At 46.3% G+C, this 46,188-nt stretch carries 46 protein-coding genes and 3 tRNA genes (1 of these 49 cut by a window edge); 18 read left to right on the top strand and 31 right to left on the bottom strand.

All coding sequences use genetic code 11. The annotated features are described in order from the left end of the window. Positions 1-104: 104 nt before the first annotated feature. The 7 genes from AC0J20_RS11795 to tkt all read right to left on the bottom strand — a co-directional run bounded on the left by AC0J20_RS11795 (position 105) and on the right by tkt (position 8,477). Positions 105-1,286, bottom strand: a complete 1,182-nt coding sequence (locus AC0J20_RS11795; protein ID WP_473021788.1) for a serine hydrolase domain-containing protein — start codon at positions 1,284-1,286, stop codon at positions 105-107. A gap of 292 nt (positions 1,287-1,578) precedes the next feature. Further along, positions 1,579-2,064 (bottom strand): YcxB family protein, encoded by a 486-nt coding sequence (locus tag AC0J20_RS11790; protein ID WP_473021787.1) that lies wholly within the window; start codon positions 2,062-2,064, stop codon positions 1,579-1,581. 112 nt (positions 2,065-2,176) lie between these two features. Continuing rightward, complete coding sequence (locus tag AC0J20_RS11785) at positions 2,177-2,953, bottom strand: DUF481 domain-containing protein (RefSeq protein WP_229529031.1); 777 nt, start codon at positions 2,951-2,953, stop codon at positions 2,177-2,179. 162 nt (positions 2,954-3,115) lie between these two features. Beyond that, entirely contained in the window at positions 3,116-4,015 is a 900-nt protein-coding gene (locus AC0J20_RS11780) for a fructose bisphosphate aldolase (RefSeq protein ID WP_229529032.1), read from the bottom strand. A 115-nt stretch (positions 4,016-4,130) separates the two neighbouring features. Beyond that, positions 4,131-5,306, bottom strand: a complete 1,176-nt coding sequence (locus AC0J20_RS11775; protein ID WP_229529033.1) for a phosphoglycerate kinase — start codon at positions 5,304-5,306, stop codon at positions 4,131-4,133. 58 nt (positions 5,307-5,364) lie between these two features. Next, positions 5,365-6,369 (bottom strand): erythrose-4-phosphate dehydrogenase, encoded by a 1,005-nt coding sequence (gene epd, locus AC0J20_RS11770; protein ID WP_229529034.1) that lies wholly within the window; start codon positions 6,367-6,369, stop codon positions 5,365-5,367. 113 nt (positions 6,370-6,482) lie between these two features. After that, positions 6,483-8,477 (bottom strand): transketolase, encoded by a 1,995-nt coding sequence (gene tkt / locus AC0J20_RS11765; RefSeq protein ID WP_473021786.1) that lies wholly within the window; start codon positions 8,475-8,477, stop codon positions 6,483-6,485. Between the two features lie 431 nt (positions 8,478-8,908). Between tkt and metK the strand changes: the two genes are divergently transcribed. Together metK and AC0J20_RS11755 are read left to right on the top strand one after the other, a co-directional pair. After that, positions 8,909-10,060, top strand: coding sequence for a methionine adenosyltransferase (gene metK, locus AC0J20_RS11760; protein WP_473021785.1), 1,152 nt, complete (start codon positions 8,909-8,911; stop codon positions 10,058-10,060). 118 nt (positions 10,061-10,178) lie between these two features. Then, positions 10,179-10,979, top strand: coding sequence for a M48 family metallopeptidase (locus tag AC0J20_RS11755; protein ID WP_229529037.1), 801 nt, complete (start codon positions 10,179-10,181; stop codon positions 10,977-10,979). 26 nt (positions 10,980-11,005) lie between these two features. On the opposite strand, the gene AC0J20_RS11750 is transcribed toward AC0J20_RS11755, so the two are convergent. Together AC0J20_RS11750 and AC0J20_RS11745 are read right to left on the bottom strand one after the other, a co-directional pair. Then, positions 11,006-12,058, bottom strand: coding sequence for an ABC transporter permease (locus AC0J20_RS11750; RefSeq protein WP_229529038.1), 1,053 nt, complete (start codon positions 12,056-12,058; stop codon positions 11,006-11,008). Positions 12,059-12,061: 3 nt separating this feature from the next. Further along, a complete protein-coding gene (locus tag AC0J20_RS11745) occupies positions 12,062-12,943 on the bottom strand; it encodes an ABC transporter ATP-binding protein (RefSeq protein WP_473021784.1) in 882 nt (293 codons plus the stop codon). A 75-nt stretch (positions 12,944-13,018) separates the two neighbouring features. On the opposite strand from AC0J20_RS11745, the gene AC0J20_RS11740 reads away from it, so the two are divergent. Beyond that, complete coding sequence (locus tag AC0J20_RS11740) at positions 13,019-13,747, top strand: 16S rRNA (uracil(1498)-N(3))-methyltransferase (RefSeq protein WP_473021783.1); 729 nt, start codon at positions 13,019-13,021, stop codon at positions 13,745-13,747. 4 nt (positions 13,748-13,751) lie between these two features. Here AC0J20_RS11740 and AC0J20_RS11735 read toward each other — a convergent pair whose 3' ends face one another. From AC0J20_RS11735 to AC0J20_RS11725, 3 genes are all read right to left on the bottom strand, one after another. Next, positions 13,752-15,242 (bottom strand): response regulator, encoded by a 1,491-nt coding sequence (locus AC0J20_RS11735; RefSeq protein ID WP_473021782.1) that lies wholly within the window; start codon positions 15,240-15,242, stop codon positions 13,752-13,754. A gap of 88 nt (positions 15,243-15,330) precedes the next feature. Further along, complete coding sequence (locus tag AC0J20_RS11730) at positions 15,331-15,975, bottom strand: response regulator (RefSeq protein ID WP_229529632.1); 645 nt, start codon at positions 15,973-15,975, stop codon at positions 15,331-15,333. Further along, on the bottom strand, positions 15,975-17,264 hold the full coding sequence (locus tag AC0J20_RS11725) for a sensor histidine kinase (protein ID WP_473021781.1): 1,290 nt from the start codon (positions 17,262-17,264) through the stop codon (positions 15,975-15,977). The genes AC0J20_RS11730 and AC0J20_RS11725 overlap by 1 nt, the downstream gene beginning before the upstream one ends. Between AC0J20_RS11725 and AC0J20_RS11720 the strand changes: the two genes are divergently transcribed. The 6 genes from AC0J20_RS11720 to AC0J20_RS11695 all read left to right on the top strand — a co-directional run bounded on the left by AC0J20_RS11720 (position 17,254) and on the right by AC0J20_RS11695 (position 24,530). Then, positions 17,254-17,997, top strand: a complete 744-nt coding sequence (locus AC0J20_RS11720) for a hypothetical protein (RefSeq protein WP_473021780.1) — start codon at positions 17,254-17,256, stop codon at positions 17,995-17,997. The two genes, AC0J20_RS11725 and AC0J20_RS11720, sit on opposite strands and share 11 nt — an antisense overlap. 4 nt (positions 17,998-18,001) lie before the next feature. After that, positions 18,002-18,967, top strand: coding sequence for a tetratricopeptide repeat protein (locus AC0J20_RS11715; protein WP_473021779.1), 966 nt, complete (start codon positions 18,002-18,004; stop codon positions 18,965-18,967). An 85-nt stretch (positions 18,968-19,052) separates the two neighbouring features. Next, complete coding sequence (gene gshB, locus AC0J20_RS11710) at positions 19,053-20,006, top strand: glutathione synthase (protein ID WP_473021778.1); 954 nt, start codon at positions 19,053-19,055, stop codon at positions 20,004-20,006. Between the two features lie 142 nt (positions 20,007-20,148). After that, positions 20,149-20,709, top strand: coding sequence for a YqgE/AlgH family protein (locus AC0J20_RS11705; RefSeq protein ID WP_229529046.1), 561 nt, complete (start codon positions 20,149-20,151; stop codon positions 20,707-20,709). Between the two features lie 218 nt (positions 20,710-20,927). Further along, a complete protein-coding gene (locus tag AC0J20_RS11700; RefSeq protein WP_473021777.1) occupies positions 20,928-23,165 on the top strand; it encodes an ATP-binding protein in 2,238 nt (745 codons plus the stop codon). Between the two features lie 489 nt (positions 23,166-23,654). After that, positions 23,655-24,530: a toll/interleukin-1 receptor domain-containing protein gene (locus AC0J20_RS11695; RefSeq protein WP_473021776.1), complete on the top strand. Its 876-nt coding sequence runs from the start codon at positions 23,655-23,657 to the stop codon at positions 24,528-24,530. 201 nt (positions 24,531-24,731) lie between these two features. Here AC0J20_RS11695 and AC0J20_RS11690 read toward each other — a convergent pair whose 3' ends face one another. The 9 genes from AC0J20_RS11690 to AC0J20_RS11650 form a co-directional block, all read right to left on the bottom strand. Then, positions 24,732-25,379: a hypothetical protein gene (locus AC0J20_RS11690; RefSeq protein WP_473021775.1), complete on the bottom strand. Its 648-nt coding sequence runs from the start codon at positions 25,377-25,379 to the stop codon at positions 24,732-24,734. Between the two features lie 516 nt (positions 25,380-25,895). Continuing rightward, positions 25,896-26,699 carry a type I methionyl aminopeptidase gene (gene map / locus AC0J20_RS11685; RefSeq protein WP_473021774.1) on the bottom strand — a complete coding sequence of 268 codons (804 nt, stop codon included), beginning with the start codon at positions 26,697-26,699 and terminating at the stop codon, positions 25,896-25,898. Beyond that, positions 26,692-26,898: a ParD-like family protein gene (locus tag AC0J20_RS11680; protein ID WP_229529050.1), complete on the bottom strand. Its 207-nt coding sequence runs from the start codon at positions 26,896-26,898 to the stop codon at positions 26,692-26,694. Before AC0J20_RS11680 ends, map begins: the two co-directional genes overlap by 8 nt. Positions 26,899-27,170: 272 nt before the next feature. Further along, positions 27,171-27,968 carry a nucleotidyltransferase domain-containing protein gene (locus AC0J20_RS11675; RefSeq protein WP_473021773.1) on the bottom strand — a complete coding sequence of 266 codons (798 nt, stop codon included), beginning with the start codon at positions 27,966-27,968 and terminating at the stop codon, positions 27,171-27,173. A gap of 122 nt (positions 27,969-28,090) precedes the next feature. Further along, positions 28,091-28,807: a sulfite exporter TauE/SafE family protein gene (locus AC0J20_RS11670; RefSeq protein ID WP_473021772.1), complete on the bottom strand. Its 717-nt coding sequence runs from the start codon at positions 28,805-28,807 to the stop codon at positions 28,091-28,093. A 126-nt stretch (positions 28,808-28,933) separates the two neighbouring features. Next, positions 28,934-29,716, bottom strand: coding sequence for a class D beta-lactamase (gene blaOXA, locus AC0J20_RS11665; RefSeq protein ID WP_473021791.1), 783 nt, complete (start codon positions 29,714-29,716; stop codon positions 28,934-28,936). 148 nt (positions 29,717-29,864) lie between these two features. Further along, entirely contained in the window at positions 29,865-30,470 is a 606-nt protein-coding gene (locus tag AC0J20_RS11660) for a DNA-3-methyladenine glycosylase I (RefSeq protein WP_473021771.1), read from the bottom strand. A gap of 15 nt (positions 30,471-30,485) precedes the next feature. Beyond that, positions 30,486-30,770, bottom strand: a complete 285-nt coding sequence (locus AC0J20_RS11655) for a YciI family protein (protein WP_229529054.1) — start codon at positions 30,768-30,770, stop codon at positions 30,486-30,488. Beyond that, complete coding sequence (locus tag AC0J20_RS11650) at positions 30,771-31,367, bottom strand: TetR/AcrR family transcriptional regulator (protein ID WP_473021770.1); 597 nt, start codon at positions 31,365-31,367, stop codon at positions 30,771-30,773. It lies immediately after the preceding gene. A 338-nt stretch (positions 31,368-31,705) separates the two neighbouring features. Between AC0J20_RS11650 and AC0J20_RS11645 the strand changes: the two genes are divergently transcribed. Both AC0J20_RS11645 and ruvX read left to right on the top strand, forming a co-directional pair. Beyond that, positions 31,706-32,641 carry a hypothetical protein gene (locus tag AC0J20_RS11645; RefSeq protein ID WP_473021769.1) on the top strand — a complete coding sequence of 312 codons (936 nt, stop codon included), beginning with the start codon at positions 31,706-31,708 and terminating at the stop codon, positions 32,639-32,641. 171 nt (positions 32,642-32,812) lie between these two features. Further along, positions 32,813-33,235 (top strand): Holliday junction resolvase RuvX, encoded by a 423-nt coding sequence (gene ruvX / locus AC0J20_RS11640; RefSeq protein ID WP_229529057.1) that lies wholly within the window; start codon positions 32,813-32,815, stop codon positions 33,233-33,235. 38 nt (positions 33,236-33,273) lie between these two features. On the opposite strand, the gene AC0J20_RS11635 is transcribed toward ruvX, so the two are convergent. The 3 genes from AC0J20_RS11635 to AC0J20_RS11625 form a co-directional block, all read right to left on the bottom strand. After that, positions 33,274-33,576, bottom strand: a complete 303-nt coding sequence (locus AC0J20_RS11635; protein ID WP_473021790.1) for a putative signal transducing protein — start codon at positions 33,574-33,576, stop codon at positions 33,274-33,276. A 359-nt stretch (positions 33,577-33,935) separates the two neighbouring features. Continuing rightward, a complete protein-coding gene (locus AC0J20_RS11630) occupies positions 33,936-35,054 on the bottom strand; it encodes a PilT/PilU family type 4a pilus ATPase (RefSeq protein WP_473021767.1) in 1,119 nt (372 codons plus the stop codon). Positions 35,055-35,130: 76 nt separating this feature from the next. Then, entirely contained in the window at positions 35,131-36,174 is a 1,044-nt protein-coding gene (locus tag AC0J20_RS11625) for a type IV pilus twitching motility protein PilT (RefSeq protein WP_229529058.1), read from the bottom strand. Positions 36,175-36,211: 37 nt separating this feature from the next. Between AC0J20_RS11625 and AC0J20_RS11620 the strand changes: the two genes are divergently transcribed. The 7 genes from AC0J20_RS11620 to AC0J20_RS11590 all read left to right on the top strand — a co-directional run bounded on the left by AC0J20_RS11620 (position 36,212) and on the right by AC0J20_RS11590 (position 42,332). Then, a complete protein-coding gene (locus tag AC0J20_RS11620) occupies positions 36,212-36,913 on the top strand; it encodes a YggS family pyridoxal phosphate-dependent enzyme (RefSeq protein ID WP_473021766.1) in 702 nt (233 codons plus the stop codon). A gap of 20 nt (positions 36,914-36,933) precedes the next feature. Beyond that, positions 36,934-37,755, top strand: coding sequence for a pyrroline-5-carboxylate reductase (proC, locus tag AC0J20_RS11615; RefSeq protein ID WP_229529060.1), 822 nt, complete (start codon positions 36,934-36,936; stop codon positions 37,753-37,755). Positions 37,756-37,763: 8 nt separating this feature from the next. Then, positions 37,764-38,306, top strand: a complete 543-nt coding sequence (locus tag AC0J20_RS11610) for a YggT family protein (RefSeq protein ID WP_229529061.1) — start codon at positions 37,764-37,766, stop codon at positions 38,304-38,306. Positions 38,307-38,323: 17 nt separating this feature from the next. Next, positions 38,324-38,764 (top strand): DUF4426 domain-containing protein, encoded by a 441-nt coding sequence (locus AC0J20_RS11605; protein WP_229529062.1) that lies wholly within the window; start codon positions 38,324-38,326, stop codon positions 38,762-38,764. Positions 38,765-39,011: 247 nt separating this feature from the next. Continuing rightward, the gene (locus tag AC0J20_RS11600; RefSeq protein WP_229529063.1) at positions 39,012-39,887 is read left to right on the top strand and encodes a diguanylate cyclase; all 876 of its coding nucleotides are present in this window, start codon (positions 39,012-39,014) and stop codon (positions 39,885-39,887) included. Positions 39,888-40,160: 273 nt separating this feature from the next. Further along, positions 40,161-41,783: a glycerol-3-phosphate dehydrogenase/oxidase gene (locus tag AC0J20_RS11595; protein WP_473021765.1), complete on the top strand. Its 1,623-nt coding sequence runs from the start codon at positions 40,161-40,163 to the stop codon at positions 41,781-41,783. 261 nt (positions 41,784-42,044) lie between these two features. Continuing rightward, positions 42,045-42,332, top strand: a complete 288-nt coding sequence (locus AC0J20_RS11590) for a DUF6471 domain-containing protein (protein ID WP_229529065.1) — start codon at positions 42,045-42,047, stop codon at positions 42,330-42,332. Between the two features lie 13 nt (positions 42,333-42,345). Here the strand turns inward: AC0J20_RS11590 and AC0J20_RS11585 are convergent, their stop codons facing one another. The 7 genes from AC0J20_RS11585 to alaS form a co-directional block, all read right to left on the bottom strand. Then, positions 42,346-43,410 (bottom strand): zinc-binding metallopeptidase family protein, encoded by a 1,065-nt coding sequence (locus AC0J20_RS11585; protein WP_473021764.1) that lies wholly within the window; start codon positions 43,408-43,410, stop codon positions 42,346-42,348. A 56-nt stretch (positions 43,411-43,466) separates the two neighbouring features. Continuing rightward, a complete protein-coding gene (locus AC0J20_RS11580; RefSeq protein ID WP_229529067.1) occupies positions 43,467-44,396 on the bottom strand; it encodes a GGDEF domain-containing response regulator in 930 nt (309 codons plus the stop codon). A gap of 129 nt (positions 44,397-44,525) precedes the next feature. Beyond that, a tRNA-Arg gene (locus AC0J20_RS11575) sits at positions 44,526-44,602 on the bottom strand. Between the two features lie 322 nt (positions 44,603-44,924). After that, positions 44,925-45,001: transfer RNA gene (locus AC0J20_RS11570), tRNA-Arg, on the bottom strand. 41 nt (positions 45,002-45,042) lie between these two features. Then, positions 45,043-45,133 (bottom strand) — tRNA-Ser (locus AC0J20_RS11565). A gap of 235 nt (positions 45,134-45,368) precedes the next feature. Then, the gene (gene csrA, locus AC0J20_RS11560; RefSeq protein WP_229529068.1) at positions 45,369-45,584 is read right to left on the bottom strand and encodes a carbon storage regulator CsrA; all 216 of its coding nucleotides are present in this window, start codon (positions 45,582-45,584) and stop codon (positions 45,369-45,371) included. Between the two features lie 133 nt (positions 45,585-45,717). Next, positions 45,718-46,188: the 3' portion of an alanine--tRNA ligase gene (alaS, locus tag AC0J20_RS11555; RefSeq protein ID WP_473021763.1), read on the bottom strand. The gene runs 2,127 nt beyond the window's last position; only the last 471 of its 2,598 coding nucleotides appear in the window; its start codon lies off the right edge, out of view; its stop codon occupies positions 45,718-45,720.

Raw genomic sequence — 46,188 nt, 5'->3', positions numbered from 1 at the left:
AATCCACCAAAACCCCGAATGAACAGCAAAACGGATTAAAGCGTTATATCAAATTTGTTTGAGACAAATTAAGATGGGTGTCTTGATTATTAAAATGATTAAGGTCACTCTACCAGGCCAAACTTATAGTGGTCTGAAATACTCAACATCAGAGCATTAATCAGTGCGCCACCACTATCGCCATTTGTCATCACAACAAAACCATCCCCTTGATTTACAAAGGCACGAAAGTTGTTGGTAAAGCCAAGATTTTTACCGCCGTGACCAAAGACCAGCTTGCCATTTCGGTCAGACATCTCAGGACCAAGCCCCCAATCGTTTTTATGTTTCCGGAACATGGCTGATAATGTCTCTTTCTTCAAAATACCTGAGCTATCGCCGTTCATAATATTCTGCAGATGGATAACATATTGCGCAATATCTGAAGGTGTGGTCCAAAGGCCCGCAGCAGGTTTTTCGGGGTAATTGTTGTAGACTTGCTGAAACATATTACCATTGCGATCAAAGGCCGCACTGGCCCTGACTTTTAGATCTTCGGGCAAATTATGCTGATAAGTACTGCTGGTCATGCCCAGCGGCTTAAGAATATTGGCATCCGTATATTCTGCGAATGAAAGTCCGGTTATATCTTCCACAATTTTTTGCATAACAGTATAGCCGCCACCAGAATAACGCCATTTGCTGCCGGGACTTTCTTTGACTTCAACTCTGGCAGTATTCCCAGCACCTTTTAACACCTCAACGGTAGAAGGAATATCCTGCCCTGCATAGCCTGGAAAACCATGAACGGTCAGTCCTCCGGTATGAGTCAAAAGGTGCCGCAGAGTTACTGGATTGTCTTTCTTGAGTTTCTTTCCTTCAACCTTCCATCCCTTAAGGTACTGATTTACATCAGTATCCAGGTCAATCCGGCCCTCTTCCACCAGTTTGAGTGCAGCCAGCGCTCCTACCGGCTTACTGATAGAACCCGCCTGAAACAATGTATTTTCATCAACTTTTAAACCAGTTTCAGTGTTTGCAATCCCCCAAGCTTTGGCCCAGACAAGTTTGCCATCTTTTATCACCGCCACACTAGCACCTGGCAAGTGAATTTCCTGCATTTTATCGGTGACTGAAAGTGGCTTTGAGCTTCTGAACAGAAAAAAACCGTCATCTTTAAGATTGTTTTCAATAGCCTGAATATCTGTGTTATCAGCAAATGTCTTAACGTTAAAAAACGTTGAAGCTAAAAATATTGAGGAACAAAAAAGAAGGGATTTACTTAGTTTATTAGTTGGCTTGCTCAAAATCACGTCCTGTTAGTTTTGTATACAAGGGGTAGAGTTTTACACATGTTAACACCAAATCCCAGCGCGTATTCCAGTGATATTACAGGGACACCCACTCTAAAACTTGGGATGGCGGTTTCTTAATATGGGTGTCTAGGTAAAAGTTACCAGCGCGTATTCCAGTGATATTGCAAGGACACCCACTCTAAAACTGAGGATGGCGGTTTTTTAATATGGGTGTCTTAGTAAAAATAGCCGATTTTTAGTATGGGTGTCTCGGTAAAAATTAGTATGGGTGTCTCGGTAAAAGTTACTGTTTTTCGGTGGCTTTTAAGGCGAGAAACTCCTGTGCTTGCGCTGACAGGCATCGGTTAGACAGGTAGGATTTGCCGGAGGGTAAATACAGTAACCAGCCCGCCGAGGTTTGTTGGATTTTAGTAATATCCTGCCAGGTAATTTTACTATTAACGTGAATGGAGTGACTTTTAACAGCTTCCTCATCGATGGTGAGTGTCACTTTATTATTGGCAGCTTTACTGATCATTTGTCTGGCTAACCACCAGGCTTTGTGAAACCGTACACTCAGTGCTTCCAGTACCCCTAAACCAATGATAAACCAGGCGATATAGCCGCTGATTTCAGTAGCCAGTAATATGCCACTACCCACTAAGGCCAATATCAGGGCTTTGATGTAACCCGGTTTAACAAAGTCATCCGTAACCGACTGATCATAAGTTTCACTGAAGTGACTCTTATCCAATTTGTAAGTGGTCGAATATTGAAATGCTTCAGCCATGGGATACTCAAATTCTCAAAACACCATTTTATCCGGCTTTTGCCCCATTTACAGCATCAAGCACCGATAAAATGTTCGACCGTCTTTGGGGGAATAGCCGCACCAGTGACCGCTAAAAAAAGTTATACACCAGTGTGATTGCCGTTTCAGTGTCCAGGTTTTCTGACCCCTCTTCCACCTCACTGTTGTGATTGAGGATCACGGACAATTTCATAGACATAGAACCATTAATCTTTGCTGACAAAGACGATTCAGCACGAGACTTGGTGTTGATCGAGCCAATTTCGGTACTCAGAATTTGTTTGATATTAGCTTTTTTCGAAATTTTCCAGCCATAATCTAGTTGCCCCCGTAATATAGGCCCGCTGACATCTTCGCCGTCCTGCAATTCCTGAAAGGCATAACCCGGGCCAATACTGTAGGTAAAGTGGCTATTGGATTTTTTGAACCATTGACTACTCCAGCCAGCAGCAATAGTGGCCTGATATTCAAAGCTGCTGAAGCGGGCATCTTCATAAGACGCAAACCCAAACAACCGATTTGTGGGGTTGTCCAGTTTGTAATTTGCCTGCCCGGAAAGAAAGAAGCGCTGGGTACTGGTTTGAGCTTCTTCGTACTCTTCACCCGTTTCCTCGTCAGTGATCATCACATCGTCCTGACGATACAAGGCTTCTATAACATAATCATTACTCCAGCTTTGCATCTCGTGATGAGATCGCAAACTGCCTTTAAATGATGTTGTTTTGGTATTGCCGCCACTGAAAATCGATCCAAATTCGCCTTCCAGAGTAAAGTCTTTAGCGTCGTCTTCCGATGGTGATTCCGTTGCGATTACCGGAAGACTTAAAGACACAAAAGTTAAATAGCAGAAAGTAATTATTTTTTTCATTGTTCACCTGGCTCTTCGCGGTGAGCATTTTATGCAATCAATAGCGGGAAGTCTAGACGTCCGAATACGTATTCATGACAGGTTTAACCTGTGGACAGCCTTGGTGTTTAGTGGAAATAACAAGCGGGTAAATCAGCTTACCCGCCTGTAAATGGAGAGAAATTAAGTGCGGGATGCTGCAAAAATAGCGTCGATAGATTCACCCAGCATTTGGTTAAACTCAGCGTCAGATTGCTGTGCGGTTAAACCTTGTGCCAATGCACGGGAGAAACTGGCAATCATGCCGTGATTGCGCGCGATCATCGCGTTAGCTTCATCGCGTGAATAGCCACCCGACAGTGCCACAACGCGGATCACATTTTTGTGTTCCATCAGCACTTTGTAGAAGTTATCTTCCGATGGCAACGTTAACTTAAGCATGACCAATTCGTCATCCGCCAGCAAATCTAACTGCTCCAGAATTCTGGTGCGCATAATGGCTTCTGCCTGCGCTTTTTCCGGTGAATGAATATCCACTTCCGGCTCAACGATGGGTACCAGGCCTTTAGCACTGATCTGTTTCGCAACCTCAAACTGCTGCGCAACTACATCGCTGATCCCCTGCTCATTCGCCAGTTTAATCACTGAGCGCATTTTGGTACCAAACACGCCTTGTGCAACAGCTTTGTCCAGTAAGGCATCCAAAGCCGGCATAGGCTTCATTACCTGCACCCCATTTACTTCGTCGGCCAGGCCTTTATCCACTTTCAAAAAGGGGACAATCTGCTTGTTTTCCCACAGAAAGGCGGCACTCATTTTGCCTTCAATCTGACGATCCAGTGTATTTTCAAACAGGATTGCTCCTAACACTTTTTCACCGGTAAAGACAGGGCTGGTAATGATGCGGGTTCGCATGGCGTGTACCGTATCAAACATTTCTTCATCATTGCTGTAGGCGCTTTCATCGACGCCATATTGCAATAATGCTTTTGGGGTACTGCCACCACTTTGATCCAGTGCAGCGATAAATCCGTCAGTTTCACTGACCTTTTTCAACATTTCAGCGTTGGCTGGTAAAGCCATCGTAATTTCTCCTGAGTGCGAGCCCGCCAATTAGTGACCTAAGCCCATGGGTTTACAGTGGAAAATGTCCCTTTTGTGGTTCTTTATTCCCGTGATTTATTTCGTCTCGCCCCGATTATCCGGCGCGTTTCTCTAACATCGCAACTGCGGGCAACACTTTACCTTCCAGAAATTCCAGAAAAGCACCGCCACCGGTAGAAATGTAGGATATTTTATCGCCAATGTCATACTTGTCTACCGCTGCTAATGTATCGCCGCCGCCGGCGATAGAAAACGCCTCACTATTGGCTATGGCCAGTGCCAGCGCTTTTGTTCCTTCGCCAAACTGGTCAAATTCAAATACCCCAACAGGGCCATTCCACACAATAGTACCTGCGGCCTTAATCATTTCAGCGAGGCGACCCGCAGTTTCTGGCCCGACATCAAAAATCATATCTTCATCGGTAACTTGTTCAACGTCTTTCAAATGCGCAGCAGCATCTTCCGCAAATTTATCACCGACAATCACGTCCACCGGCACCGGGATATCTCCGCCATTGGCCTGCGCTGTTGCCAGTAAACGATTGGCTTCCGGTATTAGATCGGCCTCATATAGCGATTTACCGACATTGTGCCCCTGAGCGGCAATAAAGGTGTTGGCGATACCGCCGCCGACGATTAGTTGATCCACCTTGCTGGATAAAGACTCCAGCACGGTTAGTTTGGTCGAGACCTTTGAGCCCCCCACAATAGCCAGCATCGGCTTTTTAGGGTTGTGCAGCGCTTTGCCCAAGGCATCCAGCTCAGCAGCCAGCAATGGCCCGGCACAGGCAACCGGTGCATGTAAGCCAACACCATGAGTAGAAGCCTGCGCGCGATGCGCAGTACCAAACGCATCCATGACATAGACATCACACAACGCGGCATATTGTTTTGATAACACTTCGTCGTCTTTTTTCTCACCGACGTTGAAGCGAACATTTTCCAATACCACCAGTTCCCCGTCAGCAACTTCAACGCCATTGAGGTAATCTTTTTCTAATCTGACCTTATTGCTCAATGCGTCCGAAAGGTAATTTACCACAGGCGCCAGGCTAAACTCTTCTTCGTACTGTCCCTCTGTCGGCCTGCCCAGGTGCGACATCACGATCACTTTGGCACCGGCTTTCAGAGCCAACTCAATCGTTGGTAACGCCGCTTTTAAGCGGGCATCAGAAGTTACCTTACCGTCTTTTACCGGAACGTTTAAATCTTCCCGGATCAATACTCGCTTACCAGCGAGATCCAGATCGGTCATTTTGATAATGGACATGTTCGTAGTCTCCAAAGTTGTGTGTATTCAGTTTTATAATGCATCTTTATTATTTGCGTTATTGCATCATCGCCAGGCTGGTGTCTAACATTCGGTTGGCAAAGCCCCATTCGTTATCACACCATACCAGGGTTTTTACTAGTTTTTTATGACTCACCCGGGTTTGCGAACCATCCACAATACAGGAGTGCGGATCGTGATTAAAATCGCAGGAAACCAGGGGTTCTTCCGTATAGGATAAAATGCCTTCCAGGCGGCCTATTCGCGCCGATTCCAGTGCTGCATTGACGGTTTTAATGCTGACATCCTGACTAAGGGTGACACTTAAATCCATGGCAGTAACATTGATGGTGGGAACCCTGACAGCAATCGCTTCAAAGCGCCCGGCAAATTTAGGCAGTATCCGCTCTACCCCCAACGCCAGTTTGGTATCCACCGGAATAATGGATTGGGAGGCGGCGCGGGTTCTGCGCAGATCAGGATGGTAAGCGTCGATAACTTGCTGATCGTGCATAGAAGAATGAATCGTAGTGATAGTGCCACTTTCAACTCCAAAGTGGTCATCCAGCACCTGAATCACGGGCACAATACAATTGGTAGTACAGGAGCCGTTAGATACAATACGATGTTGCTTTTCTAACAGGTGATCATTAATTCCAAAAATCACCGTGGCATCCATATCAGCCTTACAGGGTTGCGAAAAAAGTACCTTTTTAGCGCCTGCGGCAATGTGTTTTTCGCCGTCTTCCCGGTCGCTAAACTCACCGGTGCATTCCAGCACCAAATCCACATCCAGTGCCTGCCAGGGAAGGTCTTCAATGTTGGCGTGATTCAGTAATTGTATTGCTTTACCGGCAACGGTGAGAGTGCGATTGTTCAGAGTGACGGGGAATCTAAAGCGACCATGGGAGGTATCGTATTTGAGGAGGTGAGCAATGCCTTCAGGCTCTGCCAGTTCGTTGATGGCGACAACTTCTATAATGGCATCACGTCCGGTTTCAAACAAAGCGCGTAGTACGTTTCTGCCAATTCGACCAAAACCATTAATGGCCACTCTTATCATGTTGGTTCCTGAATCTACCCCTTTTTGAAAACCCGGAGATACTACATCATTTCCAACAAAAAAGCAGGTCCGAAGACCTGCTTTAACTGCAATTAATTGAATTTCTGAGCGGGTTACAGAATTTCTTTTGCTGCCGCAACAACCGCTTCGCTGGTGATGTTGAAATGCTTAAACAAATCACCCGCCGGTGCAGACTCACCAAAGGTGTCCATACCCACTATGCGACCGTTTAGTCCAACAAACCGGAACCAGTAATCCTTGATACCGGCTTCAACTGCAACCCGTTTAGTGACAGCAGCTGGTAAAACAGATTCCTGATACGCTGCATCCTGGTTCAGGAAAACATCAGTAGAAGGCATAGACACAACACGTACCTTTGTGCCTGATTCGGTTAACGCTTGTGCCGCGTTGACCGTCAACTCTACTTCAGAGCCTGTCGCAATTAAAATGACTTCGGGAGTACCGTCACAGTCTTTCAGGATATAGCCACCTTTAGCGATAGCTGCAACCTGTTCAGGTGTACGCGCCATTTGCGCCAGTCCCTGACGGCTAAAGATCAACGAGGATGGACCATCCTGACGCTCGATTGCCGCTTTCCACGCCACCGCAGATTCAACCTGATCACAAGGACGCCAGTTCACCAAATTAGGGGTTAAACGCATGGAAGCCAATTGTTCTACCGGTTGGTGAGTGGGACCGTCTTCGCCCAGACCAATGGAGTCGTGAGTGTATACAAAAATTGAAGGTACTTTCATCAGTGCCGCCATGCGCACTGCGTTACGGGCATATTCCATAAACATCAGGAAGGTGGCGCCGTAAGGCTTAAAGCCACCGTGCAAGGTAATACCGTTCATAATGGCAGACATACCAAACTCACGCACACCGTAGTACAGGTAATTGCCACTGGCGTCTTCTTTGCTAACGCCTTTGCTGCCAGACCAGATTGTCAGATTGGAGCCAGCCAAATCGGCAGAGCCACCTAACAACTCGGGTAAAATTGGGCCATAGGCATTTAACGCATTTTGCGATGCTTTACGGCTGGCTATTTTCTCAGGATTGGCTTGCAAATCGGCGATATAGGCCTCAGCCTGCGCCTGCCAGTCGGCCGGTAATTCGTTATTCAAACGACGCTGTAATTCCGTCGCCAACTCAGGGTGAGCCGCTTTATAAGCAGCAAACTTTTCATTCCAGGCAGCTTCTTTTTGCTTGCCTGCTTCAACCGCATTCCACTGTGCAGCAATCTCAGTCGGGATTTCAAATGCCGGTGAATTCCAACCAAGACGCTCACGGGTTAAGGCAATTTCATCGTCACCAAGTGGTGCACCGTGGCAGGACTCCTGCCCTTCTTTATTAGGTGAACCAAAGCCAATCACGGTTTTACAACAAATCAGTGTGGGTTTGTCTGTTTCTGCTTTAGCTTGTTCAATAGCGGTGCTGATCTGCTCAGGGCTGTGACCATCAACCGCGCGAATTACATGCCAACCATAGGCTTCAAAACGCCCCGGTGTATCATCGGTAAACCAACCTTCTACTTCACCGTCAATGGAAATGCCATTGTCATCCCAGAAAGCCACCAACTTACCCAGGCCCAGTGTTCCAGCGAGGGAGCAAGCTTCGTGAGAAATACCTTCCATCAAGCAACCGTCACCTAAAAACGCGTAGGTGTGGTGATCGACCACGTCATGGCCTGGACGGTTAAACTGAGCAGCCAGTACTTTCTCAGCAATTGCCATACCCACGGCATTACTGATCCCCTGACCTAAAGGTCCTGTTGTTGTCTCAATGCCCGGCGCATACCCATATTCCGGGTGACCAGGCGTTTTGGAGTGCAATTGACGGAAGTTTTTCAGCTCTTCGATTGGCAATGCGTAACCCGTCAGGTGTAACAATGAGTAAATCAACATAGAGCCATGGCCGTTGGACAAAACAAATCTGTCTCTGTTTGCCCAGTCGGGATTCGCAGGATTGTGCTGCAAATAGTCACCCCAGAGTACCTGGGCAATATCTGCCATGCCCATAGGGGCACCTGGATGACCTGATTTCGCCTGTTGTACGGCGTCCATACTCAATGCTCTGATAGCATTGGCTAATTCTCTACGCGTTGGCATTATTACTCCTGTTCGCAAGCTATAGCACCGCTGGCATAGCGGTTTGGGAGGCATATTCTGGCCCAGGAGGACAATCGATGCAACGATATTCCCTAATCAATTCGGCTTTCTTTATTACTTTTATTTCTAGTGCCGATATAGACAAAGTACAGCAAGGGACTTTACCCCTTGTTTTGTTTACAACTCAGACGGACTGAAAAGCGGGCCCTAAAAAACCCGCAGGCGCCAAAAAATCTTGGCTGCCTTGTTCCCGGAAGAAGAATAAAAAATATAAATATGCTTACTTTTCAAACGCTTACATTTAGACATTTAGACGTCTAGAAGTAAACAATGGATTTTTTCCTTTTTTCCAGTACACTTGCCACTGTAAAAAAACGAATTAGTTAAAATTCATTTAAAAGAATCAGATAACGACAGAATCAGGAATCCCTATGGCAAAGCATTTATTTACTTCAGAGTCAGTCTCTGAAGGTCATCCGGATAAAATCGCGGATCAGATTTCCGACGCGGTACTGGATGCCATATTAGAACAAGACCCTAAAGCCCGTGTGGCCTGTGAAACCTATGTAAAAACCGGCATGGTCATGGTCGGTGGCGAAGTTACAACATCCGCCTGGGTCGACATTGAAGATTTAACCCGCAAAACTGTACGCGAGATTGGTTACGTTCATTCCGATATGGGGTTTGATGCCGACAGTTGCGCAGTGCTCAATACCATCGGAAAACAGTCCCCGGATATTAACCAGGGCGTTGACCGAAGCCGTCCCGAGGATCAGGGTGCCGGCGATCAGGGCCTGATGTTCGGTTATGCCAGTAATGAAACTGATGTGCTAATGCCTGCGCCGGTTACCTATGCCCACCGCCTGGTTAAAAAACAGTCTGAAGTGCGTAAAGACAATGTCCTTCCCTGGTTGCGTCCTGATGCCAAGAGTCAGGTAACGTTTGCGTATGAAAATGGCAAACCTGTTGGTATTGATGCCGTGGTGTTGTCTACTCAACACTGTGATTCTGTGAGCCTGAAAGAGCTGCAGGAAGGGGTAATGGAAGAAATCATCAAACCCGTGCTTCCGGCAGAATGGCTAAACGCTGAAACCAAATACTATATCAATCCAACGGGCCGATTCGTTATCGGTGGTCCAATGGGAGACTGTGGGTTAACGGGTCGTAAAATCATCGTAGACACCTACGGCGGTATGGCCAGACATGGTGGCGGTGCGTTTTCAGGTAAAGATCCGTCTAAAGTCGATCGCTCAGCAGCCTATGCGGGTCGTTATGTAGCAAAGAATATTGTGGCCGCTGGATTAGCCGATAAGTGCGAAATCCAGGTGTCTTATGCTATCGGTGTGGCAGAGCCCACTTCCATCAGCATTGATACCTTCGGTACCGGTAAAATTGACGACAGCAAACTCACTGACCTGATCAAAGCACACTTTGATTTACGCCCTTATGGCCTGATCAAAATGCTGGATCTGGAACGCCCTATTTATCTGGCAACAGCAGCTTACGGTCACTTCGGTCGGGATATCTTCCCCTGGGAAGCCACCGACAAAGCCGACGAGCTACGCGCCGCGGTCAACCTGTAAAGGTATTTTCTATTTCATTTCCTAAAAGGCTCGTTGTTGAGCCTTTTTTTATACCTAAATGTCAGACTGTGTTTATAATGAGAACCTGTTGACGATTTTTTTACATGGAGCTTAGTGTATGTCCTTCAGACGACTGTCAATCGCTGTTCTGCTTAGCAGCTTAGTCTTTTCCTGCGCCAAATCACCCACAGGGCGAAACACCATAAAATTGTTTTCCTCTGATCAGTTAAACGAAATGGGCGTGCAAGCCTTCGACAGCCTCAAATCAGAGGCCAAGGTATCTAAAGAGCCGGTACAAAACGCCTATGTCCACTGCGTTGCAGATCACATCATTAAACAGGTACCTAAAAGCACGTTTCCCGGTGAATGGGAAGTCGTGGTATTCGAAGATGAGCAGATAAACGCGTTTGCTTTGCCAGGCGGCAAAATTGGAATTTACACCGGCATACTGAAAGTTGCAGAAACACAGCATCAGTTAGCCGCCATTATCGGCCATGAAGTGGGCCACGTCATTGCAGAGCACGGTAACGAACGCATGTCGCAAAGCACTTTAGTGGGTGTTGGTATGGAAGTAACCAACCAACTACTGCGCACTAATGAAGTCAGCCACAATCAGGAAATCATGGCGGCAATAGGTTTGGGGGTCCAGGTAGGATTGCAATTGCCATTCAGCCGCACTCATGAGTCAGAAGCCGACTATATCGGTCTGGACTTAATGGCTAAGGCAGGGTTTAAACCCAGTGAGTCAGTTACCCTTTGGCAAAACATGGAAAAAGCCGCAGGCGGTGATCGTCCGATGGAGTTTCTTTCCACTCACCCTGCTCCGTCAACACGTATCAAACAATTGCAAAAAAATATGGCGAATGCCAATGCGCTGTACAAAATGGCGCCGGAAAAAGCCAACTGCGTACAGAGTTAAGCTACCTTCACATATCAGGTGACGGGTCAGCGCCCGTCACCTTCCCAGCGAAACAGCAAAGCACTCAGCGCTAAAAACAGCAATGTCATGGCCGTTAATGCCAGTACAGACACGCGTAAATCCCACAAAGAAGCCCCATCTGTCATAATACTGCGGGCCGCATCGACTAAATGTGTCAGAGGCAACATCTGAGCCACAGATTGCAACCACTGAGGCGCGCCTTCCAGGGAGAACCAGACACCGGACAAGATCATCATAGGCCAGGTTACCAGGTTGAGCAGGCCACCGGTTAACTCTTCGCTGCGACTGCGGCTGGCCACCAGCAACCCTAACGAAATCATACATATTGCCCCCAGAATGGCCGCAATAAGCAGGTCGATTGCCGAACCCAACATATAAAAATCGAACATCCAGTCGGTCACTAAAAACACGCCGGCTGACAGCGTGACCACAATAAACAAGCGCGACATCACCTGCGCTAAAATAAACTCAATAGGGTTTAACGGTGTGGCCTTCAGGCGTTTTAAAACGGATGCTTTGCGATAACGTACAATGACGTACCCGACCCCAAATAAACAGCTAAACATCATATTCATCCCCAGAATCCCTGGCAATACCCAATCCAGATAACGAATCGCTTTGCCGTCAATTGCCACCCGTTCAAAGCCAGAGGTTTTCGCTAAAAACAGCTGCTCCAGTGTATAGCCGGTGGGTGAGGTGTCATTGACCCAGTAGCGGCGCTGTGTCGGCGCCACCAGCAGGTCAATTTTGTGTTTCCTTACATTATCCAGCGCCACGCTTTGTGCCGTGTACTGCACCGTTTCGAGGTAGCGCAATGTCAGAAAATCCGACAGTGGCGCCTCATCTGCATTAGCTGCTGAAACCGACTCTGCGACAATAATGCCCACTTTAAATTGGGTCTTGTCGTCTTCACCAAATACGAATGAAAACCCCACAAGAATCAAAACCGGAAAGGCAATGTTCCAGCTCAATGAAGATTTATCCCGGAAAAACTCTAAATTTCGGGCTTTAAACAATGCAAAAAAACGTCGCCATACGGCAATCACAGAATGATTCAAAGTTTAATCTCCTAATTGCTGACCGGTGAGTTTTAAAAACAAATCATCCAGATTGGCTGATTTAACATGAAGCCCCTCCAGTGACACCTGGGCCTGCACTAACTGCGCTAATGTTTGTTGCACATCGTGGGTATTAATATCCCAAAAATCGTGGTTTTGTTCAGGTGCCAATGCGCCGATCACTTCATCTGTTAATGGCTGCATTGGAATGCGGATCAGCGCCCCGGAAAAGTGTTTGTTTAACAGTCTCCCGGGATGGCCTTTTTCAATAATTTTGCCTTTATCCATCAGCTCGATATGGTCACACAGAAACTCGGCTTCATCCATGTAATGGGTGGTTAATACTACTGTTTTGCCCTGCCCTTTAATTTTTCGAATCAACTCCCAAAAATTGCGCCGGGCATGTGGGTCAAGGCCCGTGGTGGGTTCGTCCAGGAACAAAATATCCGGATCGTTGACTAAAGCCAGGCCCAACAAAAGTCTTTGTCGCTGTCCGCCTGAGAGCTTGCGGTGATCCTGATTGAGAAAATCCTGCAACTGACACAACTCAATGATTTCCTGCTCCGCCAGACCTTGCTCATAGAAGCTGCGAAACAGGCGAATGGTTTCCAGCGTAGTCAGATAATCCTGCAATGCGGTATTTTGAAACTGAATACCAATGCGTTTTAAGGATTCACGACTCAATGGACTCCCTTCGAACAGAATCTCACCGGAATCGGGTTTGGCGATGCCTTCCATCATCTCAATGGTGGTGGACTTACCCGCCCCGTTTGGCCCCAATAATCCAAAACATTTGCCTTTTTCTACACTGAACGACACATTGTCTACAGCTTTCAAACCATTAAAAGCCTTGCTAAGTTGCCTGACCTCGATCATAACTGCCATGCAGTAATTTCCTTTTCGCTGAATTGCTAACTAAATTCATATAAACTAGCGACAAAAAACTGAATCAATCATTTCATGCGCATTCCCAGAATATACTACCCCGACACTTTGCAATCTGACACCCAAATTGAGTTACCAAAAGATTCTGCCGTTCATATTACCAACGTTTTACGCCTGAAACCCGGACATCCGGTGGTGATGTTTAACGGTGATGGCAATGAATACAGCGGCGAAATTCAGGAAGCCAGCAAAAAGTCCACAACGGTGTTCGTTTCCGCCAAACTGGGCCTCAGTGTGGAGTCTCCCTTAAACACCCACCTCGCCCAGGGAGTGTCCAAAGGAGAGCGAATGGATTTGGTGATGCAAAAATCTGTCGAACTGGGGGTTTCCGAAATCACGCCCATCATTACCGAGCGCTGCCCGGTAAAGCTCAGTGAAGAACGTTGGCAAAAGAAACAGCAGCACTGGCAAAAGATTATCATTTCCGCCTGTGAGCAATGCGGCCGCAATACCCTGCCGATACTCAATCAACCGGTTTCCTATCAGGCCTGGATTCAGCAATCCACCAATCAGTGTCGTTTAATGTTACACCCGCAGGCACAGTTGCGGTTAAATCAGTTAGCACTGCCACCTGAAGGTGTGCGTCTGCTCATTGGCCCGGAAGGTGGTTTATCCGATGCTGAAATTTATCAGGCCCGGGAATTTGGCTATGAAGAAGTACTGATGGGCCCCAGAATACTGCGCACTGAAACAGCCGCACTCGCGGCCCTGGCCATCTTACAGGCAGGGTTTGGTGACATTTAATCGGTTAGCTACGAATGTAACGCCAGTAGCGGGTCAAACCTGACTCGCTAATCAGACGGCGCATCTGTTGTTCACTGTCTTCGGCATCAGGGAAAATACTGAGTAAATCTTTAAAGCGCATCAACGCCCGATAATATCGGCCACTTTGCCAATGGTTCAGGGCCAGATATTCAAGCCGAAATTTGAGCCGTTCTTCGGTCATGGAAGTGGCTAACACAATATTGTGTAAAATCATGTAGGAGATCAGCTCTGGTGATACTTCTACCTTGGCCAGAACCTGCTCCAGACGCTCATGAATTTCTCTGGAGGCATTGTGCTTTTCCAGTTTGTTAGCAGCATAGAGCAACACATTTAACTGAGACATATCCAGTTTTTTCAGTTGCAACAACAGCAGTTCAAATTGCTCTTCTGCGATCGCCTTGCCTTCGTGCAATGCCATACCCAGTTCCAGAAAAGGTGCATATACCGAGTATTTGAACTCGCCTTTTTGCCAAATTCTGTGATCTGCCATCTCCTGCAACATCATATAGACATCCACCCTGGACAGGCTATCCAGTTCACCGGTGGCCAATGCCACAAAATAAAGCTTGGTTTTAGTGGCAATAAGATTGCTGTAGAGCATGGACGTTCGGGATGCCTTGCTCAACCGGCCATTGATAAACGACAGTGCTTTTTGCAACCCCTCGGCCTGTTGCAACAACAACGCATAAGCTTGTGCATCATTGCCTCGTAAACTTTCCAGAGGCAATTGCTGGAACAACCTTAAAGCACTGCGGTAATTGCGTTCGGCAACATTTAAATAGGTCATCAAATACACGCGCCCAAACAAGAAGCGGTTCTTTTTCTGCGCATCAGCCACCAGCGAATTAATGGCATCATCCTGCCCTGTCACTAAATTGATGTAAGCTAACTCCCGAAATTGACAGGCGGGATCTTTGATCTTATTTGCCAGTTTAAGTGCCAATTCAGGTTGTTTTGCCTGCATCAGCAACTGCAATTTCATCACCAGTAGCTCATCGTCCAGAATCGGATCGCGATTTTTAATGTTGATGTCCGTGACTTTTTTTACCAACTCAGCGGGCGCCATCTTGTGTAATTTAGCCAAGATAGGCTTAAACAACTTAATCGAGGTAATAGTGCGATACACCAGATATCTGATATTTTGAAAGTTAACCGGCAAATGCAGTATTTCCGTCTGCAAATAACGGAAAATCGGTGCCGATAATTGATAAGAGGTGTCACTGCTGACAATGACAAATTTGCACCAGGCCGGTACCAGATTGTCACGCGTCAGAAAGCGAATAATATCAGGAGCAGATAATCCAAATCCCACATCGGCATTGATCAACACCAGGTCACAGGGCAATGGCTTATCGCGATTAAACAATTGTCTGGCGTCAGACTGTAACAACACATCGGGCTGGCCAATCTGAGTCAGAATATCCTTAAACATATTTCGGTTTTGCAATGAAGGATCGATTATTCTGATTTTCAAATCAAAGAATGCCAAGGCCTTACCACTTATACAGGTCAGATGAGGGGCAATACTGTATTTGATGTAAAAACAATGAGCAAGCCCTGAATCAAATGATACCGCTTTCAATCGCTTTTAGTACCGCCCGGGTACGATCCCTGACTCCCATTTTAGCCAAAATGGTAGACACCTGGTTTTTCACAGTACCTTCAGACTTGTGCATCGCGAGCGCAATTTCACGGTTGCTGCAACCGGCGGCCATCAGGCGCAGAATTTCCTGCTCTTTTTCAGACAGGGGTTCTGGCTCACTAAAACTCTCAAAATCGGTGCTTAACCCCTGCAACCCTTGCAGAACTTTTTCAGTGATACTGGGTTGGATCAGCGTTTTACCGGCCGCCACATCTTTTATCCCGGTGACCAAAATGTCCAGAGATACGTCCTTCAACAAATAGCCTTTCGCACCAGCCTGCAATGCAGCCATTACCAACTGGTGATCGTCAAACGTGGTTAACATAATCACAGGCGTTGTCAGACCCGCCTGATGCAACGCTTTTACGGCGTCGATACCGTTAACCCTGGGCATGCGAATGTCCATCAGAATCACATCCGGCAGATGCTCGTTTACCAACGCTACCACCTGCTCACCATCGTCAGCTTGTGCCACCACCTGCACCTCTTCCGACAAGGCCAGTAAACTGGTAATGCCCTGGCGCACCAAAGTTTGGTCGTCCACTAATAGCACTTTGAGCAAGATTACGCCTCCCGAAAGCAAATAAACGTATGAAACCCACCCTCAGAAGGCTCAAACCGAATGCTGCCACCCAGCGCTAAAATGCGTTCTTTCATGCCTGACAGGCCATTGCCCACTTTAAAATTTAGCGCAGCTTTGCCATTGTCCGACATTGCCAGTTTTAGCTCAGACGCCTCTCGTCGCAGCGAAATCATAAAACGGTCTCCCTGACTGTGCTTCAGGGTATTGGTTAAGCTTTCCTGTACACAGCGCAATATTGCATCGGCCAGTTCAACATTTTGAATATCTAAATCCTCTTCTAAATTCAGACTAACAGTAAGTCGCGGAACGGCGCTGACCAACGCCTGGAGTGCGTCTTTTAATTGCAGAGCCGATTTTTCCCGGATTTCCGTTACAGCTTCGCGCACATCGGATAACAACAATTTAGCGATGGCGTAACTCTTTTCTACCTGCTGTTTTGCCTCGCCATCGGTTTTGTGCATCGCCACCTGCAAATTAATGGTTAGCGCGGTCAGGTGATGCCCTAACAAATCGTGAATATCTCTGGCAATTCGGGTGCGTTCAGATTGCCGGGTGGCTTCTTTTAACAAGCTTTGTGCGGCGATGAGCTCCCGGTTTAATTCTTCGCTGGCCTCTTTGGCAAGCGTCTCCTGAATCCAGGAGTTCACTGTTGATACAGTAAACAAACATAACATCCAGTACAGCGGCGTTGAAAACAACATGTAATCAAAGCCCCAATACCAGGTAAATATCGCATAGTAAAAGAACATCAGCACCGGCGTTGTGGCTAACGCCCGCCCCAGACTCATAAAGTGCAGCAAGTTGCCGCACCAGATACCCAACAGGATTGCAACAAAGTTGTAGGAGGCTGTAAAAAACAATGCGTACAACACCAGTAATTGCGCAATTACAGCCGCCATCAAATGTTTACGAGAAACAGGTTGCTCACCGGTAGTTACCAACTCTAACCCAAGGAAACTGGCGAACAACCAGACTAACACCGACACCTGCCCATAATCAGGATGTGCCCCGTCCAGAGCGAGAAAGATCGCGACCATTGCGACGGTGAAAATCGTGGTCAGGCCGATCAGCCTGACTACATTAAATTGCTGAATGAAGGTTTTCATACTGCCATTTTGCCGTATTTTTTCTATCTCCACTATAGGCCAAAAGTCATGTTTTACATCATGACCTATGGCACTACGCCAGACGTCATTAAATAAATAGCATAGTAGCCAGTTCACCTTGTCAGATTTAATAAAACCCGATTGAGAGACCACTATGATAACCATCCACACTATTGCATTTTACCTGCATGTCGTTGTCGGCAGCGCTGCCTTGCTGTTGTTTTGGATCCCCATGACAGCGCGAAAAGGCCAATTTAATCACAGATATTTTGGCGGGTTTTACAATAAAGCCATGTACATCGTCGCCATCACTGGTGCCCTGATGGCACTGTTGGTACTTTGGGATCCGATGGTCATTCACGGCCATCGCCTGAGCAACCTTGACAACCAGGCTCGCTTCGAAACCCAAATGCGGGTTTTCTATAGCCTGCTGCTCTACTTAAGCCTGTTGGTCTACACCGGACTCGAGCAAGGGATTCTGGCTTTGCAATGCAAAACCAGTACAAAACCACTTGCACGTCCGCAGGTGATTCTGGGCAATGGCTTGATGGTATTGAGCGCACCGCTGTTATTCTGGGCTGGTTGGCAATTTGAACAGACACTCCCCAAGGTATTCGCCATTTTAGGCTTGCTGTCCGGGCTCAGTAATTTGCGTTTTATATCCACCAGGCAACCCATTGGCAATCGCTGGTTGAAAGAGCACATCGGCGCACAAATTTCCACGGCAATCGGCGCATACACCGCATTTCTGGCCTTTGGGGGCAGAGCGTTGCTGAGCAACATCGGCGAGTGGCAATTGGCATTTTGGATGGCACCAGGGGTTATAGGTGCGTTAGTAATTCGCCACTTCACCCTGAAATACGCAAATCCGAAAACTCAACAACTAAACAAAGGTTAATATGATGAAAAACTTTTTCACAAAATTTCCGGCACTTGTATTAGCCACCTGGCTGGCGCTACCGGTTTGTGCTGACTCAACGCTCGATACCGCAATTACCCTGTTTGAGCGACAAAATGACACAGCCGCCTATCCGCTTTTTGTGCAGGAAAAAGGGGCGGTTTCACTGATGTATCAGGCACGCATTATGGCAGACAAGGATTTGGATAAAGCCGAAGAGCTGATTGAGCAAGCGCTTGAACTGGAACCCGACAACGCGCAAATTGAGTTTACCAAAGGCCAGATAATGGCCAAACAAGCCAGCAATGCCTTTTTCTCAGCGCTGAGCTATGCCGGAAAGTCACTGGCCAGTTTGCAACGCGCCACCCAACTACAACCCAACAATACCGAATACCTGATGGGACTTATGACATTTTACCTGGAAGCGCCCGGTATTGCCGGTGGTGATCAGGATAAAGCGCGGGAAACCCTTGAACAAATTAAACAGCTGGATGCAGAACAAGGCGCTCTGGCGCACCTGAAATTTGAACGCGCACTGCGTTCTCAAAAATCCGCAGATTTTATTTTAACGCAATTAACCAGACACCCACATTTTGCTTCGCTACACTATGAACTGGGATTGTACTATTTATATCAAGATGACTTTGCAAACGCGGCGTCGGCTTTTCACGCAGCCCGACAAAAACTCACTTCCAATGAAGTACATCTGCGTTGCCAGATTGATTATCAAATCGGGAAACATGCGCTGCTTGCTCAACAGAATCTGGCCGAAGGCGTAACGGCAATGCAATATTATATAGAGCATTGCCCTGTCACCCGTAAAATGCCCTCTGTCGATTGGGCCAGGTTTCGCCTGGCAAATTTGTATCACCTGACCGGGCAGGCTGACCAGGCGGCGGCACTTTACGCTGACTTAAAGCACAGTGAAGATGCTTCATTACAGGAGGCAATGCGCGAGGTTAAGCAATAGCATTTGCAGATAATCAATTAGGTGCCGATTGAATAACGTCAAATTGTCACTATAACTATGGCAGTGTAAATGAACTGGAAAGCCCATGACCATAAAACTTGCCATAGTGATGGACCCCATCGCCGACATCAACATCAAAAAAGACACCAGTTTTGCCATGTTACTGGCGGCCCAAAAACGGGGATATCACCTCACCTATTTGGAAATGAGCGATCTCTATCTGGACACGGGAAAACCCATGTGCAGCGCGCGAGCATTGACCGTACAACGCAATGCGGAGAACTGGTACACCCTGGGGGAACCTGAACAAAAATCACTTGCCGCTTTTGATGTGATTTTAATGCGCAAAGATCCTCCGTTCGATGCTGAGTTTCTCTATGCTACCCAGATGTTAGAATTAGCTGAGAAAGCCGGAGCAATGGTGGTCAACAAACCTCAGGCATTAAGAGACTTTAATGAAAAATTGTTTACCGCCTGCTTTCCGGATTTGATCCCGGCCACTCTGGTAACACGGGATTCAAAACGCATTCGGGAATTCCACGCCAAACATCAGGACATTATCTGTAAACCGCTGGACGGTATGGGTGGCACCTCAATTTTCAGAGTCAAAGAAGATGGTAACAACCTGGGCGTTATTATCGAAACACTGACTGCGTTGGGTCAGCAATATGCCATGTTTCAGGAATTTCTGCCTGCCATCAAAGATGGCGACAAGCGAATTTTAATTGTTGACGGCGAAGTCATCCCGTTTTGCCTTGCCCGATTACCTACCAAAGGTGAAAACCGCGGAAACCTTGCCGCCGGAGGCACCGGAAGGCCTCAACCTATTTCGGATTCAGACAGAAAATTAGCCGTAGCCATTGCGCCTACATTGCAAGACAACGGTTTACTGTTTGTTGGTATGGACGTTATCGGCGACAGAATTACTGAAATAAATGTCACCAGTCCTACCTGTGTTCAGGAAATTGAAGGGGCCTATGACGTTGATATAACCGGTAAGTTATTTGATGCTATTGAAAACCGGCTGAACCGGTCCTGATCTTAAACTAATAGAAAGGTTCGACTAAAGTTGACTGGCATAGCTCAGCAACACTGCTACTATGCATGGTGTGTCATCCTCTCGTTCTACTACGCTTGTGATGACACCTTCGGTTCAATACTTTGAGTAACGGGTACGTATTTTGGACAACAGCTTACAGAATCACTTTTTAATCGCCACGCCTTCGCTGGACGGTTCGTATTTTGGCAAAACAGTCACCTATATTTGCGAGCACAATGATCATGGTGCGATGGGCATTGTTATCAATCAAAGAACCGAACTAACCCTGAAACAGCTGTTGAATTTAACCGATGAAGAAGTGCGAATTGACGCGCAACACGAATCTCATCTGGTGATGGAAGGTGGACCGGTAAGCCGGGATCGCGGTTTCATCCTGCACACCTGCCAACCCGGCTGGAGTTCCAGTCTGGAATTAACTTCAGAAATCATGGTCACCACCTCGAAAGACATATTGCGGGTGATTGGCAATGAACAAGGCCCTGAAAAAGCCATTGTGGCCCTGGGTTATGCCGGCTGGTCTGCAGGTCAGCTGGAAGAAGAGCTGGAGAGCAACTCCTGGCTTACGTTAAAAGCCGATACTGATATATTGTTTAACGTTCCCATTGAACAGAAATGGGACAAAGCAATAGAAAAATTAGGTATCAACATTTGGCAATTGTCACCCCAAGTCGGACACGCCTGAGCCATTCAGGCAGAAGCACACCAGCAGTCCCGTTAATTATTTAAAGCCTGTTGATTGAGCGCAGCCCGGCAACTTAATCTCCTCCTTAAGATTCATTCATAATCCTTCATTTTTTAACCCGTGACGGCGGGATAAACTATGGATAAAATTCACTCTTATTCTAATTCCCAACACGACTCAGCATTAAAGCGGCCGGGAGTCGATGACTGAGAATGACAATGAGCATTTGCAAAATTGGTATTAGCCATAACGACCTGACACTGCCAAAACTGATACTGGTATTGGCGTTTTTGTGTCTTTGTGGAAGCTCGGTGGCACAGGAAGATAGTGTTTTAGATCAGGCGCGGAAACTGCAACAAAACGGGCAATCCCAGGCCCTGGTGGAGTATCTGATACCGGCCATTCACAACGGCGAGCTGCGCGGCAGAGACAAAATACTGGGTATCGATATGCTGGTGCGCACACACCTCTCTTTGGGGAATATAGAGCAGGCATTGGTTCACAATAGCCAGCTAAAACTGGAAGCTGAACACCTTAACGATGAGTTATACGTTGGCAGAGCGTTCCTCAACCATGGTGAAATTGTACAATCACAGGGAAAGCATCAGGAAGCCATCAGTCTTTTTAAACAAGCCTTAACCCACTATCAAACCGCCGGGGATGCTAAATTTATTGCCAACGCGCTGCTGGAACTCAGTTCATCTTACGGTCACATCAATCAAAATGTTGACGCGCTAAACTATGCGCAACAATCGCTAAAAATCGGCGAAGACATTGAAGATCTGGCTACCATTGCCAACGCCTACAACAGTATCGGCATGCAACATGACCGTATGGGAAATTTATCAGATGCGCTTGCCGCACACATGAAAACCATTGAGCTGGATCGACAACGGGGCGATATTGATGAATTGGCCACCAGCTATTTTAATGTCGCCAGTATCTACAAAAAGATGAAAGACTTTGAAAATGCACGATTCTTCACCCTTGAAACTTTGGCTCTGGATCTACCCGGCAACAATCCTGGCTTTTTAGGTCACGACTACAATATGCTGGCTGAACTTGATCTTGCCAGCCAAAATATCGACGCCGCACTGCAAAATGCAAAGCTGGCCGAACAGTATTTCGAATCCATCAATGCCGAAGGCCACCTGGGACAGGTGTACAACAATCTGGCCAGAATTTACTTACAAAACAACAATACCAAAGAAGCAACCACCTATGTTGACAGGGCAACAGCGCTCAATCAAAAAGTCGGCCAGGATAACCAATTGGCTCACAGCGCACTGATTAAAGCGGAAATTTTGATTGCAGAAAGTCGTTTTAGCGATGCTTTAGGCATCCTGGAAAACAAAATCGACGACACCCTGGAACAAAAAAACTTTGAGCATATCCGTACCCTTTTTTCGCTGCGCAGCGAGGCCTATGAGCGTTCAGGCCAGGCAGAAAAAGCACTGCAGGCTTACAAGGATTATTACCGCCTGAAAGATCAGTATGAAGCAGAAAATCACAGCAGCATTATGGCGCAACTGCAAAACCAGATGGACTATCTGCAAAAGGAGCACCGCATAGAATTGCTGGAAACTCAGTCAAACTTAAAACAGTTGCAACTGGAAAGTGCAGAGTTGGAGAAAAAGCTGTGGATCACCGGTTTGTTAATAGTCGTTTTATTACTGGCCATACTCGGCTACAAAGAACGAACCCGGCGCAAACTCGCAGCAATAGAGAAAAAGCTACTGGCCGATTCAGTGCAGCAAAAAAATGCCATGCTGGCGGAAGTGGCGCATGAACTCAGAAGCCCCCTGACCGCGCTTAAACTGCAAATTGAATCCTTGCAATACAACCTTGAAGATCAACCTGAAGTCGCGTACCAACGGCTTAACAACAAGATAGATGAATTGAACAGCCTGATCGAAGATCTGTACGATTTAGCCAGAGCAGACAATGGCTTGCTGAAACTCAATTTTGAACCGGTCAAAGTCAAGGCACTGCTACTGGAAATCACAGAGGGCTATCGGGAAGTCGTGGAGCACAAAGGCCTTAAGATCACCACCTCTGTGAATATTACTGAAGACGAACAATTCAATGTGGATGGCACACGGCTAAAGCAGGTAATTGCCAATTTACTGCGCAACAGCATCAATTATACGGATGCTCCAGGCACCATCAACTGCAGTGTTTCACGTCAGAATGACCAAGTACAAATCATTTTGGAAGACTCCGCTCCCGGTGTCTTACCGGAAGAAATTCCCAGATTATTCGAAAGAATGTATCGCGCCGATGGCACTAAAGATCATGATCAACATGGTTCGGGATTAGGCCTGTCTATTTGCAAAAGTTTGGTGGAGGCCCACAACGGCAAAATTAACGCTGAAGTTAGCCATTTAGGCGGACTAAAGATCAGCATCCAGCTTCCTGCAGACTTAGGCACTGATCACTTAAAAAAGGCAGCTTAACACCTTTCGGTTCAGATTTTCCCCATTATCCTGGGTGCGAAACAGCTTAAGCCGCAAGCACGGAACAGAGTCCGAGTATTTGGCCGCAGTTTAATGAACTGAAGTAGTTCAGACTCGCTCAGACAATACCAGACTCAGGTTCACTAAACGAAATGACATTCCAGTTTAAGATTCTAGTGGCGGCTGATACCGTAATCCGGTTATTAAGATATTGACGATTCATGGGCTGCTTCGTGCCAAAAGCGGTCATCAAAAAATTTTGTAATTGACCAATTCAAACAATCGTTTGCTCTTATATTCAGAAAAACAACCCAATTGGTTGTTTCTGTCCTCAGATCAGATATTGAGAATTCTCTAGCCTTCATAAACGGCTTTGCTTGGGTAAATTTGTTATCACTGGCACAAAGTATATAATCGACCCAAGTTAAAGTAGAAAAACACACAATTTGCGCACATATCAAATGTTATGCGAATAAAGGAAATTTCTAGATGACGGTAAGCGTGTTTTTAAGTCATAACCATCGCGACAAGGATTTTGTAAGAAAGCTTGCAAGAGACTTGGAGAGTCATGGTGTTCGCTATTGGCTTGACGAAGCGGAAATGAAAATAGGCGATTCATTGATAAAGAAAATACGAGAAGGTATTGATTCTGTCGACTTCTTCGCCGTTGTCTTGTCTCCTAATTCTGTTGAAGCACCTTGGGTTGTAAATGAACTTGATGTTGCTATGAATCATCAGATAAACGGTAAGCCTATTAAAGTACTCCCTATTCTGCTCAAAGAGTGTGAGCTTCCCGGATTTCTGATTGGGAAGCTGTATGGGGACTTTCAGAACGAAGCTCATTACGAAGACTCATTTAGAAAACTAATTAATAGTATCGGTTTGGTCTTCAATAAGAGCGTAATGATCTCTGAAAGAAGCTCAAGCAGTCTCGGCACTGCGCTAGATAAAGCTTTCTCGAAAAGTTTGCCTCTTATGTCAAAACCTTTTCATCGACCATTTCAATATATGGGAATGCCCATCCACAAGGCTGAAGCTGAGGTTGGAGCTACTGCGAACTCTGTAGGTAACATTATTGTCGAAAATGATGATTGCAGAATGCTCCTAGAGGCAGAAGGGAACTTTATTAGCTTTGTAGAAGTTGATCTTAAAGCCACTGCTCCACATAACCAAAATCAAGAATTCGACTCAGAACCTGTTCTTGGTGCTTTAAGCATAGGATTGACGGAACTTGATTTAGAAAGGAAGAAAACCCATTACCACACCTACTACGACCATAGAAGAAAGCTCAAAGTCAGCGTCTCATGCCTTTATGATGGGGCGCCGCTTACAGTGGCATTCAGTTCAAAATACTATGGTATGTAAATCGCGTAACAAAGCATTGCAGCGTATAAACCGCTGAATGCGGCGTTGTTAATGACTGTCCGTTCTAGTGTGTTCGCTGCCTTTCTTTGATGGACGCGATTAATCTCAGGTATCTGCTTAGATGCACCAGTGTGATTACGTTAAAATCGCTCGGTAGTTAGACTGTCACATACCCTTGGTAATTACACTAATTCACTCTAGCTAATTCAAATATTCGCGAACTTGGGCGTACGTCAGCACTTGGTAAACTTTTGCTAGCTCTTCTATATCTTGCCAAGTCACCCCGTGATGACCAATTGTTCTTTTACCAAAGAGTGGTTCAATTTCATTTACATAGACAATGCAGCGACCATCTCCTACATCTCTAAAAAGAACAAGATGATCATTTTTATGCCAATCTGCTCCTCCATAATTTTGGTCGTCACGATTGGGTGTACTTATCATTGCCCCTTTGGCGTGGGTGTAGGCTGAAACGTGGCACGAACCAAATTCCGAAGATTTTATGGTTTTACTATCAATCTGAGAAGCATCGAAATAACTGACTAGAAATTGCATAGCCACTTTTTTATTTCTGTGTTGGTTGCCATTTCCAAGATATAAAATCCTATCGGATAATTCTTCCATTTCGATCTCCTTGACTTTTTCAAGATCACCCTTAACCGCATAGGGTTTCAGTAGCTCTAATAACTCCGATGGTATCTCAGGTCTTCGGGGCAAAGGCTCTGGAGATTCCATCAACAGGTCTAGTAATTTAAAAGCTGTATCCTCGACTTTGTTTGCCCAGCGCGCTCTTTGTACTCGCTCTGCTGATGTCATTGGTTTATCACTATATGATTTTCTTGGTGCCATAATAGGAAGCTCATAAGGTTACAAAAGGGTGTAACGAAATGTTAGTGCATACATCAAGGTAGCGCAACACCCTTATGTAACTTTATTCAGGTCGACTCATTGTAAGTGGCTAATATAGTCCGCATTTGGGAGTAAAAAATGCCAACGTAATTGAGCAGTTTCGAATCACGTTTTTGCATCAATCCCATAGATATCTCTATTTCATCAGAAAAATATGCTAGTTAAATATCACGGTTATATTTTACTAGCACATCAAAGCATTCACGGTATTTACCGTTATCGTCAGCTAATTCTTTTTGAATTTGATTGCTCAAGCTAATACTGAACCATCTGCCAACTTCGTCTCGAAGCGGATAAATATAGCGATCATATTTAAGCCCAGAATAAGTGATCGGATAATGGCCAATACGCGGCAGTAAAGATTTAAGCTAGGCAGGGTCCGTTTTGGTGTGGCAGGAGTCAGTCTCATCACACAAATTGATCGACTACTTAAAGTGGGTGTCCTCGTTAATTCCGTTAATTAGTTTTCCGGAACTCCGGTGTTGTTTCGCATATTTCTTCGCTGCGCAAGGTTAAAACTTCATAGCCATTTTGGGTGACAAGTATTGTGTGCTCCCACTGTGCCGACAATCTTTTGTCCCGTGTCACCACAGTCCATCCATCTTTTTTCATTTTCGTTTTGTGAGTGCCCTGATTGATCATTGGCTCGATTGTAAAGGTCATTCCCGCCACAAGCGCCTGCCCCGTTTTAGGCTCACCAAAGTGCAACACCTGTGGCTCTTCATGCATCTGCTGCCCTATGCCATGTCCGCAATATTCGCGTACTACGCTAAAGCCATGTTTCCTGGCGTGAGTTTGAATCGCATGGCCAATGTCACCGAGGGTAGCGCCTGGTTTAACAGTTTCAATGCCTTTCCACATTGCCTGGTAGGTAACGTCAACTAATCGCCTGGCAACGGGAGAAACCTGGCCTATCAGGTACATTTTACTGCTATCCGCGATGTAACCATTTTTCTCCAGGGTAATATCAATGTTCACGATATCGCCCGATTTCAACTTTTTCGCTGCCGACGGTACCCCATGGCAAACGACGTCGTTTACTGAAGAGTTTAGTACATACTCATAACCATATTGGCCTTTACTGGAAGGACGCGCCTGTAATTCTTCGACAATATAGTTTTCAACAAAATCATTGATCTCAAGCGTTGACCGACCTGCCACCACAAATCGATCTAACTCGCTGAATACCTGCGCCAGCAGTTTTCCGGATTCACGCATCAACTCTATTTCTTGTTGCGATTTAACGTTATTGCTATTCATTGATCAGTCTTATTGTGGTGACGTTTTGAGCAAGCATTTCACGTTCTAAAATTTGCTCATAAGTTAGTTTTGGGTTTTGCTCCGCCAATCGTCCTATCTTGAGCCAGAACTCTGCCTGAGAGTTTATTGAACGCTCCATTACTGTACTCGTTTTTCTGACTTCATCATGAAGTTCGTCTGAAATTTTAACTATACCCATTCGCAATACCATTAACTACATTATATATACAATATGTATCATTTTACATCTTCTGTCTACCGCAGCATTTAAGTTTGAATAGTGCTAAACGAGGATTTTAAGCAGAATGTTGGTTGACGTTTTTCCCGATCAGATATGCGATTTTGTCAGCTGTAGTCCATGTCAGAATTAACAGAGAGAATTAGAAGGGAGAATTGTCAGAGTGAAACGTAAACCGCGGTTGCAACTCAGTAAAACGGAGAGCTCCCCCTCCGTTGTGCCGTATGTGTTACTTATTTAATTGCCAGTTCGGTGTTTAAGTATTTTAAGCAATATTCCTGAGCATCAGCATTGACTGATACCTCTTCATTACTTCTTAACTCAAGATAGATTGATATCACGTTATTTAGAGCATTCACCAAAGACGCCTTATCGTGACCTGCCAATGTCGTCTTCAATTTATCTGCAAAGCTCGGTAACCTTGTTTCCAGGTTTCTGACACCCGATGGCACCAGCCCGTTTTGCTGCAACGCCAGTGGCGAAAGCACCGTCGTTCTTAGAAAAGATAAAAATTCAATCGCCTCAAAGTACTCTCCCCGGGCTATTTTACCAACAGCATAGTGCACCCAAACCCAGAATCGGTTTTCAATCCAATTTATATCAGGCTGGGGATACTGATAATCAGAGGCAGCGTAGACTTTAGATAAACAATTTTGTCTCTCCCACAATACCTTAGTGTTGTCCACCCGATTAGCCGCGTCGTTTATTGTCACAAACTTAAAATCAACATGGAGCAATTCCGGCAGAAAAAGCGCAATAATCAAACGAGGCTCCCCAACATGTTCGCCCGTAAAACTGACTAAACACCCGCTGATGCTGTTAATCATTTTTAAGCGTGCATGCATTACCTCTTCAAAATCTGATGGGTCTGTCGCGATAACTAAATCTAAATCACTGTATCGATCCATATTATCGGATGCGAATGACCCCCCGGCTCCAATTCCCAGGATCCTGGCGTCTTTTGAAAGTTCGGTGATTATTGTATTGAGCAAGCGCTCATGTGCCGCAGAAAGCGTTTTTGGATAACTCATATTTTACCTGCTGTGATGTAAGGTTAAGAACTGCAAAAAGCAGTTAGTGCGGTAAAATTAGCGCAGCATTACAGCGTAAGGTGCAGGGGCATAAATTTCAATCAATTTGTACTTTTCGCTGGTCACACAACCACCACCGCTATCATTCTGACAGCCAGCAAGGTCAATAGTATTTTAATGGCGAGAATGATGTGTTCATTAGGTACAGCAAGTCGTAATTTAGTACCAATGAAAGAGCCAAGTATGGCGCCAGCCACCATAAAGAGTAGTAATTCTACGTTGCTAAAAAGCTCAGTGGTTACATAGGCAAACACCGGTATTTTCGCCAGGTGACTAATCGTCATAAACATGGAACTGGTGGCGATAATGTCATCTTTGGAATCCAGTTCTTTCGTTAACACAGATAGCGACAATGGCCCGGTTGCACCAACCACTAAGCCCAGACCCGTTTGCAAAAAACCGATAAGGTAATAGCTCTCAAACCGTTTTATAAAGTCCGCGAATTGAGCGCTCCACAGATTCAGCAGAATATACACACCAATCGCTAGTGGTACATAAGTGGTGGGTACACTGAGTAAAATGTAACCAAATAACAAACCCCCAAACAGTGAGCCAATGAAGAACTTAGGAAACAGTGCCCACCTGACATGAGACAATGAAAACACCATTCGTGAAGAATTGCTGGCAATTTGGGTTATGCCATGTATCGGGATGATTAAAGCGGGACTTAAAAATACAGGCAGGATGGCAATTAACAGCATACCACCGCCAAACCCCACCACACCTGCTATCGCGGAGGTGCACAGTGAGATAAAACCCAGAACAAGCTCAGTACTCAAAAAGTTACCTTAAGCAACAACATTTCATTTTTGGCCCTTAAATTGTCTGTAGGGGTGTTAACCCGACAGCCATCTTAACGTTAATAAAACAACTGCAGAAAATATCGAGCAACCCGGTGATTCTGATTACAATACTCCCAGTACTTTTAAGCTCGCCTTGCCGATTGCTACACGCTTTTTGCTGTCAGCCACTTCTTTGATATCCAGGTTTAAAGCAAAACTAAAAATTTGCTGGTCTTTCACTACCCAACCCACCCACCAGCCAACGCCTGGATCAGGAGCATTTTGCCAGCCAGTTTTACCATATAAAGTCCAGCCATCGCACTGTTCCATTAACACCATATTGCGGACAGTATTCTGAATTTCCGAGCTTACAGGTAACTTGTTTTGAGCAAAGCGCGCAAGAAATTCAACTTGTTCCTGAGCACTTATTTTTAGCGGTCCTTCTAACCAAAAAGTATCAACTGACGAGCCAAGCTCGGTATTGCCAAAAGCCATTTTATCTACAAACTTCTGCATATCCTTCATGCCAATTCGACGCGCCAGCTCCTGATAAATCGCAACGTTGGACAATTTAATCGCTTCCCTTAAACTCATGTCTCGCTCCCAAATTTTAAACGGCTGCGGTTTACCGCCATAAGGCAAGATGTCATCGGGGCTTTGCACAGCACCAACAGCGAGACCTATCATGCTATTAGGGATTTTGAAGGTAGATGCGGGGACATATTGTTTAACGGCTCTTTCCCGGTTATATCCTGTCATTTTGCCTGTCCTCACATCGTACAGAACAAAGGTGCCATTAACCTGGGCTGCATGGAACAATTCAGCAACCTCTGCGTTTTCCTGCCAACCAGATGCGTAACTATGAAGGCTGAAAATAAAAACTACTATAAGAATCAAAAACTTCATCTCAATCCTTTTTACTAATCTGAAAAGTAAATGTAAATCCGGTCCCAGCATACAGCACCGGCAATATTAAGACTCGAATTTCCCTACAATCTCTCGCTGCAGAGTTTACCAAAGCTTGCGTATTTCCTGTATACACGGCTCTGCACCGCTAAGGACGATCGAACTTTTGTCTGGCTTTCTCTGCCTTTTCACGAGAGTGACATCCGATTTGGTGATCATTGATCAATCCCATTGCCTGCATAAACGCGAACACGGTCGTGGGCCCAACAAACTTCCAGCCACGTTTTTTCAGATCTTTAGACAACGCCACAGACTCCGCTGAAGTGGATCGGGTTTGCGGCTCATGAGCACTTGTATCTGTCGGTTCAAAAGACCAAAAGTAAGCCGCCAGTGAGCCAAATTCCCGTTCCATGTCAATGGCTTTTTGGGCATTATTAATGACCGCTTCGATTTTACCCCGGTGCCTGACTATCCCTTTATTTTGCAGTAGTTCAGCAACATTGTTGTCGTTAAACCCGGATATGGCATGAAAATCAAAGTGAGCAAATGCGACTCTGAACGCATCTCTTTTCGCCAGGATAGTGCGCCAGCTCAATCCTGACTGAAAACCTTCAAGGCAAATTTTTTCAAATAACCTGCGATCATCCTTTACCGGAAAGCCCCACTCTGTATCGTGATACTCCGCAAACTCCTCGGTCGTCGCAGCCCAAGCGCAACGAATCACAGCGTCATTCTCTGTTTCTGCTATTGTCATATTCCGGCTCCTGGTTCAGGCTAAGAATGCTAAACGACTGTCAATTTTAGACGGTGCAATCTCATGGATTTCAGCGGTCACCACCCGCTGTTCTACGAATGGGTCCTGGGCAATCCTGTGCTGTAACTTATCCACCGCAGTATTGTGTGCAATGATTGACCCGCCTTTGCCTGGCTTGATACTACCCGCCAACAGAAATACACCATCATCAAATCCTTGTTGCAACCAGGCGTTGTGTGCCGCCATCAACTCACCGGCCTGAGCCTTGTTTTCCGAAAATGTCAAAAATACGATAAACATCTAGTTATTCCTCTCGTTTGCTGAATTCGCTGTGTCGCTGCGGTGTAACTCATCAATCCATATGCACATCGCAGTGACTTCGCGTTTTACATAATTAAAGTCGCCAAAGGCACTGCCTAAAACCGCGACCCCCTGACTCCATGACAACACCCGCATCGCATATTCATCAGCCTTGTCTGATTCGGCGATCTCCGTAAATTGCTGCCGCAACCAGACGCGAAATAACGCAAATACTTTTTGCGCGTCTTTATTTTCAGGATCGCGTTTTACCAATTCATTAGACAGCGTACCTACCGGACAGCCAAAGAATCTGATTTTGTCCCAGTTTTGAATAACAATATTGATGTAGTGTTTGATCCTTTCTTGCGGCCCGGTGCTGGCGTCCTCCCAGTGCTGCAACATATTCGCCGTTTCGTTTAACCGAAAGCCCACCACCGCATTCAATAAAGCGTCTTTAGATTTGAAGTGGTGGTACAAGTTTCCTTTTGAGATGCCAAGCCGACTGGCAACATGCAAAAAAGACGTGGCCTCAAATCCCTGCTCATAAAACAGGTCACTGGCTACAGCAATGATTTTTTCCCGGGTATTCACATTCACAGTCGATGCCTCTGGTGCAGCTTATTAACTGAGCTGGTACTTACACATTAAATGCGTTTATTAGTATGCAACTACACCCTGAGTTTAGGACGATCGTCCCAACAACACAATAGGACGGTCGTCCTATTTTATAATTACATGAATTTCCTGGTAATTTTCTTTTTGCAGGCGACTGCAACGGTCAATAAATCTGGATTTACCGGTAATTTTCGGGAAACTGGACCAGTAATACCTACATTCACTTTGAAAAACGCTGAAAATACAGCTGTAATTAGGGCCATAACACTCTTTCAGTAGTACCGGGGCACCGCCTCACAAACTGATAGTTTCCGGAGATCATGATGCAGAAAATCGCATATTTAACCTTGATAATTTTGCTGTGGAGCTTCAGCCCGGTCCAAGCTGTTGAAATTGGTTTCAGTGGCATGGCCAGAATAAATGCCGACTCTTTTCTGGTAGTCACCGACAAAAAAGGCTATCAACAGGGGGACCGCCTGGGCGTGTTAAAAACCCGAACCGATGCGATACCGAAATATACTGCCATCAGCATTGCCGACTGGAAGCACAGCGACGGCCAGGCCAGCGATCTGGAGTCGGTCTGCCAGCTCCCGGGGAAAAGTAACGAGTTTCTGCTGGCGGAATCCGGCTACTGGAAGGGTCAATTTGGCCGACTTTTTCACATTGCCTTGACTATACCCACTGCCGTTGTCAAAACCGTGTATCAATTACCGATGTTAATAGGCAGCGATGACAAAATTGATGGTGATAACTTCGAAGGTATCGTCTGCCTTGAACACAACCGTAAATTCTATGTAGTGTTAGGAGAAAGAGGCGGAAGTGAGGCCTACCCAAATGGTGTGCTGCGCATCGGCGTTTTAGATTATGATCGAAGTCTGCTTTCCTGGGATGAATATCAGGACAAAGCTGTCACTGTTGTCGCTCCTGAATCGTGGGGCAATCCTCAGCTCAGACGTACTATTTCAGATCTGCATCTGGACAATCAGGGTACGGTTTGGGCCGTTGCCACCGAGGATGCTGGTGATGAAGGCCCATTTCGTTCAATTGTATACCCTGCAGCGTCGGTTACCGATGCGACACACTCAGAGCCGCTGCAAAGGGTCAATGCCCCCAAAATATTCTGGCAGATTGATGGATTTAAGGTAGAAGCGTTAGCCGCTCCCGCAGCAACGGTTCCGGGCAGTGTGATGAGCATTGGAACAGAAGACGAGTCTTACGGTGGCACCTGGCGACCATTATTTGCGGCGCCGCAGTAAACCATAGATTGCGCTCTAATGAAGCCAGAAGCTGTGACATTGATCCGGTCGCCTTCGCATAAAACCGGTCCTATTAATCCGGTTTTAACAAAAACTGGTTTAATACAGAGCACAGTCTGATTACAATTCGCTGTATGACAAACTACCCCATGGCAAAAATTCCAGTTCACCATGAATACACTTCTCGGATTTGATTTTGGTACCCGCAGTATTGGCGTTGCCGTTGCGCAGGCGATAACAGGTACTGCAGCACCACTGGAGGCATTAAAAGCCACTGATGGCATACCCGACTGGCAGAAAGTGGAAGCCTTATTTGCAGAGTGGCAACCTGATCGCGTGGTGGTGGGATTACCGCTGAATATGGATGGCACCTGGCAACAGGTAACCTATGGCGCCCAGAAGTTTGCCAACCGCTTGTCCAATCGCTTCAGAATGCCAATAGATACCTACGATGAGCGCCTGACTACCGCCGCCGCCAAAGAAAAGTTATTTGAATTGGGCGGCTATAAAAAACTGCAGAAAGGCAAAATAGACAGTGTTTCTGCCTGTTTGATTGCAGAAAGTTGGTTAGAGAATGTCTATTATCAGGAATAAGCTGCCAATTTAGTCACTCCGTTCCTTGAATCACTCCATCAGGGTGGAAATTCAGTGCCGCATTGCCAGCAGATTTCAAAGCTGGCTTCGTTTTCTTCCTGACACTGGCGGCAAATCCAGGGGCTGCCCTGCACTTCAGAAGCTTCAAATTCAGCAATCAATTTGCTGGCCCGGTTAAACCACTCATTGTCGGTTAACCAGATTTCTGGCCAGGCATCAAACGGGGAAATTTCCCCGACACCGCCAATGGCAAATTCGTTTTTGATAAAGCAGGGAATACCGTAACTATCCAGCAGATCTTTAATCTGCTGGATGCGTAAACGATTTTCACTGCAAAACACTTTTACCAAGTTGTTATACCATTTCCATTATATATTTGCCCACCTCAGTGGGTGATGAAAAGCATTTATTCGCTACATCCCTGTAGCTCACCTGCTTCGCAGGCCAGCTAAAGCTGTTCTATGCTGTTCCTACAGCATTTGGTAGACAAGGCGGATGTTTGCCGGTCTAGTGGGCCTAAATCAAAAACATCCAACACAGTATAAATGCTTTTCAGCCCCATCGTAGACGCGCCTCAGGAACATTATTTCTTTGTTGTGCGAAGTTCACAAGACCACCAGTATTCTTTCATTCGCACGCCTCGAACTAATGTCCCTGAGGCTGCGCTGAGAGGGTAAATATACAATAGAAATGGTATCTATCAGTCCATATCGATTGTTACGTCACTCAATGAGCCCAGGGTGTTACCCGCATCACTGTCCAGTTTGATCATCAGACGCAAATCATTGGGCGAATCAGCATGATGCAGCGCCTGATCCATGGTGATCTTTTCTGCTTTTAGCAGATCATACAGTGCCATATCAAAACTCTGCATCCCCATCTCTTTGCCTTTTCTCATGGCTTCTTTCAGGCCGGAGATTTCGCTGCGCTGGATCATGTCCGTCACCAGTGGCGAGTTGAGCAATATCTCAATGGCGGCAACGCGCCCTTTACCATCCACGGTGGGTACCAGCTGCTGGGCCACAATCGCCCGCATATTCAGGCTCAAATCGTAGCGCAATTTGGCGTGTTGCTCTGGTGGCGCTAAATGCATAATACGCTCAATCGCCTGGTTGGCGTTATTGGCGTGCAAGGTGGCCACACATAAATGCCCGGTGTCAGCAAAAGACATGGCGTATTCCATGATTTCCATGGAGCGAATTTCACCAATCAGAATAACATCCGGTGCCTGACGCAAGGAGCTTTTCAGGGCTTCGTCAAATGACAGGGTATCAATACCCACTTCCCGTTGCGTAATGACGCAATTCTGGTGTTCGTGCACAAACTCGATGGGATCTTCAATGGTCAGGATATGACCATAGGAGTTCTTATTGCGATGGCCAATCAGGGCGGCCAGTGAGGTGGATTTACCGGTACCGGTTCCCCCGACAAACAAGATCAGACCGCGCTTGGCCATAATGATGTCTTTTAATACCGGCGGTAGCCCAAGGTCTTCCGCATTGGGGATTTGGGTGACGATACGACGCACTACCATACCCGCCTGATCCCGTTGCCAAAATGCACTGCAACGAAAACGCCCGATGCCTTCGCGCACGATGGCGAAGTTACACTCCCGCGATTGAGCAAATTCTGCCCGTTGTTTTTCGTTCATGGCCTGATGTACCAGGCTCAGGGCACCGGCTTCATCCTGTGCCCCCTTTTGCAGCGGGGTCATTTTGCCGTTAATCTTTGAGCTTACCGGAAAACCGGCGGTCACAAACAGGTCGGAACCGCCTTTGTCCACCATAAACTTCAAAAATGCGTCTAACTCAATTGCCATTGTTCTGTTCTCTCATTATTCCCGGACGGCTTTCGCCGTTCCGGATTAGTCCATTTTAGTAAAGCCAGCCCAGCACTTATCCGCCGAAGCCACTTTGTTTATTGGTGCTCTTCGATGCGGCATCCTGAGGAGAAATCAGCCCCTGAGCCACCAATTTTTGCAAACACTGATCCATAGTCTGCATACCGTGTTGCATACCGGTCTGAATTACCGAGTACATCTGCGCCACTTTGTCTTCGCGGATCAGGTTTTTGATAGCCGGGATACCCACCATAATTTCATGGGCGGCAACACGACCACCACCCACCTTTTTCAGCAGAGTTTGTGAAATAACCGCACGGATAGATTCCGACAACATGGAACGTATCATGGCTTTTTCTTCCGCCGGGAACACGTCGATAATACGGTCTATGGTTTTTGGCGCAGAGTTGGTGTGCAGTGTACCAAACACCAGGTGACCGGTTTCTGCCGCACTGATGGCTAATCGGATGGTTTCCAGATCCCGCAATTCACCCACCAGGATGATATCCGGATCTTCCCGCAACGCAGAGCGCAATGCATTGTTAAAACTATGGGTATCGCGGTGCACTTCGCGCTGGCTGATCAGGCACAGTTTGTTTTGATGCACAAATTCGATGGGATCTTCAATGGTCAGTATGTGTTCCCGCTTGGAACTATTGATGTAATCAATCATAGCTGCCAGCGTGGTACTTTTACCCGAACCTGTGGCCCCGGTAACCAATACTATGCCAGTGGGATGCTGAATAATTTCCCGGAAGATATCCGGAGCACCCAACTGATCCAACGTTAACACTTCGCTGGGAATGGTCCGCAACACCGCTGCAGCACCGCGGTTTTGCACAAATGCGTTTACACGAAAACGGGCCAGGTCTTTGACCTCAAAAGAAAAATCCGTTTCCAGATTTTCTTCGTACTCTTTGCGCTGCTTGTCGTTCATGATTTCATAGACCAGCGCTTTAACCTGCTTGTCATTGAGAGGATCGATATTGAGTTTTCGCATTTCCCCATCAACCCGAATAATGGGTGGCAACCCTGCAGAAAGGTGTAAATCGGATGCTTTATTCTTGACACTGAAAGCCAAAAGTTCGGTAATATCCACGGTGTTAACTCCGTACAGTTTAATTTTTAATGAGTATATGAATACAAAAATAGCAGATAGCCTGCAAAGCGCACTGGAAACTATCCATCAGGCTGCTCAATCGGTCAATAGACAAGCAACAGAAATAAAATTGCTGGCGGTCAGCAAAACCAAACCCGCCGTTATGGTAGAAGAAGCCTGGCAGGCTGGGCAAAGGGCATTTGGCGAGAACTATGTGCAGGAAGGACTGCAAAAAATTGCTGATACCCGCCATTTAGAAGACATCGAATGGCATCTCATCGGGCCATTGCAATCCAATAAATGTAAGCCGGTGGCTGAACATTTTGACTGGGTACAAAGTGTAGACAGGGCTAAGATTGCACAACGCCTCAATGACAATCGCCCGGAAAATCTGCCGCCACTCAATGTCTGTCTGCAGGTGAACATCAGCGCTGAAAGCAGTAAATCCGGTCTGTCTGAATCAGAGGTTTTGTCTTTGGCCGACAGCATTGTACAAACCATGCCACGGCTGCAATTGCGGGGTTTGATGGCCATTCCCTCCAATACCGATGATGAGCAAAAATTGTGTGCTGAATTTCAACAAATGCAGCAACTCTTTAGCCAACTGCAACTAAGCTATGATAAGGTAGACACCCTTTCGATGGGTATGAGCGGCGATGTGGCGCTGGCCATTGCTAAAGGCAGCACCATGGTGCGTATCGGCACCGCAATATTTGGCGCCCGCTCCCCAAAACTATAAACCGTTAACGGAGTTTCGCTTTGCAAAAATCTACTATTGCCTTTATCGGCGCAGGAAATATGAGTCGTGCCATCATCTCTGGATTGGTATCCGGCAACTACCCCACTGACGCAATTATGGCAAGCAACCCGTCCACTCCCAAACTCGACGGCCTGAAAGCTGAATTTGGCATTCTGACCACCCAGGACAATGTCGAAGCCATTAATTTTGCCGATGTGGTGGTGCTATCAGTAAAGCCTCAATTAATGGCCGAAGTCTGCGCTGCATTCAGTGAAAAGTGCGACCTGACCGGCAAGTTATTCGTTTCCGTCGCGGCAGGCATCAATGCTGCAAGATTGCAGGAGATGTTAGGTGGTCAGTACCCGCTGATCCGCACTATGCCCAATACCCCCTGTGCACTGGGTAAAGGGGTTGTAGGCTTGTACGCTTCACCTGAGGTTAGCGACGAACAAAAGGCGTTTGCACAATCTCTGATGGCCAACACCGGAGAGGTGATTACGGTAGACCAGGAGTCCATGATAGACGGCGTGATTGCAGCGGCAGGCAGCAGTCCGGCTTACTTCTTTTTATTCTTAGAAGCTATGCAGAAAAAAGCCATTGAGCTGGGCTTCAGTAATGAACAATCACGGGTGATGGTGCAGCAAGCCATGCTGGGCGCTGCAGAAATGGTTTGTCACAACCCACAACTTGAATTATCCGAACTTAGAGCCCAAGTCACCTCTAAGGGCGGCACTACGGCTAAGGCTGTAGAACACTTACAAAATAGCGGCTTAGAAGATATTGTTGCAGGCGCAATGCAGGCAGCTATTGACCGGGCCAGGGAAATGTCGGAATTGTTTTAGGAAACTCTATGAACGCAACCTATTTTTTAATCAGTACCCTGTTTGATTTGTACCTGATGGTGGTTTTATTGCGCCTGTGGTTACAACTGGTTCGGGCTGATTTTTACAATCCTTTCAGTCAGTTTGTGGTTAAAGCCACCCACCCCATTGTGGCTCCTTTGCGCCGAATTTTACCCTCTATCGGCTCACTGGATACCGCCACTTTAGTATTGGCTCTGGCAATAGGTATGCTCAAGGTAACCGTGCTGGCACTGATGTTTGGCACCGGCCCGGTTACCCCGGTTGCGATAGCATTTTCGGGTGCCATTGTAGTATTCAAGGAAATATTCTCACTACTGTTTTGGGTATTGGTGATCCGGGCGTTATTAAGCTGGTTTAGTCAGGGTTACAATCCGGTTGAACTCGTGCTGCACCAGTTAACAGAGCCATTGTTAGCCCCCATCAGAAAGATCATTCCCCCAATGGGCGGACTGGATTTATCGGTACTGGTGGCGTTGTTAGGGCTGCAGTTTATCCAGCTATTGCTGCAAGACTTAATTCCGTTCTTTTAACGCTTCGGAGAACCATCATGGCTAGATTGATTAAAGTGCGCTTACTTACGTTGTTGCTGTGCAGCGTCGCGGCATTATTTAATGCCGCTAACGCCGAGCAGTACGAAACTCTGGGCAACTGGGATGTGCACTATATTGTGATTAACACCAGCTTTCTGACTCCGGAAGTAGCCCGTGCTTACGGCATTCAACGCAGTCAGTTTCAGGGGCTGGTGAACATATCAGTATTGGATAAAGATAGCCATGAAGCCCAGTCCGTCTCGGTAATGGGTGATGCCACCAACCTCCTGGGCACCAAAAAATCACTCACCTTTAAAGAAGTTAAAGAAGGTGATGCCATATACTATCTGGCGGTACTGCCTTTCAGGGATCAGGAACAATATCGCTTTAACATCAATATCCAACACGGTAACGAACAACAAACGCTGAAGTTTAAACACAAATTTTACAGCGAATAATCAGCAACTACCCACTGAATTCGGCCTCCGGTTCTGATTGAGGCCCTTTCCCCTTGCTCAAGTTAATGAAATACGATAAAACGTAAACTAAATGTAAACATATTTCAGTTTCAGCGCAAAAATCGCTAAATATTGGCTATAATTCCATGACAAAGCGCCAAAACTGTAATTTGTTTTCGTTTTACTCAAGGTCTGACAGTGTGCAGACGTTAACTGTGAATTGAATAAGTATAAGACGGCCCAATCTATGAGATTAAATTCTGCGTTTTTGATCATCATCTCGATGTGCATCTCCATAACGACCTCTGCGGCAGAAATTGCCGTTAAACACCCTAACGTTGACCCCAACTCACCGCGCGATTACTGGCCCGTAGAATTACTCAAAATGGCGTTGCGCTATGATACCGCCAATACCTATAACACCTCTCCGGCTGCTGAGCAGGAGGTCAACCAGGCGCGATTAAAAAGTATGATGAACGATGGTTCATTACACGTTTTCTGGATTGGTACCTCCACCGAAGTTGAGCAAGAATTCAGACCGGTAAGAGTTCCCTTGTTTAAAGGCCTGCTGGGTCACCGTATTTTTATTATCCGGCAAGGCGACCAGGCAAAATTTAGCCGGGTCAATACCATGTCAGACTTGTTACAACTGCAGGCCGGCCAGGGGCGATTCTGGTCAGATACTCCGATACTGGAGTCAGCAGGTATTGAGGTGGTAAAGCCAGTCAAATACATCAACCTGTTTCATATGTTAGATGGCGGCCGATTTGATTATTTTCCAAGAGCTGTTCACGAGCCCTGGTCAGAAGTGAACCGCGATCCTAAGTTATCGCTGACCATTGAAACCGATTTAATGCTCATTTATCCCATGCCCCTGTATTTCTTTACGGCAATAGACAATATTGAGTTGGCTTCGGCAATTGAATCCGGGTTGCGCAAGAGTGTCGCCGACGGTACCTTCGACAAGATGTTTTTTGAAAACCCGGATATTCGCTCTGCACTGGAAAAAACAAATGTTGCCCGTCGCAAGGTATTTCGCATAGATAACCCCAGTTTGTCGCCGCAAACACCGCTGGACGAAAAAGAATTGTGGTTTGATATTGAGAGCGTATCGAATCTTTAGTTCCCTTCGAATCAATTCGCAGGTGTAATCCTTTTTACACCTGCGCAATACAAAATTGTTAAAATTTTTCATTCTGAGTCTCATTTTACTAATCACCTGATACCAGCCAGATATAGAGCAGTATTCTGAGCGAGCAATTCTTTATTCTGATTGGTATCACCAGCCAATTCGGCTAGCATTAATATTTTTCAATAATCCTTGCCTTCTGTGCACGGTTACGTAGACTAGACAGTCTTATATAAGATACATGTTTTAATCAATTTAGTGGCTGGAATGATGAATCTTCGCAAAAGTAATCTCACAAAACTGGGTAAACAAGACTTTGACGTGCTAATCATTGGCGGTGGCATCAATGGCGCAGTATCCGCATCGTCTCTGGCTGCCAAAGGGGCCAAAGTGGCTCTGATCGACAAAGGCGATTTTGCCGGATTCACCAGCTCTAACTCTTCAAACCTGGCCTGGGGAGGCATCAAATATCTCGAATCCCATGAATATGGACTGGTCTACAAATTGTGTAAGAGTCGCAATCACCTTATGCGCCAGTATCCCTCAACAGTGCAGGAAATTCGGTTTTTAACCAGTATTCAAAAAGGCTTCCGCTTCCCGCCCTTTATGGTATTCCTGGGCACCATTTTGTACTGGATGATTGGCAAGTTTTTCACAATCGCCCCTAAATTTCTCAGCGCCGGAAACATCAAAAAATTAGAACAGGTGGTCAACACCCAAAACGTAGCCGGTGGATTTGAGTATTCTGACTGCTATTTACACGATAACGACGCCCGCTTTGTATTTAATTTTATTCGCCAGGGCATGAGTTACGGATGTATCGCCGCCAATTACGTGGAAGCCAGCAATGCCGTCTACGAAGATGGCCTGTGGCAAACCCAGGCAAGAGATACGATCAGCGGCGAAACCTTTACTATTCGCTCAAAAGTGTTCATCAACGCCGCCGGCCCGTTTGTCGATACCATCAACCAAACCATCCGGCAACAAACTGAGCATCACCATGTATTTTCAAAGGGCATCCATTTAATTGTGAAGCAAATAACCGATAGCGGTAAAGTGCTGACCTTCTTTGCTGATGATGGCCGTTTGTTTTTTGTCATTCCGATGGGGCGACGCACCTGTATTGGCACCACCGATACCCAGGTTGACTCGCCCTATTCCAGCGTTACCGAAGCTGACAGACAATTTGTTTTAGACAATGTAAACCGCTTGCTGGACCTGGATGAACCCCTGACTCAGGCTGATATCATCGCCGAACGTTGCGGGGTCAGACCGCTGGCCATCAAAGGCAAAAATGGCAAGGCGGACTGGGTGCAACTCAGCAGAAAACACGCAGTGGACATCAATCCTGCATACAAGCACCTGTCCATTTTTGGCGGTAAACTAACCGATTGTATTAATGTCGGCGATGAAATCGCGCACGAAGTCGAGAAGCTCGGGATCCATCTCCCCTACCGAGAACAGAAATGGTACGGTGAACCCGGGGATGCAGTAAAGCAAGAGTTTCTCCATCGCGCCCGGTTAATGGATTTGGATGCTATGACACCGGAAGGTGCCTCAGAACCGCTGACACAACGATTCTGGCGGCGCTATGGACGTAACGCCATTAGTATGTTGGAGAGTATTCGTGAAGACGCCAGCAAAGCCGAACGACTGATCGCCAATGCTGAGTACCTGAGAGTGGAAATAGAGCATGCAGCCCGTAGGGAAATGGTGACTAAACTGGAAGATTTTCTGCGCCGCCGCTCCAAAATTTCGCTGGTAGTGCGTCACGAAGAGATCCTGGCGGCTCCGGGACTGCGGGAAGCCTGTGATATCTTATTTGGTGACGAAGCAGAAGCCAAACTGCAGGAGTACATTCAGGATATGGCCAGCAATTCCAGCCGGTAAAAATCCTTGTGCCCTCAGGGTTAATGTCACAATTACAATTCGCCATACGCGGTTGCAGAAACTCTGATTGTCTATCGGTCCCGTTTAACACAGCGATAGTGATATTTTGCCAAAAATACAGCAGGTCCAGATAATTTACCCAAAAGCCACTTTTAGCACCTGATTTATATAACATTTTTATTAAATTTGGAGGTGAGCTATAGGCATTTATAGAATTATAGTTATAATCGTTTTCGATTATAGGCTTCGGGCAGGACAGCAATGGGCAAAGATTCGAAAGAAAAGAGCAGGATTGAAAAAAACCTGGATAAAATCGCTGCTACAGAAATCAAACGCCATATTAAAGCTGAAATGGCGCTGGCGGGTTTAACTTATAAAGATCTCGCTGAGCGAATGTGCCAATTAGGCCGCCCTATCTCAGAGCAAAGCTTGCGCAACAAGGTAAGTAAAGGCTCACACCGAACCACATGGTATTGGGATCTGATGCGCGTGATCCGCAGCAACCCGGAAACTCCAATCCTGCCACCTCAGCAGTCTGAAGAAGATTAATCCCATGCCTGGCTCAACAGGCTCTAATACTCTGATGCACAAATTCCAGCTTGGCGATAACCTTAGGCGACAGTACAAAGGGGTAGGCATGACTATGTCCCATACTGCGGTTCAGACTATTCAAGGCATAGGTTAGCGGCAGCCAATGCTCAATAATGATTTTAAAATCTGACTGATTGTAGGGGTTAAACTCAACATCGGCTTCATAACCCTCCGATTTGGCCGCTCTTGGTCGCACCTGTAAATCAAATTGATACGCGGTTTCGAGTGTATCTACAATATGTAAATAGTGTGCAAAACTCTCCGCCCAGTCCTCCCAGGCATGGCTACTGGCGTAACTACTGACATAGTCATTTTGCCAGTTTTCAGGTGGGCCTGACGCGTAGTGAGATTGCAACGCCTGCGAATAGTCGCGGGTTTCATCGCCAAACACCGCCCTACAAGTCTCCAGCAGCGGACTATTTGCGATAAGTCGATCCCAGTAATAGTGCCCTGACTCGTGCCTGAAATGACCCAAAATGGTCCGGTATGGCTCCGCCATTTGATGTCTCATACGCTCCCGCTCAGCAGGATCAGCTTCTGCAAGATTGATGGTAATATGTCCCTGGCTGTGCCCCGTCATAACCCGCTCACGTTCAGAAAATTGCGCCGGAGAATCACTTAAAAACGAAAAGGACAAACCGGCCACTGTATCCTGCTCTTTGCCCGTTAATGGCAACCCCAGCTGAATGACGCTGTATATCAGGCGTCGCTTTTCTTTTTCCATCGTATGCCACAGGGATAAGTTACCTTCAGTGGCCAAATTGGGGATGGTGTCATTCAGTCGGCAAGCGCGGCAGTATTCTTCGTTGTCCGATTCGGCCACCAACCAGTTGCAGACATTGTGTTCAGAATAGTTTTTACACTTCCTGTACGCAGCAGATGCCCCCACAGGAATGCGGTTTTCAGTGACATCGTCCTGCAGGGCCACAATACTCAGAATCTCAGGGGCAAAGCCTATCTGGTGCCCGCACTGGGTGCAGACAACGTTCTCAAAATACAACAAATTACGACAAACCGGACAATTGAATAAACGCATGTTAACCCCTCTGACATTGATGCAATACAGACGGCCCTGGCTTGCAGAAAGTCACATCAGCCTTCGAGTTTATGGAAGTATTCACCGACGATGCGATTGCGCCCTTCACTTTTAGCCCTGTACAGTAATTTGTCAGTCATTTTGACCAATGTATCTGCAGCCTGGTCTACCGGAAAGGCCGTACACAGACCACTGCTAAAGGTAGCGTAGTCGGCCACGGCTGAAGCAGCATGAGGAATCGCCAGCGCCGCGAAATCTTGTAACAGCCCCTGCATTATTTTCGTGGCCTGCTCGAGGTCACAATCAAATAAAATGACAGCAAATTCCTCACCGCCGTATCGGGCCACAAAGTCTGAACCACGCTTGATGTTGGACTGTAAACAATCAGCCATGGACTTCAAACACTCATCCCCTGCCGGATGACCATAAATATCGTTGTATTGTTTAAAAAAGTCGATATCAATCAATGCCAGTGAGATGGGCGCTGAAATGCGACGGGCGTGACTCCAGGATTTTTCTAAATAGTCATTAAATGCACGTCGGTTGGAAATTTCTGTCAGGCCGTCTATACGTGCCAAATTTGCCAGCAATTCAGTTTTGCGAATAAGCTGTGCCTGAAGGTCTACACGCGCTTTTAGCACCGAGACATTGATTGGCTTTGAGATGTAATCACTGGCGCCTAATTTGAGGCCTTCTATTTCGTCTGATGGCTTATCTTTGCCGGTGATAAAAATAATATTCAGGTCGCCATAGAGATCGTGATTGGCTTTAACTTCCCGGCAGATATCCAGACCACTGCCATCCGGTAACCCAATATCCAGTAGCAGTATTTCAAAAGGTTGAGTCTGGAGCTTTTGCATCGCCTCAGCTTTATTGGCGGCGATGGTCAGGCGATAATTTTCTTCCAACTTTTCAGCAATGATTTGCTGACTGGCAGCGTCATCTTCCACAATGAGGATGCGATAGTTGTATTGTGAATTAGGCATAGGTCACAGTCCTGTAGGTCATCACAGCTACCATACAGTACGAAACTAACAGATGTACAGAGCAGGCCGGAATAATTTGGCGCACAAAACAAAAAAGCCCGAATCTTTCGATTCGGGCTTTCTCTGGTATGGCGCGTGTGGAAGGATTCGAACCTCCGACCGCCTGGTTCGTAGCCAGGTACTCTATCCAGCTGAGCTACACACGCTTTAAAACTTGTTCAATTTTTGAGATGTACGAGCATCTATTTAATTCAGCTTAAACTTCCACCTAAGGTAGTTTAACCCTTCCCTGGTGAAGGCTTCCAGCTCGGCGTCCGCTTGCCTCGCGTTCAAACCGGAAATTGCTCCAGGTATTCGCAATTTCAATTTCGGTTTTCACCCAGCTGAGCTACACACGCTTTAAAACTTGTTCAATTTTTTAAAACTTGTTCAGTTTTTGAGATGCACCTGCATCTCTGTTTAGCGCTAAACTAAACTCATTATAATGGGTGAGCCAGATACTTCAAATATTGGAAACCATTTCAGGAATGGCGCGTGTGGAAGGATTCGAACCTCCGACCGCCTGGTTCGTAGCCAGGTACTCTATCCAGCTGAGCTACACACGCGCAGATATTTGAAAATCTACCAATTAGTCATAAAAACTAAATGGCGGAGAGGGAGGGATTCGAACCCTCGATACCAGTAATAGGTATGGTTCCTTAGCAGGGAACTGGTTTCAGCCACTCACCCACCTCTCCTAACTTTGTCGCCAACTCCGTTACGAATAACAGCGTCAGTGCCAAAATGTGGATGCGAAGTTTAATGATTAGTGTGGCGAAGTCAAACAATTTTTTAAGGAAATTATTTGGATGCTGGCTATTTGAACAATGAAGCTAATAATTAACCAAAAAGTCAATATTTAGCGATGTTAATAACAAGCCGGCAATGGCCACATAAAGAAGAAAGGCTGGATAACCAGCCTGCTTTTAGAGATCAATCTTCGCTCTTATCAGCGCCCGATTCATGGGCTGCCAGCTGAGCATTTTTCTCTGCTTGTATGCGCATGTAAATTTCTTCACGATGCACAGATACTTCTTTTGGTGCATTCACACCGATTCGAACCTGGTTTCCTTTAACCCCTAAAACAGTGACTGTCACTTCATCACCAATCATCAGGGTTTCACCAACACGTCTGGTCAATATTAGCATTCTCTTGCTCCCGTTCCGTTATTCCAATGGTAAATCCTTTTCTAAATTCCAAGTGCGCCAATCATCCGGTTCAGCGCACCCGATACCGTTCCTTATTTTTTTGCGTCATTAAAAAACTGGTATGTAATTTGGATTATAGCTTATCTTCTAACCATGTCGAGATAGACTTTAGTCCAACTGACAGATTTTCGGGTTGAGTGCCACCTGCCTGGGCCATATCTGGTCGTCCACCACCTTTACCACCCACTTGCTGCGCTACAAAGTTAACCAGTTCGCCAGCTTTTACCTGATTGGTTAAATCTTTGGTAACGCCAGCAATCAAATTAACCTTGTCATCACTTTTCACAGCGAGAAAGATAATTCCTGAACCAATTTGATTTTTTAAATCATCCACCATGCCGCGCAAAGCTTTTGGTTCAACCCCTTCTAATTCAGAGACCAGCACTTTGGTACTTTTTATTTCAACAATTTTTGAAATAAGATCGTTCCCCGCCTGACTGGCCAACTTCTGTTTCAACTGGGCAACTTCTTTTTCCAAAGATTTTTGCTGTTGTGTTATCGCGTCTATACGGTCTGTAACCTTGTTCGGATCGGTTTTAAGTTT

This window comes from Planctobacterium sp. R6 (assembly GCF_055755215.1).
Note: the sequence above shows the minus strand (reverse complement) of the source record. Positions and strands in the feature narration are given on the sequence as shown.

Excerpts from the sequence above, each read along its gene's own strand:
- AC0J20_RS11755 (WP_229529037.1), top strand. The coding sequence starts at position 10,179 with ATGTCCTTCAGACGACTGTCAATCGCTGTTCTGCTTAGCAGCTTAGTC.
- AC0J20_RS11790 (WP_473021787.1), bottom strand. The coding sequence starts at position 2,064 with ATGGCTGAAGCATTTCAATATTCGACCACTTACAAATTGGATAAGAGT.
- AC0J20_RS11645 (WP_473021769.1), top strand. The coding sequence starts at position 31,706 with ATGATGCAGAAAATCGCATATTTAACCTTGATAATTTTGCTGTGGAGC.
- AC0J20_RS11720 (WP_473021780.1), top strand. The coding sequence starts at position 17,254 with ATGATAACCATCCACACTATTGCATTTTACCTGCATGTCGTTGTCGGC.
- metK (WP_473021785.1), top strand. The coding sequence starts at position 8,909 with ATGGCAAAGCATTTATTTACTTCAGAGTCAGTCTCTGAAGGTCATCCG.
- AC0J20_RS11620 (WP_473021766.1), top strand. The coding sequence starts at position 36,212 with ATGAATACAAAAATAGCAGATAGCCTGCAAAGCGCACTGGAAACTATC.
- AC0J20_RS11605 (WP_229529062.1), top strand. The coding sequence starts at position 38,324 with ATGGCTAGATTGATTAAAGTGCGCTTACTTACGTTGTTGCTGTGCAGC.
- AC0J20_RS11740 (WP_473021783.1), top strand. The coding sequence starts at position 13,019 with ATGCGCATTCCCAGAATATACTACCCCGACACTTTGCAATCTGACACC.
- AC0J20_RS11610 (WP_229529061.1), top strand. The coding sequence starts at position 37,764 with ATGAACGCAACCTATTTTTTAATCAGTACCCTGTTTGATTTGTACCTG.
- AC0J20_RS11660 (WP_473021771.1), bottom strand. The coding sequence starts at position 30,470 with ATGACAATAGCAGAAACAGAGAATGACGCTGTGATTCGTTGCGCTTGG.
- AC0J20_RS11715 (WP_473021779.1), top strand. The coding sequence starts at position 18,002 with ATGAAAAACTTTTTCACAAAATTTCCGGCACTTGTATTAGCCACCTGG.
- AC0J20_RS11655 (WP_229529054.1), bottom strand. The coding sequence starts at position 30,770 with ATGTTTATCGTATTTTTGACATTTTCGGAAAACAAGGCTCAGGCCGGT.
- AC0J20_RS11690 (WP_473021775.1), bottom strand. The coding sequence starts at position 25,379 with ATGGCACCAAGAAAATCATATAGTGATAAACCAATGACATCAGCAGAG.
- AC0J20_RS11745 (WP_473021784.1), bottom strand. The coding sequence starts at position 12,943 with ATGGCAGTTATGATCGAGGTCAGGCAACTTAGCAAGGCTTTTAATGGT.
- AC0J20_RS11630 (WP_473021767.1), bottom strand. The coding sequence starts at position 35,054 with ATGGCAATTGAGTTAGACGCATTTTTGAAGTTTATGGTGGACAAAGGC.
- AC0J20_RS11590 (WP_229529065.1), top strand. The coding sequence starts at position 42,045 with ATGGGCAAAGATTCGAAAGAAAAGAGCAGGATTGAAAAAAACCTGGAT.
- AC0J20_RS11600 (WP_229529063.1), top strand. The coding sequence starts at position 39,012 with ATGAGATTAAATTCTGCGTTTTTGATCATCATCTCGATGTGCATCTCC.
- AC0J20_RS11595 (WP_473021765.1), top strand. The coding sequence starts at position 40,161 with ATGATGAATCTTCGCAAAAGTAATCTCACAAAACTGGGTAAACAAGAC.
- AC0J20_RS11700 (WP_473021777.1), top strand. The coding sequence starts at position 20,928 with ATGAGCATTTGCAAAATTGGTATTAGCCATAACGACCTGACACTGCCA.
- AC0J20_RS11780 (WP_229529032.1), bottom strand. The coding sequence starts at position 4,015 with ATGGCTTTACCAGCCAACGCTGAAATGTTGAAAAAGGTCAGTGAAACT.
- AC0J20_RS11775 (WP_229529033.1), bottom strand. The coding sequence starts at position 5,306 with ATGTCCATTATCAAAATGACCGATCTGGATCTCGCTGGTAAGCGAGTA.
- tkt (WP_473021786.1), bottom strand. The coding sequence starts at position 8,477 with ATGCCAACGCGTAGAGAATTAGCCAATGCTATCAGAGCATTGAGTATG.
- AC0J20_RS11580 (WP_229529067.1), bottom strand. The coding sequence starts at position 44,396 with ATGCCTAATTCACAATACAACTATCGCATCCTCATTGTGGAAGATGAC.
- AC0J20_RS11785 (WP_229529031.1), bottom strand. The coding sequence starts at position 2,953 with ATGAAAAAAATAATTACTTTCTGCTATTTAACTTTTGTGTCTTTAAGT.
- gshB (WP_473021778.1), top strand. The coding sequence starts at position 19,053 with ATGACCATAAAACTTGCCATAGTGATGGACCCCATCGCCGACATCAAC.
- ruvX (WP_229529057.1), top strand. The coding sequence starts at position 32,813 with ATGAATACACTTCTCGGATTTGATTTTGGTACCCGCAGTATTGGCGTT.
- csrA (WP_229529068.1), bottom strand. The coding sequence starts at position 45,584 with ATGCTAATATTGACCAGACGTGTTGGTGAAACCCTGATGATTGGTGAT.
- AC0J20_RS11680 (WP_229529050.1), bottom strand. The coding sequence starts at position 26,898 with ATGGGTATAGTTAAAATTTCAGACGAACTTCATGATGAAGTCAGAAAA.
- AC0J20_RS11725 (WP_473021781.1), bottom strand. The coding sequence starts at position 17,264 with ATGGTTATCATAGTGGTCTCTCAATCGGGTTTTATTAAATCTGACAAG.
- map (WP_473021774.1), bottom strand. The coding sequence starts at position 26,699 with ATGAATAGCAATAACGTTAAATCGCAACAAGAAATAGAGTTGATGCGT.
- AC0J20_RS11585 (WP_473021764.1), bottom strand. The coding sequence starts at position 43,410 with ATGCGTTTATTCAATTGTCCGGTTTGTCGTAATTTGTTGTATTTTGAG.
- AC0J20_RS11695 (WP_473021776.1), top strand. The coding sequence starts at position 23,655 with ATGACGGTAAGCGTGTTTTTAAGTCATAACCATCGCGACAAGGATTTT.
- AC0J20_RS11675 (WP_473021773.1), bottom strand. The coding sequence starts at position 27,968 with ATGAGTTATCCAAAAACGCTTTCTGCGGCACATGAGCGCTTGCTCAAT.
- epd (WP_229529034.1), bottom strand. The coding sequence starts at position 6,369 with ATGATAAGAGTGGCCATTAATGGTTTTGGTCGAATTGGCAGAAACGTA.
- blaOXA (WP_473021791.1), bottom strand. The coding sequence starts at position 29,716 with ATGAAGTTTTTGATTCTTATAGTAGTTTTTATTTTCAGCCTTCATAGT.